This window comes from Kitasatospora sp. NPDC001660 (assembly GCF_053596725.1).
Genome location: NZ_JBSFGU010000011.1, coordinates 113211 through 169662, shown reverse-complemented (window position 1 = coordinate 169662; position 56452 = coordinate 113211). Strand labels below are relative to the sequence as shown.

The 56452-nt window shown below is 72.7% G+C and carries 51 protein-coding genes, 4 tRNA genes and 1 pseudogene (2 of these 56 only partly in view); 33 read left to right on the top strand and 23 right to left on the bottom strand.

The window, feature by feature from the left end; genetic code table 11:
- Nucleotides 1–556, top strand: the 3' end of a protein-coding gene (locus tag ACWCXH_RS15290; RefSeq protein WP_449801893.1) for an AAA domain-containing protein. 797 nt of this gene lie to the left of the window's left edge; only the last 556 of its 1353 coding nucleotides appear in the window; the start codon falls outside the window, past its left edge; the stop codon is at nt 554–556.
- Between the two features lie 6 nt (nt 557–562).
- Here the strand turns inward: ACWCXH_RS15290 and ACWCXH_RS15285 are convergent, their stop codons facing one another.
- Nucleotides 563–874, bottom strand: a complete 312-nt coding sequence (locus tag ACWCXH_RS15285; RefSeq protein WP_449801892.1) for a hypothetical protein — start codon at nt 872–874, stop codon at nt 563–565.
- Between the two features lie 288 nt (nt 875–1162).
- On the opposite strand from ACWCXH_RS15285, the gene ACWCXH_RS15280 reads away from it, so the two are divergent.
- The 3 genes from ACWCXH_RS15280 to ACWCXH_RS15270 all read left to right on the top strand — a co-directional run bounded on the left by ACWCXH_RS15280 (nt 1163) and on the right by ACWCXH_RS15270 (nt 2359).
- On the top strand, nt 1163–1519 hold the full coding sequence (locus ACWCXH_RS15280) for a hypothetical protein (RefSeq protein WP_449801891.1): 357 nt from the start codon (nt 1163–1165) through the stop codon (nt 1517–1519).
- Between the two features lie 143 nt (nt 1520–1662).
- Nucleotides 1663–2217 carry a bifunctional DNA primase/polymerase gene (locus tag ACWCXH_RS15275; protein WP_449801890.1) on the top strand — a complete coding sequence of 185 codons (555 nt, stop codon included), beginning with the start codon at nt 1663–1665 and terminating at the stop codon, nt 2215–2217.
- A gap of 68 nt (nt 2218–2285) precedes the next feature.
- Nucleotides 2286–2359: transfer RNA gene (locus ACWCXH_RS15270), tRNA-Lys, on the top strand.
- A 108-nt stretch (nt 2360–2467) separates the two neighbouring features.
- On the opposite strand, the gene pgi is transcribed toward ACWCXH_RS15270, so the two are convergent.
- Nucleotides 2468–4129: a glucose-6-phosphate isomerase gene (gene pgi, locus ACWCXH_RS15265; RefSeq protein ID WP_449801889.1), complete on the bottom strand. Its 1662-nt coding sequence runs from the start codon at nt 4127–4129 to the stop codon at nt 2468–2470.
- A 429-nt stretch (nt 4130–4558) separates the two neighbouring features.
- On the opposite strand from pgi, the gene ACWCXH_RS15260 reads away from it, so the two are divergent.
- The 4 genes from ACWCXH_RS15260 to ACWCXH_RS15245 all read left to right on the top strand — a co-directional run bounded on the left by ACWCXH_RS15260 (nt 4559) and on the right by ACWCXH_RS15245 (nt 7412).
- The gene (locus ACWCXH_RS15260; protein WP_449801888.1) at nt 4559–5467 is read left to right on the top strand and encodes an NADP-dependent oxidoreductase; all 909 of its coding nucleotides are present in this window, start codon (nt 4559–4561) and stop codon (nt 5465–5467) included.
- 75 nt (nt 5468–5542) lie between these two features.
- Nucleotides 5543–5616, top strand: a tRNA-Lys gene (locus ACWCXH_RS15255).
- A gap of 177 nt (nt 5617–5793) precedes the next feature.
- Nucleotides 5794–6816, top strand: a complete 1023-nt coding sequence (locus ACWCXH_RS15250) for a GlxA family transcriptional regulator (RefSeq protein ID WP_449801887.1) — start codon at nt 5794–5796, stop codon at nt 6814–6816.
- Nucleotides 6765–7412, top strand: coding sequence for a DJ-1/PfpI family protein (locus ACWCXH_RS15245; protein ID WP_449801886.1), 648 nt, complete (start codon nt 6765–6767; stop codon nt 7410–7412). Before ACWCXH_RS15250 ends, ACWCXH_RS15245 begins: the two co-directional genes overlap by 52 nt.
- On the opposite strand, the gene ACWCXH_RS15240 is transcribed toward ACWCXH_RS15245, so the two are convergent.
- Nucleotides 7409–7582, bottom strand: a complete 174-nt coding sequence (locus tag ACWCXH_RS15240; RefSeq protein WP_449801885.1) for a hypothetical protein — start codon at nt 7580–7582, stop codon at nt 7409–7411. The two genes, ACWCXH_RS15245 and ACWCXH_RS15240, sit on opposite strands and share 4 nt — an antisense overlap.
- A gap of 114 nt (nt 7583–7696) precedes the next feature.
- Here ACWCXH_RS15240 and ACWCXH_RS15235 point away from each other — a divergent pair, with 114 nt between their 5' ends.
- A complete protein-coding gene (locus tag ACWCXH_RS15235; protein WP_449801884.1) occupies nt 7697–10927 on the top strand; it encodes a S41 family peptidase in 3231 nt (1076 codons plus the stop codon).
- Between the two features lie 10 nt (nt 10928–10937).
- Here the strand turns inward: ACWCXH_RS15235 and ACWCXH_RS15230 are convergent, their stop codons facing one another.
- Nucleotides 10938–11156 (bottom strand): hypothetical protein, encoded by a 219-nt coding sequence (locus tag ACWCXH_RS15230; RefSeq protein ID WP_449801883.1) that lies wholly within the window; start codon nt 11154–11156, stop codon nt 10938–10940.
- A 166-nt stretch (nt 11157–11322) separates the two neighbouring features.
- On the opposite strand from ACWCXH_RS15230, the gene ACWCXH_RS15225 reads away from it, so the two are divergent.
- Nucleotides 11323–12111: a phosphoribosyl-dephospho-CoA transferase MdcG domain-containing protein gene (locus ACWCXH_RS15225; RefSeq protein WP_449801882.1), complete on the top strand. Its 789-nt coding sequence runs from the start codon at nt 11323–11325 to the stop codon at nt 12109–12111.
- Here the strand turns inward: ACWCXH_RS15225 and ACWCXH_RS15220 are convergent.
- The 3 genes from ACWCXH_RS15220 to snpA all read right to left on the bottom strand — a co-directional run bounded on the left by ACWCXH_RS15220 (nt 12101) and on the right by snpA (nt 13677).
- Nucleotides 12101–12253, bottom strand: a complete 153-nt coding sequence (locus ACWCXH_RS15220) for a hypothetical protein (RefSeq protein ID WP_449801927.1) — start codon at nt 12251–12253, stop codon at nt 12101–12103. The two genes, ACWCXH_RS15225 and ACWCXH_RS15220, sit on opposite strands and share 11 nt — an antisense overlap.
- A 2-nt stretch (nt 12254–12255) precedes the next feature.
- Complete coding sequence (locus tag ACWCXH_RS15215; protein WP_449801881.1) at nt 12256–12933, bottom strand: pentapeptide repeat-containing protein; 678 nt, start codon at nt 12931–12933, stop codon at nt 12256–12258.
- Between the two features lie 117 nt (nt 12934–13050).
- Nucleotides 13051–13677 (bottom strand): snapalysin, encoded by a 627-nt coding sequence (snpA, locus tag ACWCXH_RS15210; protein ID WP_449801880.1) that lies wholly within the window; start codon nt 13675–13677, stop codon nt 13051–13053.
- A 431-nt stretch (nt 13678–14108) separates the two neighbouring features.
- Here snpA and ACWCXH_RS15205 point away from each other — a divergent pair, with 431 nt between their 5' ends.
- The gene (locus ACWCXH_RS15205; protein ID WP_449801879.1) at nt 14109–15281 is read left to right on the top strand and encodes a LysR family transcriptional regulator; all 1173 of its coding nucleotides are present in this window, start codon (nt 14109–14111) and stop codon (nt 15279–15281) included.
- On the opposite strand, the pseudogene ACWCXH_RS15200 reads toward ACWCXH_RS15205, so the two are convergent.
- Both ACWCXH_RS15200 and ACWCXH_RS15195 read right to left on the bottom strand, forming a co-directional pair.
- Nucleotides 15197–15460: pseudogene (locus ACWCXH_RS15200) on the bottom strand (low temperature requirement protein A); the annotation flags it as partial. The gene ACWCXH_RS15205 and the pseudogene ACWCXH_RS15200 overlap by 85 nt on opposite strands.
- 380 nt (nt 15461–15840) lie before the next feature.
- Nucleotides 15841–17544: an ABC transporter family substrate-binding protein gene (locus ACWCXH_RS15195; protein ID WP_449801878.1), complete on the bottom strand. Its 1704-nt coding sequence runs from the start codon at nt 17542–17544 to the stop codon at nt 15841–15843.
- Nucleotides 17545–17878: 334 nt separating this feature from the next.
- Between ACWCXH_RS15195 and ACWCXH_RS15190 the strand changes: the two genes are divergently transcribed.
- From ACWCXH_RS15190 to ACWCXH_RS15160, 7 genes are all read left to right on the top strand, one after another.
- On the top strand, nt 17879–18859 hold the full coding sequence (locus ACWCXH_RS15190; protein ID WP_449801877.1) for an ABC transporter permease: 981 nt from the start codon (nt 17879–17881) through the stop codon (nt 18857–18859).
- A 15-nt stretch (nt 18860–18874) separates the two neighbouring features.
- Nucleotides 18875–19810, top strand: coding sequence for an ABC transporter permease (locus ACWCXH_RS15185; protein ID WP_449801876.1), 936 nt, complete (start codon nt 18875–18877; stop codon nt 19808–19810).
- Nucleotides 19807–21858: an ABC transporter ATP-binding protein gene (locus tag ACWCXH_RS15180; protein ID WP_449801875.1), complete on the top strand. Its 2052-nt coding sequence runs from the start codon at nt 19807–19809 to the stop codon at nt 21856–21858. Before ACWCXH_RS15185 ends, ACWCXH_RS15180 begins: the two co-directional genes overlap by 4 nt.
- A 65-nt stretch (nt 21859–21923) precedes the next feature.
- Nucleotides 21924–21997 (top strand) — tRNA-Lys (locus ACWCXH_RS15175).
- 254 nt (nt 21998–22251) lie between these two features.
- Nucleotides 22252–22325, top strand: a tRNA-Lys gene (locus tag ACWCXH_RS15170).
- 234 nt (nt 22326–22559) lie between these two features.
- The gene (locus ACWCXH_RS15165; protein ID WP_449801874.1) at nt 22560–24974 is read left to right on the top strand and encodes a transglycosylase domain-containing protein; all 2415 of its coding nucleotides are present in this window, start codon (nt 22560–22562) and stop codon (nt 24972–24974) included.
- A gap of 211 nt (nt 24975–25185) precedes the next feature.
- The gene (locus ACWCXH_RS15160; protein WP_449801873.1) at nt 25186–26259 is read left to right on the top strand and encodes an EamA family transporter; all 1074 of its coding nucleotides are present in this window, start codon (nt 25186–25188) and stop codon (nt 26257–26259) included.
- Here ACWCXH_RS15160 and lepB read toward each other — a convergent pair.
- On the bottom strand, nt 26222–26998 hold the full coding sequence (lepB, locus tag ACWCXH_RS15155; protein ID WP_449801872.1) for a signal peptidase I: 777 nt from the start codon (nt 26996–26998) through the stop codon (nt 26222–26224). The genes ACWCXH_RS15160 and lepB overlap by 38 nt on opposite strands.
- Before the next feature lie 122 nt (nt 26999–27120).
- Nucleotides 27121–27456, bottom strand: coding sequence for a chorismate mutase (locus tag ACWCXH_RS15150; protein WP_449801871.1), 336 nt, complete (start codon nt 27454–27456; stop codon nt 27121–27123).
- Nucleotides 27457–27711: 255 nt separating this feature from the next.
- On the opposite strand from ACWCXH_RS15150, the gene ACWCXH_RS15145 reads away from it, so the two are divergent.
- Both ACWCXH_RS15145 and ACWCXH_RS15140 read left to right on the top strand, forming a co-directional pair.
- Nucleotides 27712–28137: an OsmC family protein gene (locus ACWCXH_RS15145; protein WP_449801870.1), complete on the top strand. Its 426-nt coding sequence runs from the start codon at nt 27712–27714 to the stop codon at nt 28135–28137.
- A gap of 562 nt (nt 28138–28699) precedes the next feature.
- On the top strand, nt 28700–30556 hold the full coding sequence (locus ACWCXH_RS15140) for a putative bifunctional diguanylate cyclase/phosphodiesterase (protein ID WP_449801869.1): 1857 nt from the start codon (nt 28700–28702) through the stop codon (nt 30554–30556).
- 232 nt (nt 30557–30788) lie between these two features.
- On the opposite strand, the gene ACWCXH_RS15135 is transcribed toward ACWCXH_RS15140, so the two are convergent.
- Nucleotides 30789–31877, bottom strand: a complete 1089-nt coding sequence (locus ACWCXH_RS15135; RefSeq protein ID WP_449801868.1) for an LLM class flavin-dependent oxidoreductase — start codon at nt 31875–31877, stop codon at nt 30789–30791.
- 655 nt (nt 31878–32532) lie between these two features.
- Here ACWCXH_RS15135 and ACWCXH_RS15130 point away from each other — a divergent pair.
- From ACWCXH_RS15130 to ACWCXH_RS15115, 4 genes are all read left to right on the top strand, one after another.
- Nucleotides 32533–33120 (top strand): DedA family protein, encoded by a 588-nt coding sequence (locus ACWCXH_RS15130; protein ID WP_449801923.1) that lies wholly within the window; start codon nt 32533–32535, stop codon nt 33118–33120.
- A 258-nt stretch (nt 33121–33378) separates the two neighbouring features.
- The gene (locus tag ACWCXH_RS15125) at nt 33379–34659 is read left to right on the top strand and encodes a hypothetical protein (protein ID WP_449801867.1); all 1281 of its coding nucleotides are present in this window, start codon (nt 33379–33381) and stop codon (nt 34657–34659) included.
- A gap of 521 nt (nt 34660–35180) precedes the next feature.
- Nucleotides 35181–37262 carry a glycosyltransferase family 2 protein gene (locus ACWCXH_RS15120; RefSeq protein WP_449801866.1) on the top strand — a complete coding sequence of 694 codons (2082 nt, stop codon included), beginning with the start codon at nt 35181–35183 and terminating at the stop codon, nt 37260–37262.
- A 117-nt stretch (nt 37263–37379) separates the two neighbouring features.
- Nucleotides 37380–39239 (top strand): galactose oxidase-like domain-containing protein, encoded by a 1860-nt coding sequence (locus ACWCXH_RS15115; RefSeq protein ID WP_449801922.1) that lies wholly within the window; start codon nt 37380–37382, stop codon nt 39237–39239.
- A gap of 62 nt (nt 39240–39301) precedes the next feature.
- On the opposite strand, the gene ACWCXH_RS15110 is transcribed toward ACWCXH_RS15115, so the two are convergent.
- The 4 genes from ACWCXH_RS15110 to ACWCXH_RS15095 all read right to left on the bottom strand — a co-directional run bounded on the left by ACWCXH_RS15110 (nt 39302) and on the right by ACWCXH_RS15095 (nt 43441).
- A complete protein-coding gene (locus tag ACWCXH_RS15110; protein ID WP_449801865.1) occupies nt 39302–40207 on the bottom strand; it encodes a glycoside hydrolase family 6 protein in 906 nt (301 codons plus the stop codon).
- Between the two features lie 332 nt (nt 40208–40539).
- A complete protein-coding gene (locus ACWCXH_RS15105) occupies nt 40540–41268 on the bottom strand; it encodes a uracil-DNA glycosylase (protein WP_449801864.1) in 729 nt (242 codons plus the stop codon).
- A gap of 78 nt (nt 41269–41346) precedes the next feature.
- Nucleotides 41347–42564, bottom strand: a complete 1218-nt coding sequence (locus ACWCXH_RS15100; protein ID WP_449801863.1) for a low temperature requirement protein A — start codon at nt 42562–42564, stop codon at nt 41347–41349.
- Nucleotides 42565–42661: 97 nt separating this feature from the next.
- The gene (locus tag ACWCXH_RS15095) at nt 42662–43441 is read right to left on the bottom strand and encodes an HAD-IIA family hydrolase (RefSeq protein ID WP_218200445.1); all 780 of its coding nucleotides are present in this window, start codon (nt 43439–43441) and stop codon (nt 42662–42664) included.
- A 244-nt stretch (nt 43442–43685) separates the two neighbouring features.
- On the opposite strand from ACWCXH_RS15095, the gene ACWCXH_RS15090 reads away from it, so the two are divergent.
- Entirely contained in the window at nt 43686–44759 is a 1074-nt protein-coding gene (locus ACWCXH_RS15090) for a Gfo/Idh/MocA family oxidoreductase (protein ID WP_449801862.1), read from the top strand.
- Nucleotides 44760–44811: 52 nt separating this feature from the next.
- On the opposite strand, the gene ACWCXH_RS15085 is transcribed toward ACWCXH_RS15090, so the two are convergent.
- A complete protein-coding gene (locus ACWCXH_RS15085) occupies nt 44812–45234 on the bottom strand; it encodes a PIN domain-containing protein (RefSeq protein WP_449801861.1) in 423 nt (140 codons plus the stop codon).
- Nucleotides 45227–45511, bottom strand: a complete 285-nt coding sequence (locus ACWCXH_RS15080; RefSeq protein WP_449801860.1) for a type II toxin-antitoxin system Phd/YefM family antitoxin — start codon at nt 45509–45511, stop codon at nt 45227–45229. The genes ACWCXH_RS15085 and ACWCXH_RS15080 overlap by 8 nt, the downstream gene beginning before the upstream one ends.
- A 158-nt stretch (nt 45512–45669) precedes the next feature.
- Between ACWCXH_RS15080 and ACWCXH_RS15075 the strand changes: the two genes are divergently transcribed.
- The 4 genes from ACWCXH_RS15075 (at nt 45670) to ACWCXH_RS15060 (ending at nt 50135) form a co-directional block, all read left to right on the top strand.
- The gene (locus tag ACWCXH_RS15075; RefSeq protein WP_449801859.1) at nt 45670–45963 is read left to right on the top strand and encodes a DUF6412 domain-containing protein; all 294 of its coding nucleotides are present in this window, start codon (nt 45670–45672) and stop codon (nt 45961–45963) included.
- Between the two features lie 165 nt (nt 45964–46128).
- The gene (locus ACWCXH_RS15070) at nt 46129–46818 is read left to right on the top strand and encodes a YidC/Oxa1 family membrane protein insertase (protein ID WP_449801858.1); all 690 of its coding nucleotides are present in this window, start codon (nt 46129–46131) and stop codon (nt 46816–46818) included.
- Nucleotides 46819–47074: 256 nt separating this feature from the next.
- On the top strand, nt 47075–47842 hold the full coding sequence (locus ACWCXH_RS15065) for a CDP-alcohol phosphatidyltransferase family protein (protein WP_449801857.1): 768 nt from the start codon (nt 47075–47077) through the stop codon (nt 47840–47842).
- A gap of 523 nt (nt 47843–48365) precedes the next feature.
- Nucleotides 48366–50135, top strand: coding sequence for a hypothetical protein (locus ACWCXH_RS15060; RefSeq protein ID WP_449801856.1), 1770 nt, complete (start codon nt 48366–48368; stop codon nt 50133–50135).
- Nucleotides 50136–50191: 56 nt separating this feature from the next.
- On the opposite strand, the gene ACWCXH_RS15055 is transcribed toward ACWCXH_RS15060, so the two are convergent.
- Nucleotides 50192–50554, bottom strand: coding sequence for an ArsR/SmtB family transcription factor (locus ACWCXH_RS15055; protein ID WP_449801855.1), 363 nt, complete (start codon nt 50552–50554; stop codon nt 50192–50194).
- Nucleotides 50555–50693: 139 nt separating this feature from the next.
- On the opposite strand from ACWCXH_RS15055, the gene ACWCXH_RS15050 reads away from it, so the two are divergent.
- Together ACWCXH_RS15050 and ACWCXH_RS15045 are read left to right on the top strand one after the other, a co-directional pair.
- Nucleotides 50694–51680: a quinone oxidoreductase family protein gene (locus tag ACWCXH_RS15050; RefSeq protein ID WP_449801854.1), complete on the top strand. Its 987-nt coding sequence runs from the start codon at nt 50694–50696 to the stop codon at nt 51678–51680.
- Nucleotides 51681–52159: 479 nt separating this feature from the next.
- A complete protein-coding gene (locus tag ACWCXH_RS15045; RefSeq protein ID WP_449801853.1) occupies nt 52160–52453 on the top strand; it encodes a hypothetical protein in 294 nt (97 codons plus the stop codon).
- A gap of 120 nt (nt 52454–52573) precedes the next feature.
- Here the strand turns inward: ACWCXH_RS15045 and ACWCXH_RS15040 are convergent, their stop codons facing one another.
- On the bottom strand, nt 52574–52756 hold the full coding sequence (locus ACWCXH_RS15040; RefSeq protein WP_449801926.1) for an ATP-binding protein: 183 nt from the start codon (nt 52754–52756) through the stop codon (nt 52574–52576).
- Here ACWCXH_RS15040 and ACWCXH_RS15035 point away from each other — a divergent pair.
- The gene (locus tag ACWCXH_RS15035; protein WP_449801921.1) at nt 52710–53600 is read left to right on the top strand and encodes a helix-turn-helix domain-containing protein; all 891 of its coding nucleotides are present in this window, start codon (nt 52710–52712) and stop codon (nt 53598–53600) included. The two genes, ACWCXH_RS15040 and ACWCXH_RS15035, sit on opposite strands and share 47 nt — an antisense overlap.
- Before the next feature lie 218 nt (nt 53601–53818).
- The gene (locus tag ACWCXH_RS15030) at nt 53819–54187 is read left to right on the top strand and encodes a hypothetical protein (protein ID WP_449801852.1); all 369 of its coding nucleotides are present in this window, start codon (nt 53819–53821) and stop codon (nt 54185–54187) included.
- A 58-nt stretch (nt 54188–54245) separates the two neighbouring features.
- On the opposite strand, the gene ACWCXH_RS15025 is transcribed toward ACWCXH_RS15030, so the two are convergent.
- The 3 genes in view from ACWCXH_RS15025 to ACWCXH_RS15015 are tightly spaced (each overlapping or abutting the next) and all read right to left on the bottom strand, a layout consistent with a single transcriptional unit that may run on beyond the window.
- Nucleotides 54246–55010 carry an ABC transporter permease gene (locus ACWCXH_RS15025; protein ID WP_449801851.1) on the bottom strand — a complete coding sequence of 255 codons (765 nt, stop codon included), beginning with the start codon at nt 55008–55010 and terminating at the stop codon, nt 54246–54248.
- Complete coding sequence (locus ACWCXH_RS15020; protein ID WP_449801920.1) at nt 55007–55933, bottom strand: ATP-binding cassette domain-containing protein; 927 nt, start codon at nt 55931–55933, stop codon at nt 55007–55009. The genes ACWCXH_RS15025 and ACWCXH_RS15020 overlap by 4 nt, the downstream gene beginning before the upstream one ends.
- Nucleotides 55933–56452, bottom strand: the 3' portion of a protein-coding gene (locus ACWCXH_RS15015) for a DUF4097 family beta strand repeat-containing protein (RefSeq protein ID WP_449801850.1). Its footprint extends 317 nt past the window's final position; 520 of the gene's 837 nt are visible here — the last part of the coding sequence; the start codon falls outside the window, past its right edge; it ends in the stop codon at nt 55933–55935. The genes ACWCXH_RS15020 and ACWCXH_RS15015 overlap by 1 nt, the downstream gene beginning before the upstream one ends.

Below are 56452 nucleotides of genomic sequence, written 5' to 3'. Positions count from 1 at the left end.
GCACGGCTGGGCGCTGCTGGAGCTGCCCGCCCGGCACACCGTGCGGACCGACCCGCAGGCGGTGGCGGCCGTCGCGGCCACCGTCCGCCGGTTGCTGGAGCGCGGGCTGACCGCGCACTCCGAGCAGGGCAGGACCCCGCTGACCGCGGACCGGATCGCGGTCGGCACCGCCCACCGGGACCAGGCGGCGGCCGTCCGCGCGGCCCTGCTCAAGGCGGGCGTCCCGGTGGACGGGACGGCCAGCCCGGCGGTCACCGTGGACACCGCGAACCGGCTGCAGGGCCGCGAGTACGACGTCACCGTCGTCCTCCACCCGCTCTCCGGGCGGCCCGACGCCACCGCCTTCCACCTGGAGACCGGCCGGCTCTGCGTGCTCGCCTCCCGCCACCGGCACGCGTGCATCGTGGTGGCCCGGGCCGGGATCGCCGAGCTGCTGGACGAGCATCCGTCCACCGAACCGGTGCAGTTGGGCGTCTCGGCCAGGTTCCCGGACGGCTGGGAGGCGAACCACCAGGTGCTGCACCACCTGAGCGGCCACCGGGTCCGCCTCGGGTGAGGGCGGTCAGTCCTCGGTCTCGCAGAGCGCGTACGCGGTGACGACGCCGTGGTCGGCCCGGGCCGACCAGGTGCCCGGGTCGCCGGCTTTCGGCGCGTTGACCAGGACGGTGTCGCCGGGGCGGGCCGGAGCGAAGGTGTAGCCGCCGCCGGTCAGGTGGCTGTGGGCGGGGCAGGTCGCGGTCGACCAGCCGCCGGGCGTGCTCTTCGCGCCGGTGACCACGACGGTGGTCTCGGCGGCGAAGGCCGGGGAGGCTGGGGAGGCCGCGGTGAGGACGAGGGGCAGGACAAGGGCCGACAGGGCCTTCCGTGCACGCATGGGAATCTCCTTGGGCGGGTGTCGCTGGTCGGCTTGGGCGGGTGTCGCTGGTCGACGAACGGAATCACCCGGCACAACGGCCCGCACCCGGCCGCGGTACCGCCGCCCGGCCGGGACCACCCGAAGGAGTTCGGGGTGCGCCGGGGGCGCAGCCGGGGGAATAGCGCCCGCACGCGCACCGTTCCGTTACCGGCCGCCGCCGCGAGACAATGGACGGCGGCCACAACCGGGCGGCGCGGGCCGGAGCAGCCCTGCCCGCCCCCATCGAGACCCCGGAGGTGTCCGTCCATGCCCGACTCCCGTGCAGAGTCGTCCGAGCCCACCAGGCGTCTGCGTCCGGCGCAGCTGCTGTTCGAGCCGCAGGCGGCCGAGCCGGAGGCGGAACGCTTCTTCGACCTGGAGTCGATCGACGACGCGGCGGAGCTGCTGCGCCGCTCGACCGAGCTCGCCCTGGCGTTCCGCGCCGCCGCCGAACGGGCCACGGACTTCCAGGCGGTCGCCGCCGCCCAGCTGGCGGACCCGCGCCGCTTCGACGCGCTGTCGAAGGACGAGATCGCTGAGCGCGCGGACTGGACCCCCGACTACGCCGCCAAGATGATCGAGTACGGTCGCGGCCTGCTCCAGCCGCGCCGCCACGAGGACTGAGCCTCCCGGGCGTCCGGCAGAAGCCCCCGGAAACTCGCCTCTGGCATATGCGCGGGCGGAAGGGTACGCCGCTCCGCGCCGCCCTGTCCGGCGAACGGCCCTTTCCGCCCGGCCGGGCCCACGGACCGCGCACCCTGCTGTGCGTGGAGATCTGGACCTATCAGTCGGTGGAGTACGTCACAGTGGCCGGGGAGGCCTGGCTGGCCTCGGCCAGCGAGTACCCGCGCAGCATGCGCGCGCTATGGGAGTCCCGCCCGTGGGCGCCCTCGGTGCTGCCGTGCGGGCGGGCGTTCGACGTGATCAGCATGCCGTCCCTGTTCGGCCGCCGGGTGCTGGACGAACTGTGGGCCTCCGGGCCGGGCTGCGGACCGGTCGCGGCTTACCGGGGGCGGACCCTGCTGTTCGTCCAACCGGGCGCGGCGGCCCGGCTGCGCCGGCTGCTGGCCTGGGAGGAGTGGGCCCGGGACGTGCCACCGCTGCTCTGCCACGGAAAGGGGGACACGGTGACGGTGCCGCCGGTGCAGCGGATGGTGCACGGGCCGGACTCCCCCGGGCTGGGCGCAGGCCGGTGGATCGTCGCACCGGAGGACCGGGAGCCGTGGCTGCCGGGCGCCTCGGTGGTGCTGTGGGCGTGCGTCCGGGCCTCGCGCGAGCCGGTGGCGGCCGGCGCCGCCGGGATGGCGGTGACCGGGGGGTGAACAGTGCGCGACCGATATTCGATTTTGGCGCGGGCCGGGGCCACTGCTAGAGTTTTCTCTGTCAGCAGGCGCCGCTAGCTCAGTTGGTTAGAGCAGCTGACTCTTAATCAGCGGGTCCGGGGTTCGAGTCCCTGGCGGCGCACAGACAGCCGGAAGGCCCCTCGTGAAAACGAGGGGCCTTCCGGCGTTTTCCGTGGCAGGGACGCCCAGGGGGCCGCCCGCCCACGAGGGGCGGGCGGCCCCGAACGGCTCAGCGCCCGCGCAGCGCGCGGTAGCGGGCGACCAGCTCGGCGGTGGAGCTGTCCAGCTGCTCGGCGCCCTCACCGGAGAGCAGCACCGGTTCGATCCGCTTGGCGAGCACCTTGCCCAGCTCGACGCCCCACTGGTCGAAGGAGTCGATGTTCCAGATCGCGCCCTGGACGAACACCTTGTGCTCGTACAGCGCGACCAGCTGGCCGAGCACCGACGGGGTCAGCTCGCGGGCCAGGATGGTGGTGGTCGGGTGGTTGCCCTTGAAGGTCTTGTGCGGGACGAGCTCGGCCGGCACGCCCTCGGCCTCGACCTCCTCGGGGGTCTTGCCGAAGGCCAGCGCCTGGGTCTGGGCGAAGAAGTTGGCCAGCAGCAGGTCGTGCTGGGCGACCAGGCCGGGGAGCAGGTCGGCGACCGGCTTGGCGAAGCCGATGAAGTCGGCCGGGATCACCTTGGTGCCCTGGTGCAGCAGCTGGTAGTAGGCGTGCTGGCCGTTGGTGCCCGGGGTGCCCCAGACGACCGGGCCGGTCTGCCAGTTCACCGGGTTGCCCGCGCGGTCCACCGACTTGCCGTTGGACTCCATGTCCAGCTGCTGGAGGTAGGCGGTGAACTTGGACAGGTAGTGCGAGTAGGGCAGCACGGCGTGCGCCTGGGCGTCGAAGAACGCGCCGTACCAGACGCCGAGCAGGCCCAGCAGCAGCGGGACGTTCTGCTCCGGCGGTGCGGTGCGGAAGTGCTCGTCGACGAGGTGGAAGCCGTCCAGCATCTCGCGGAAGGCGTCCGGACCGATGGCGATCATCAGCGAGAGGCCGATCGCCGAGTCGTAGGAGTAGCGGCCGCCGACCCAGTCCCAGAACTCGAACATGTTGGCCGTGTCGATGCCGAAGTCCTGCACGCCCTGGGCGTTGGTGGACAGCGCGACGAAGTGCTTGGCCACCGCGTCGGTGCCGGCCTGCAGCTCGGTGAGCAGCCAGTTGCGGGCCGAGATCGCGTTGGTGATGGTCTCGATGGTGGTGAAGGTCTTCGAGGCGACGATGAACAGCGTCTCGGCGGCGTCCAGGTCGCGGACGGCCTCGTGCAGGTCGGCGCCGTCCACGTTGGAGACGAAGCGGACGTCGAGGTCGCGCTTGGCGAAGGAGCGGAGGACCTCGTAGGCCATGGCCGGGCCGAGGTCGGAGCCGCCGATGCCGATGTTGACGACGGTGCGGATCGGCTTGCCGGTGTGGCCCTTCCACTCGCCGCTGCGGACCCGGTCGGCGAAGGCGGCCATCTTGTCGAGGACGGCGTGCACGCCGGGCACGACGTTCTCGCCGTCGACCTGGACGACGGCGCCGCGCGGGGCCCGCAGCGCGGTGTGCAGGACGGCGCGGTGCTCGGTGTTGTTGATCTTCTCGCCGCGGAACATCGCGTCCCGCAGCTCGGCGACGCCGGTGGCCGCGGCGAGCTCGCGCAGCAGCTCCAGGGTCTCGTCGGTGACCAGGTGCTTGGCGTAGTCGACGTGCAGGTCGCCGACCTGGAGGGTGTGGCGGCGGCCGCGCTCCGGGTCGGCGGCGAACAGCTCGCGCAGGTGCGTGTCGCCGAACTCGGCGCGGTGCTTGCCGAGGGCGGCCCACTGCGGGGTGCGGTCGAGCGGGGTGCGGGCGTCGGCGCGGGTCTCCGACATCGGTGTTCCTCGATTCATCTGGGTGCAGATACCGGCAGGGCCAGGCGGTGAGGGTTCGCGAGGTCGTGCGGGTTCTGGTGGTGCGCCGACTCCGTTGACGGCCTGCCCGGGGCCAGCCTATGCAACGTCGGAGGGCCCGGCGCACATTCCGTCCGGACACGTCCGGAGCACGGCGGACTTCAGCGGCCGCAGCGAGGCGAACGGCGCGTCACTTCCGTTCCGAGCGCAGGTCCAGCCCGCACAGCACCTGGTCGACGGGCTCCGGGCGACGGACGGCTGAGCGCCGCTCAGGACGAATCCGACAATGCGCCCGTCCGGGAGGACGCGCCGGGAATCGGTTGACCTCAAGCGCAGTTGAAGTCCGATGATCGGAAAGAGCCACCGTCCGAACCATCGACGCGAGTCGGTCGACGAGAGTCAGGAGCCCCGATGAAGGCAGTCACCGTCCCCGAGCCCGGCGGCCCCGAGGCACTGCGGGTCACCGAGGTGGCCACCCCCACCGCGGGACCGGGCCAGGTCCGGGTCCGGGTGTACGCCGCCGGGGTGCAGCCGGTGGACCTCGCCATCCGCGAGGGCTTCCGGCCGCCGGGGGTCGTGGTCGAGGGCCCGCTGGTCCTCGGCAACGAGTTCGCCGGGGTGGTCGACCAGCTCGGGCCGGGCGGCTACGGCTGGGAGGTCGGCGACGAGGTGATCGGCTTCCGGGTGCTGAACGGCCAGGCCGACTTCGTCGTCGTGGACACCTCGCACCTGGTCGCCAAGCCGGCCGGGATGCCCTGGGAGCAGGCCGGCTCGCTCTCCGCCTCCGGTCAGACCGCGCACATGGCGCTCGAACTGCTCAAGGTCGGCCCGGGCGACACCGTGCTGGTGCACGGGGCCTCCGGCGGCGTCGGCACGGTGGCCGTACAGCTCGCCCGGGCCCTGGGCGCGACGGTGATCGCCACCGCGAGCGAGCGCAACCACGACTACCTGCGCGAGCTGGGCGCGATCCCGGTCGCGTACGGCGACGGGCTGGTCGAACGGGTCCGGGCGGTCGCACCGGACGGCGTGGACGCCGCGTTCGACGCCGCCGGGCGGGGCGCGCTGGAGGCCTCGGTCGAGCTGGTCGCCGACCGGGACCGGATCGGCACCGTCGTCGACTACGCGACCGCCGAGCGGCTCGGGCTGCGGCAGCTGCGCGCGGAGCGGACGGCGGCCCGGCTGGCCGAGCTGGTGGAGCTGTGGGAGGCGGGCGGACTGCGGCTGGAGGTCGCCGAGACCTTCCCGCTGGAGCGCGTCGCCGACGCCCACCGGATGGTCGCCACCGGGCACGTCCGGGGGAAGGTCGTCCTCACCGCGTGACGCCCGCGGGCGGGGGCGCCCCGGGCCGATTGTGTGTTTCGGCCGCTGACCAGGTAATGTTCTCCACGTCAGCAGGCGCCGCTAGCTCAGTTGGTTAGAGCAGCTGACTCTTAATCAGCGGGTCCGGGGTTCGAGTCCCTGGCGGCGCACAGACAGCCGGAAGGCCCTTCGCGAGAGCGAGGGGCCTTCCGGCGTTTCGGCGTACGTTTCGGCGCCGCTCCCGGCGTTCGTTCCGGCGCGTCCTGGGGTCCGGCTCCGGACCAGGTGGCAGGAAAGGTGGGAAACAGGTCATTGCTGCCATCACGGCCCGCTGACAGGCTGGTCGCATGAGAACGCGCAGCGTGGTCGTCGTCCTCTACGACGGCGTGCAGAGCCTGGACGTCACCGGGCCCCTGGAGGTGTTCGCGGGAGCGGGCGCCGCCGTCGGGCAGCCGGACGCGTACCGGGTCACGCTCGCCGCGGCGGGCGGCGGGCCGGTACGCAGCTCCAGCGGGCTGCGGCTGCTGCCGGACGAGGACCTGGCCGACGTCGGGCCCGTGCACACCCTGCTGGTTCCCGGCGGGGAGGGCACGGAAGCGCCGGACCCGGCCCTGGTGGCGCGGATCCGGGACATGGCCGGCCGGGCCGAGCGGGTGGTGTCGGTGTGCACCGGCGCCTTCCTGCTCGCCGAGGCCGGGCTGCTCGCCGGACGCCGCGCGACCACGCACTGGGCGTACTGCGGCTCCCTGGCCCGGCGGTTCCCCGACGTCGAGGTCGACCCCGACCCGATCCACGTCCGGGACGGGCACGTCGCCACCTCGGCCGGGGTCACGGCCGGCATCGACCTCGCGCTCGCCCTGGTCGAGGAGGACCTCGGGCGCGACGCCGCGCTGCTGATCGCCCGCCACCTCGTGGTGTTCCTGCGCCGGCCGGGCAACCAGGCCCAGTTCAGCACCCAGCTGGCCGCCCAGGTGGCCGCGCGCCACCCGCTGCGCGAGGTCCAGCGGTGGATCGCCGAGCACCCGGAGGAGGACCTCTCGGTCGAGGCGCTGGCCCGGCGCTCGGCGCTGTCGCCGCGGCACTTCGCCCGCGCCTTCACCGCCGAGGTCGGGATCACCCCGGGCCGGTACGTGGACGGCGTCCGGCTGGAGGCCGCCCGGCGCCGCCTGGAGGACACCGGGGGCGGGGTCGAGGAGATCGCCCGCGCCTGCGGCTACGGCACCCCGGAGGCGATGCGGCGCGCCTTCGTCCGGGCCCTGGCCACGCCACCCGCCGAATACCGACGCCGCTTCCACCCCAGTGCGACCGGAGGAAACCGATGCGCATCGCCGTCCTGCTGTACGACGACTTCACCGCCCTGGACGCCGTAGGCCCGTACGAGGTGCTGTCCCGCATACCCGGCGCCGAGGTGGTGTTCACCGCGGCCGGGCGGGGGCCGGTCCGCACCGACATGAGGAGCCTCGCGCTCACCGCCGACGCCGCCCTCGACGAGGTCGACGCCGCCGACGTGCTGCTCGTCCCCGGCGGGCCCGGGACGGCACCGGCGCTGGCGGACGAGGAACTCGTCGACTGGGTACGGCGGGTGGACGCGACCACCACGTGGACCACCTCGGTCTGCTCCGGCTCCCTGCTGCTCGGCGCCGCCGGACTGCTCAAGGGCCGCCGGGCCACCTCGCACTGGGTCTGCCTCGACGCGCTGGCCGGCTTCGGCGCCGAGCCGACCGGTGCCGAGCGGGTCGTCCTGGACGGCAAGTACGCCACCGCCGCCGGGGTCTCGGCCGGCATCGACCTGGCCCTGACGCTGACCGGGCGCCTCGCCGGGGACGCGACGGCGGAGGCGATCCAGCTGGTCATCGAGTACGACCCGCAGCCCCCCTACGCGGCGGGCTCCCTCGCGACCGCCCCGGCGGGCCTCGCGGACTCCCTGCGGAGCACCAACCTCCTGCTGCGGAACGACGCGCCCTAGCCTCGGCGGGCGGGGAAGCCGCGGGTACGGGCGGCGAGGACCAGGACGAGGGCGGGGAGCACCGGCGCGGGCATCGTCCACGGCAGTGCGCCGGTGCCGAGGCGGCCGAGCACGACGCCGCCGACCACCCCGCCGCCCGCCATCGCGGCGTTCCGCAGGGTGAGCAGCATCGCCTGCGCCGCGTCGGCCCGCTCCCCGCCCGCGTCGCCGACGGTGGAGTCATCGCCGCAGTCCTCCTGCCCGCCCCGGTTGCCGGACGTGACACCCCGTCGAAAGATGGAGGGGTGACCACGCCCGGCTACCTCCGCTACCCCCACCTGCACGGGGACCTGCTCGTCTTCACCGCGGAGGACGACGTCTGGATCGCCCGGCTGGCGGACGTCGGCACCACCGACCGGGCCTGGCGGGTCAGCTGCGACCGCACCCGGGTCAGCCACCCCCGCTTCTCCCCCGACGGCCGCACCCTCGCCTGGACCAGCTGGCTCAGCCTCACCCCCGAGGTGTGGACCGCCCCCGCCACGGGCGGCGAGGCGCAGCGGCTCAGCTACTGGGGCAGCCACGACACCCGGGTGCGCGGCTGGCTGCCGGACGGCGAGGTGCTGGCCGTCACCTCCTTCCACGAGCCCTTCGGCCACTACACCTGGGCCCACGCGCTGCCGCCGGACGGCTCCCCCGGCCGCCGGATGCCCTGGGGGCCGGTGGGCGACGCCCAGATGAGTCGCGACCGGACCGTCCTGCTCACCGGCGCCGCCCCGCACGAGCCCGCCGCGTGGAAGCGCTACCGCGGCGGGGCCACCGGCCGGCTCTGGGTGGACGGCGGGCAGATCCTCCCCGACCACCGCGGCCACCTCGCCTCACCCATGCCGGTCGGCGACCGGGTCGCCTTCCTCTCGGACCACGAGGGCATCGGCAACCTCTACTCCTGCCGTCCCGACGGCACCGACCTGCGCCGCCACACCGACCACGCCTCCTACTACGCCCGCGAGGCCACCACCGACGGCACCAGGATCGTCTACCAGCACGCGGGCGACCTCTGGCTGCTGGAGAGCCTGGACGCCCCCGCACCGCACCGGCTGCACGTCCCGCTCGGCGGCGCCCGGGCCGGGCGCCGCCCGTACCAGGTCGGCGCCGCGAACCAGGTCAAGGACCTGGCCTGCGACCACACCGGCCGGACCGGGGTGATCACCGTGCGCGGCAGCCAGTACTGGCTCACCCACAAGGACGGCCCGGCCCGCGCACTCGCCGACACCCCGGGGGTGCGCACCCGGCTGCCGGTCGTGCTCGGGCACACCGGCGAGGCCGCGTGGATCACCGACGCCGAGGGCGCGGACGCCGTCGAGGTGATGCCGCTGCCCGGGCACGACGGCTCCCTCGAGTTCACGAGCCGGGAACGGCACCGCCACCGGGTGCTCGCCGCCGGGCGGCTCGGCCGCGTCCTGGAGCTCACCGCCTCCCCCGACGGCAGCCGGCTGGCCGCCGCCACCTCGGACGGGCGGCTGCTGCTCGTCGCCACCGCCGACGGCGAGGTGCGCGAGGTCGCCACCTCCGGGTACGGGCCGGTCTCCAGCGCCCGGTTCTCCCCCGACTCGCACTGGATCGCCTGGTCCCAGCCGGCGGCCGGGCACTCGCTGCGCCGGATCCGGCTCACCCGCGCCGACGCACCCGCGCCGATCACCGATGTCACCGACGGCCGGTTCGAGGACGAGCAGCCGGTGTTCACCCGGGACGGCCGCTACCTGGCCTTCCTGTCCTGGCGCGGCTTCGACCCGGTCCACGACGTCCACACCGGCGACCTGTCGTTCCCGGTCGGCTGCCGCCCCTACCTCGTCCCGCTCACCGCCGACACCCCGTCCCCGTTCGCCGCGCCCGCCGAGGACGGCGGCCCGCGCGGGGACGGCGGCGGCGACGGCACCGTCCGGGTCGACCCGCAGGGCATCGGCGAGCGACTGCTGCAGTTCCCGGTGATCGCCTCCAAGTACTCGGCCGCCGACGCCGTCCGCGGCGGCCTCGTCTGGCTGCGCTGGCCGATCTCCGGCGCCCTCGGGCAGACCTTCGCCAGCCCGGAGGACACCTCGGGCCGCCCCTCGCTGGAGTACTTCGACCTCGCCCGGGGCACCCGCTCCACCCTGGTCGACAAGCTGGACGGCTACGCCGTCTCCGGCGACGGCAGCTCGATCGCGGTCTACTCGGCCGGCACCCTGCGGATCGTCCCGATCGGCGCCCCCTCCGCCGCCACCCTGGTGGACCTGCGCCGGATCAACCACACCGTGCACCCGGCCGCCGAGTGGCGCCAGGCCTACCACGAGGCCGCCCGGATCGTCCGGGACCAGTTCTGGGACGACCGGATGTCCGGCCTCGACTGGCCCGCCCTGGTCGCCCAGTACGAGCCGCTGCTCGACCGGATCGCCGGGCCGGACGACTTCGCCGACCTGCTGCGCGAGCTGCTCGGCGAACTCGGCACCTCGCACGCCTACGTCACGCCGTCCCGGCGCGGCGAGGGCCCCTCGCTCGCCCAGCAGCCGCTCGGCCTGCTCGGCGCCAACGCCCACCGCTCCCCCGACGGCCGCTGGCTGGTCGCCCGGGTGGTGCCCGGCGAGTCCTCCGACCCGCGCGCCCATGCCCCGCTCGCCGCCCAGGGCGTGCGGGACGGCGACGAACTGCTGGAGATCGGCGGGCGCCCGGTCGACCCGGTCCGGGGCCCGCTCCCACTGCTCGTCGGCACCGGCGGCAACACCGTCGAGATCAGCCTGCGCAGCGCCCCGGACGCCCCCGTACGACGCATCACCGTGACCCCGCTGACCGACGAACGGCCGCTGCGCTACCAGGACTGGGTGGCCAGACGCCGCGCCCTGGTACGGGAGTTCAGCGACGGGCGGTGCGGCTACCTGCACATCCCCGACCTCGGCGGCTCCGGCTGGGCGCAGTTCAACCGCGACCTGCGCCGCGAGCTCGACAAACCCGCGCTCGTCCTGGACGTCCGGGGCAACGCCGGGGGCAACGTCTCCGAACTCGTCCTGGAGAAGCTCACCCGGCACGTCCTCGCCTGGGACTTCACCCGCGACCGGCAGCCCGTCCGGTGGCCGCGCAACGCCCCGCGCGGCCCGGTGGTGGCGCTCGCCGACGAGGCCACCAGCTCGGACGGCGACGTGATCATCGCGGCGATCGAGCTGCTCGGCCTCGGGCCGGTGGTGGGCGCCCGCACGTGGGGCGGGGTGGTCGGGATGACCGGACGGCACACGCTCGGCGACGGCACCCAGATCTCGGTGCCGAAGAACGCGTCCTGGTTCACCGGCGGGCTCGGCTGGTCGGTGGAGAACCACGGCGTCGAGCCGGACGTGCACGCGCTGCGCGGCCCGCGGGACTGGGCGAGCGGGCGGCACCCGGAGCTGCGCACCGCCGTCCGGCTGGCGCTGGAACTGCTGGAGGACGTGCCCGCCGCCGCGCCCCCGCCGGCCGACACCCCCCGGCCGGACCTGCGGCGCCCGCCGCTGCCGCCGCGCGGCGGCAGCGGCTAGGGCCGGGAGGTCAGTCCCAGGGGTCGCCCTCGGCGGTCATGTTCTCGGCGGCCCGCCGGTCGGCCTCCTCCTGGGCGCGCTGCTCCCTCTCGCGCAGCTCGCGGGTCCGCTCGATGTCGTCGCTGTACGCGTCGGCGGCCTCGTCGTGGGCGAGCGCAGCACGTTCGCCGGCGTCCGACCCGGCGGCGGCCTCGTGCCCCCTGTGGAAGATCCTGTCCAAGATGCCCATGACTCCTCCTCGGGACGGGTACCGGGCTGCCCCCACTCTCACACCGCGGCCGGACGGGCGCACGTTGAGCCGTCGGTCTCCGGTGGACCGCATTGGGCCGTTGGTCCCGGGGGAACGCGTCCAACGGCCGTGGTGGCCCGCCCCGGGCCGGGCGGACGGTAGAGGTGTGAGGAACGCGATCGACGAACCGCATGGCGGACCGCGCCGCCTGGTCGGGCCGCTCGCCGCGCTGGACGGGCGGCTGCCCGGCCCGCACGACCTGCTGCTCATGCAGTGCCCCAGCTCGCTGCGCCCGCTCGGCGGCGGCGACCTCCCGAACTGGGCACGCGCGGTGCTCCGCGCGCACCCGTGGGTGACGGTCGCCCGGGCGCCCGCCGTGGTCGGCTCCCCGGTGGACACCCCGCACCCGGTGCGCTGCCCCCGGGACGTCACGGCGCCCGAGCACTGGATCCCGGTGTCGGTGCGCGGCCCGGACCGCGGGCAGCTGCTGCACGCGCTCGCGCCCTGGGCGGCGGTGGCCCGCACCTTCCGGCCCGAGCAACTCGCGGCGCGGCGGGCGCTGCTGGCGCCCGAACGGGTCGCCGGGATCCCGGCGCTCGCCCTGCTGCCGGAGGTCGGCGAGCTGGCGGCGGACCACCGGCTGACCTGGGGCCCGATCGGCGCCGTCGGCTACGAGCTGGGCTCCGGCGTGCCGGTGACCGGGCCGCTCAGCCCGCTGCGGCTGGTGCTGCGCGCCCCGCAGCCGGTCAGCCGGCGGGACGCGCTCCAGCTGCGGCGTTCGCTGAGCAAGCTGCGCGTCCCCGTGCAGGCCGAGCTGGAGACCCGGCACGGCGCGGTGCTGCTGGCCGAGTACGCGGCGGCACCGCTCACGCTCACCCTGCTGACACCGGACGGGCCCCGGGAGGTCCACGATCCGTGGTTCCCCCGGGGTCCCGGATGCGGGATCAGCCGCTGACGCTGGGCGCGCCGGTCTCCAGGTGGCCGGTGAACCGCTGCGACCAGCTGCCGTCGGCGTCCACCGTGACGGTGAAGTCGTACCAGCCCTCGCCCGGGGCGCCGGCCGGGGGGCCGGCGGCGGGACGTGGTCGAAGAAGCACGCTCAGCGGTCCTGCACGGTGATGCCCAACGCGTGGGCGAACTGCGGCGCCAGCTCCAGGAGCTGGTGCGAGCTGATGATCGCCCCGCGCAGCCCCAGGTGGCCGTCGGGAAGGCCGAGGCGGGCGGCGCCGCGCAGGTCCGTCCCGCTCAGCGTGGCCCCGCGCAGGCGGACCTCCTCCAGGGTCGAGCCCGGGAAGGACACCTGGGTGAGCTTCGCGTCGGCGAAGTCCACGTCGCGCAGCAGGCAGTCCTCGAAGACGACGTCCCGCAGGACGGCCGCCCGCAGGTTGACCGCCTCCAGCTTGCAGCCGCGGAACACCACCCGGCGGATGGCCGAGCCGTGCGCGGCGATGCCGGCCAGCACGCCGCCGACGAACGCGCTGTCCTGCCACTCGCCGTCGCTCAGGTCGCAGGCCACCCAGCGGCCGGACTGCGCCCACACGTCGGTGAAGCGGGCCTGGCGCAGCTTGACGCCGCTGAGCGCGACGCCCGTGAACGCGCACTCCAGGAACGTCGCCCCGGCGGCCGACTGGTCGGTGTACGCGCCACCGTCGAAGTGCACGGTGTCGTACCGCTCGTCGCTGCGCAGCGCCCCGGTGTGCGGGCGCAGCAGGTCTGCGAAGGGCAGATCGGAGAGCCGGTCGGGGACGTCGGGCACGTGGGGGGCGGTGTTCGGCACGGCGGTGGCACCTCGCGGTCGGGCGGACGGGTCTCGCGCGCATGCTCGCACGCGGCACCGACAGAACCGGGGAGGGCCCGGCCGCAGCCCACGGCGGCCGGGCCCGTCGGGGGCCGGTCAGCCGCGCGCCCAGAGGGAGTTGACCCGGCTGCGCTCGGCGCCGTTCGGGTACGGGTTGGTGCAGGACGGGCCAGGCCCGCCGCCGGACATCAGCTCGCTGCACGGGCCGGAGTAGTGGTCGGGCAGGCCGAGCACGTGCCCGGTCTCGTGGGCCGTCACCCGCAGCGAGTCGTACTGCCGGTTCTGCTGGTAGTCGAGGAAGACGTACCCGCTCCCGTGGCCGTCGGTGCTGGCGTACGAGCCGCGCGGGTCGTTGCCCTCGTAGTAGCGGAAGTCGGCGGCCGAGCCGGCGCGCAGCTGGACGTTGCGCACCGAGCCGTTCCAGATCTGCGCGGCGTTGGCTATCTGGGTGCGGAAGGACGGGGCGCGGCTGGCGTCGTAGGTGACGACGACGGTCGCGAGGGTCGGGTCGGCGGCCTGCTTGGCCTTGGCGGAGGCCATCACGGCCTGGAAGAACGCCTGGTTGTCGGCTGCTTCGGCGGCCGAACCCGCGTACGCCGAACCGGCGTTGGCCGAGGGCGCGTAGCCCTGGGCGGCGGGCGCGGCGACGGCCGTCCCGGGCAGGGCGGCGAGGCCGGCGGCGAGCGCCAGGCCGAGGGCTGCGGACAGCACGGATCGAGACATGTGGGGGCTCCGAATCCTGGGGTGCGGGGCCGGTGGGGGCCGGCCGTGGGGGGCACCTGGTGAACGGGTGGTGTCCACAGAGCTTCGGGCAGCACGGCAGCGGGGCGGATGATGTCAACCTGCGATAATGTCGTCCAATACCCCTGTATTTCTGGACTTTTGAATGGGCTTTGGCTGGACTTGGCGCACCGGCGCCCCTGGCATTCCGTTCCGCACCGGTCGGGCTCCTGGGGCCGGCGGCGACGGGCGGAAGGTGGGGGCACCCCCGGCTTGGGGCGGGGGTGGAATTCGCTGCCCCAGACTCCCCCCGCGCGCCGTCGTCGCGGATGATGTCAATCCGCGATAGCGCCGCCCAATATCGGCGGGTGTCTGCCGCGTTGATGTATGTCATGTCCTTGGCAAGACGGGTCGACGGCGTCTATGATCCGGACGTGGAGCTCGACGTGAGACACCTCCGGGTGCTGTGCGCGATCGCCGACACCGGCAGCCTCCGCAAGGCCGCGCTCCAGCTCGGCATGACCCAGCCCTCCCTCACCACCCAGCTCCACCGGATCGAACGGGCCATCGGCGGCACCCTGTTCACCCGCGAGCAGACCGGCAGCCGGCCCACCGCGCTCGGCCACTCCGTGCTGTCCCGGGCCCGGCCGGTGATCACCGAGATGGCGGCGCTGGTCGCCGCCGCACGCCAGGAGGCCCGGGAGTCGGCCGGTGCCGGGAACCGGCGGCGGCTGCGGATCGGCAGCGTCGGCAGCCGGGTCGTGGCGGCCTGGCTGCGCCGCGTCCACGAGCGGCTGCCGGACACCGACACCACCATCCACGTGGACATCTCCGCCGGCGCGCTGCTGCGGATGGTCGCCGCCGACCAGCTCGACGTCGCCTTCGTGTACGAGAGCGAGGGCTTCCCGCTGCGCGTGCCCCCGGACGCCGAGCACCGGGTGCTGATGGCCCGCGAGCCGCAGTTCGTCGCGCTCGCCGCCGGCCACCCGGCCGCCGCCCGCCCGGTCGTCGACCTCGCCGACCTCGCCGAGGACACCTGGATGGTGGACCCGGCCGCCGACCACGAGTACGCGGCGATGCGCCGGGTGTTCAGCGAGGCCGGCCTCAACCCCCGGGTGGTGCAGGTCCGGGACAACACCACCGCCGCCGAGCTGGTCGCCTCCGGCGAGGCCGTCCGCCCCTGCCAGCCGACGTCCGTGCCCGGCCCCGGCACGGTCGTGCGCCCGGTGCACGGCGACCCGCTCGCCGTCCGCCTGCTGCTCGCCTGGCGGCCGCGCGTGCTCGCCCCGCCCGCCCTGGAGGCGCTGTACGGCGAACTTCGGGCCGCCTACCTGGACCTGGCCAAGGTCAACCCGGTCTACCTGGCCTGGCTCGCCCGGCACGAGCCGGTCCTGCTCGGGCCGCGCCCGGACGGCGTTCACGCCTCCCGGGCGTGCATCGCGCCCCCGACGGCCACCGGCATCGCGTACACCAGGCCGGCGGCCAGGACCCCGGGGCCGCCGAGCGCCGTGCAGGCTGGTACCAGCGCCGCGCCGGCCGGCCCGAGCACCTGCGCGGCACCGGTCCTGGCGTGCCGGGAGTGCAGCAGCCACACGGTGAACAGGTAGACGGCGGCCGGCACGGCGACCGTCCCGGTGGCCGCCGTCGCGGAGATGTCCGCCCTGTGCGCGGCCGATTCCACCGCCACCTCCAGCCCGGTGCCGGTCGCCGCTGCCGAGGCGAACACGACGTAGTGGCCGTAACCCCACGCGAACGCCCGCCGGTTGGAGCGCAGGTGCTCGTGCACCGGCCGGGCCCGGCGCACGTACCGGCGCGGGCCCGCAGACGTCGGCCCGATCCCTCCCCCTTCGCTCCTTTCTCCTTGCCGTCAGCCGCAGTTGACGCTCCGGTGCGCGAACCGGGTGACAGCGCGGCGGGTTTCCGGGCGCGCCCGCGCCGTACCGCCCGGGCCGCCGGATCGCCCCGCTAGATTCGTCCCCGGTTGGATGCGAGCGCGGGCCCTGCGGGGCCCCATGACACGGGCGGCCTGCGGGCAACGCGGAAGGTCAAGGCCGGTGGTAGGACAGCGGGGCGGCGGAGCCGTCCCACCCGTGTCCGCACCACCCGCCTCGTGATCACCGCGCTGCTCGCCAGCGCCTGCCCCGCCGCCGTGTCCGCGGCGGGGCGCTACTTCGCCCAGCCGATCTTCGTGTAGTCGGTCGTGGCCAGGCCGAACGCGCCGTAGTTCGCCAGGCCCTTGCGCGCCGCCACCACCTCGGGCCGCTGGTACAGCTCGACGGTGTGGCCGAGCTCCCAGATCTTGGCGTCCGCCTGGTTGTAGTACTTCGCGGCCTCCACCGGGTCGATCGTCCCGGCCGCCTTCTTCAGCAACGCGTCGATCTCGGGCGTGCCGAGCTTCGAGTAGTTGCCGAAGACGTTGTCCCCCTCCGGCAGGCGGAAGTTGGTCAGGCTCTGGGAGAGCGGGAACGAGTCGGTGTTGCGCCAGCTGGCGATGTCGAACTTGCCCACGTCGATGTACTTGGTGAAGAAGTCGTTCTTCGCCACCTTGTCGATGTCGACCTTCACCCCGGCCGCCAGCCACATGGCCGCGGCCGCGGTGTACAGGTCGACCTGGGCCTGCGGACTGGCGTCGTTGAACACGAAGTGCAGTTCGAGCGACTGACCGTCCTTGGTGCGCGGCTGCCCGCTGCCCGCGTCCTTCCAGCCGGCGTCGTCCAGCAGCTTCTTCGCGGCGGGCAGGTCGAACTTCGCCCACTCGCCCGAGTTGTCCTGGTAGCCGGTCTGGTTGGGCATGAAGATGTGGTTGCCGAGCGGCTCGAACTTCACCGGAACGCCATTGTTGGCGATCTTGATCAGCGCGTCGCGGTCGAGCGCCTTGCCGAGCGCCTGACGCACCTTCTGGTCCGCCAGGGCACCGCCGCCGCCGAAGGAGATGTGCACCTCGTCCCACGGGCTGGCGGTGCGGATCACCGTGTCCTTGTTGTCCTTGAGCTGGCCGTACGCGGTCGCGGTGCCGGCCGTCGCGAAGTCGATCTCGTTGTTGAGGAACGCCTGGGTGGTGGCCGCCTGGTCCATCACCCGGAAGGTGACCTTGTCCAGCTTGGGCTTGGCACCCCACCAGGCGGGGTCGGGGACGAGCGTGAGCGTCTGGGCCGTCTTGTCCGCGACGCCCGGCTTCAGCGGGCCCCCGGTGATCGGGATCTTCTCGATCCAGCCCTTGTTGAAGTCGTCGGCGGTGGCGATCCCGGCGGCCGGGATCAGCGGCCGGAACAGGTTCTGCCAGTCCGCGTACGGCGCCGAGAAGGTGACCTTGACCTCGGTCGGGTCGGCGCCCTGCTCGACGGAGGAGATCAGCTCGTAGCCGGCCGAGTCGGCGATGTTGTAGCCGTCCTTCTTGCCGTTGCTGGCCTCCCAGTCGGCCTTGAAGTCCAGGTAGCCGAGCGGCTTCCCGTCCGACCACTTGGCCTTCGGGTTGAGCTTGTAGGTGATCACCTGCGGCGAGGTCGAGGTGACCCTGGCCTCCGCCAGGTAGTCCGGGTTCGCCCGGAAGGTGCCGGAGGCGTCGGTGGTGAAGAGGTCCGGCTCCACGGCGCGCATGATGTCCACCGCGTCGCCGTAGCGGCCGTCCACCTGGAACGGGTTCCACTGGGTGATCCACTGGTACAGCGGGAAGCGCACCTCCCCGCCGTCCTTCATCCCGTCCGGCGCCGTGGGGTTGATGTCGTTCGAGTCCTGTCTCGGCGGCTCGCTCTTGGCCACGTTGTCGGCCGAGCCCCCGCCGCCCGAGGTGCACGACGTCAGCGCCAGGGCGACGGCTGTCGCGAGGGCGGTGGCCCGGCCGAAGCGGCGGGCCGTGGTGGCAGCGTCCATTGAGGGGTCCCCCTGGTGAGGATCGTCGGGAAAGGGAACGCGAGTTGTGCCGCGCGAGGTGTGGCGGGGCTTGAGTATGGGCAGCCAATTCGGCACCGAGCCAGCAGAACGTAACAGTCGTTCAGTTCGACGACCAGAGGCAGGAATTGACGTCTGATCCGATCGTCACACGCCGCAACACTCGCGCAACACCGCGGCCGCACGCCGCTGGAACACTCTGACCTGCTGTTTCCCGACAGCCCGCGAACCGGCCCCACCCCGGGCCACCGACCGAAGGCCACCACCGGATGCCCACCAGACGCGTCGGCCCCGCCCCCACCCAGGGCGGCCGTTGATGCTCCGCTACCTGGCGAAGCGGCTGAGCTACTACGCCGTGCTGCTCGTCGCCGCCGTGTTCCTGGCGTACGCGATATCCGCGGCCGCCCTCCAGCCGCGCACGTACTTCGAGGCCAAGGTCCCGCGGCCGTCCGCCGAGTCGGTCGAGCACCAGCTCACCGCCCTCAACCTGAACGACCACACCCCGGTGGTCGTGCGCTTCGGCCACTGGGCCGGCGGCCTGGTCCACGGCGACCTCGGCCGGACCATCCACGACACCCCGGTGACGGACGACTTCGGCCGGCGGATCCGGGTCTCGCTGCGGCTGCTGCTGATCGGCAGCCTGCTCGGCATGCTGCTCGGCGTCGCGGTCGGCGCCTGGAGCGCCGTCCGGCAGTACCGAATATCCGACCGGCTGCTGACCCTGCTCTCCTTCGTCCTGCTCTCCACCCCGGTCTTCCTGGTCGCCCTGTTCCTCAAGAACGGCGCCATCGCCGCCAAGGACGCGGCCGGCCACGAGGTCGTCCCGTTCACCGGCTACGAGACCCCCGGACTCACCGGCGGCCTCGGCGCCCACCTCTCCGACTGGGCGCTCCACCTCCTGCTGCCGACCATGTCGCTCGCGCTGTACGGCCTCGCCACCTACAGCCGCTACCAGCGCGGCATCATGCTCGACGTGCTCGGCTCGGACTACCTGCGCACCGCCGAGGCCAAGGGCCTCACCCGCGGCCGGGCCCTGCTCAAGCACGGGCTGCGGACCGCCGTGATCCCGATGTCGACGATGTTCGCCTACAGCTTCCTCGGCATCTTCACCGGCGCGGTGTTCACCGAGACGATCTTCGGCTGGCACGGCATGGGCGAGTGGCTGATCCAGGCGATCAACGAACAGGACGTCAACTCGGTGGTGGCGGTCAACCTGTTCACCGCCGTCGTCGTCCTGGCCTCCGGCTTCCTCGCCGACACCCTGCACGCCGCCCTCGACCCGCGCGTGCGGTCCTGACCGGAGGTGACCCAGATGACCACCGTCGCCGCCGAACCGGCCGCCCCGACCCCCGCGCCCCGGGGCTCCGGCCGCGCCCGGCTCGTCCTCACCCGGCTGCTCGCCGCCCGCGGGGCACTCGTCGGGGCCGCCCTCGTCCTGCTGCTGTTCGTGCTCGCCTTCGGCGGGCCGTACCTGACGCGCTGGGACTACGCCGCCCCCGACTTCACCGCACTGCACCAACCGCCCTCCGCCCAGCACTGGTTCGGCACCAACGGGATCGGCCAGGACGTCTTCGCGCAAACCGTCCGCGGCCTGCAGAAGTCGCTGGTCATCGGCCTGCTGGTGGCGCTCTTCTCCACCGTGCTGGCCTCCCTGGTCGGCGCGTGCGCCGGCTACTTCGGCGGCTGGGCCGACCGGGCCCTGATGTTCGTCGTGGACCTGCTGCTGGTCTTCCCCAGCTTCCTGATCATCACGGTCGTCTCGCCCCGGCTGAAGAGCACCGGCTGGATCGCCTTCGTCCTGCTGCTCGCCCTGTTCAACTGGATGATCACCGCCCGGGTGGTCCGGTCGATGACGCTCTCCCTGCGCGAGCGTGAATTCGTCCGCGCCGCACGGTTCATGGGCGTCCGGCCGCTGCGGATCATCCTCCGGCACATCCTGCCGAACGTCGCCTCCTTCCTCATCATCGACGCCACCATCGCCGTCGGCGGCGCCGTGATGAGCGAGACCGCGCTCTCCTACTTCGGCTTCGGCGTCAAGCCGCCGGACGTCTCGCTCGGCACCCTGCTCGCGGCCGGCACCAGCGAGGCGCCGGTGTTCCCCTGGCTCTTCTACTTCCCCGCCGCGCTGCTGGTGCTGTTCGTCCTCGCCGTCAACCTCATCGGCGACGGGCTGCGCGACGCCCTCGACCCCACCGCCGGGGGCGCGCCCCGCCGCCGTGTTCGCAGCGTTCGGAGAAAGCAGCCGTGACCACCACCGTCGAAACCCCCCTGCTCGCCGTCCGCGACCTGCGGGTCGACTTCGCCGGGCCGCAGGGCCCGGTCCCGGCCGTGCGCGGGGTGGACCTCACCCTGCGGCGCGGCGAAACCCTCGGCATCGTCGGCGAGTCCGGCTCCGGCAAGTCCGTCACCGCGCTGTCCGTCCTCGGGCTGCTGCCCGGCACGGCCCGGGTGCAGGGGTCGGTGAAGCTGGACGGGCGGGAGCTGGTCGGACTGCCGGGCCGGGAGCTCGCCGCGATCCGCGGCCGCCGGGTCGCGATGGTCTTCCAGGACCCGCTCTCCGCCTTCACCCCCGTCTACCGGATCGGCGACCAGATCGCCGAGGCGATCCGCATCCACCAGAAGACCGACAAGGCCACCGCCCGTCGGCGCGCCGCCGAACTCCTCGACCTCGTCGGCATCCCGGCCCCCGACCGGGCCCTCGACAGCTTCCCGCACGAGTTCTCCGGCGGCATGCGCCAGCGCGCGATGATCGCCATGGCCGTCGCCAACGACCCCGACATCCTGCTCGCCGACGAACCCACCACCGCCCTGGACGTCACCATCCAGGCCCAGGTGCTCGACGTGCTGCGCACCGCCCAGCGGGAGACCGGCGCCGCGCTGGTGCTGGTCAGCCACGACCTCGGGGTGATCGCCGGGACGGCCGACCGGGTCGCGGTGATGTACGCGGGCCGGGTGGTCGAAACGGCCGACGTGGACGAGCTGTTCGCGGCCCCGCGCCACCCGTACACGCTCGGCCTGATCGGCGCGGTGCCCCGGCTGGACGGCCGCGGCGGGCCGCTCGTCCCGATCCCCGGCAGCCCGGCGCCGCTGGCCGACCTGCCGCCCGGCTGCCCGTTCGCCGCGCGCTGCCCGCTCGCCGAGCCGCGCTGCTCGTCGGCGGAGCCAGAACTGCTGGGGGACGACCGTCACGTGGCGGCCTGCGTACGATCCGCCGAACTGGCCGAACGGCGGCCCGCGCCGGCCGACGTCTACCCGGTGCCGGAGGTGCCGGCCCCCGCCGTGAGCGGAGAGCGCGACGCTCGGGCCAAGGTGCTGGCGGTCAGTGGGCTCGGCAAGACGTTTCCGCTCCTCAAGGGCACGGTGTTCAAGCGCCGCGTCGGCGAGGTCTACGCCGTGGACGGCGTAGACCTGGACCTCCGCGAGGGCGAAACCCTCGGCCTGGTCGGCGAATCCGGCTCCGGCAAGTCCACGACGCTCTTCGAGCTGCTCGACCTCGCCGCCCCCGAGACCGGCCGGATCGAACTCCTCGGGCACGACACCGCCACCCTCGCCCGCGCCGACGCCCACCGCCTCCGCGCCCGGCTGCAGATCGTCTTCCAGGACCCGATGGCCAGCCTCGACCCGCGGATGCCGGTCGGCGACATCGTCGCCGAACCCCTGCGCGCCCAGCGCGCCGCCCGCGACGAGATCGCCCGCCGGGTGCCCGAACTGCTGCGCCAGGTCGGCCTCGACCCGGACCACGCCACCCGCTACCCGCACCAGTTCTCCGGCGGGCAGCGCCAGCGGATCTCCATCGCGCGCGCCCTGGCCGTCCGGCCCAAGCTGCTCGTCCTGGACGAACCGGTCTCCGCGCTCGACGTCTCCATCCAGGCCGGGATCCTCAACCTGCTGCAGTCGCTCAAGGCGGAGCTGGGCCTGTCCTACCTGTTCGTCTCGCACGACCTCTCGGTCATCCGGCACCTCGCCGACCGGGTCAGCGTCATGTACCTCGGGCGGACGGTCGAGCAGGGCGACGTCGCCGCGGTCTTCGACCACCCCCGCCACCCGTACACCCGCGCGCTGCTCTCGGCCGTCCCGCTGCCCGACCCGGCCGCCGAGCGCACCCGGGACCGGATCCTCCTCGCCGGCGACCCGCCCTCCCCCACCCGGCGGCACACCGGGTGCCCCTTCCGCACCCGCTGCCCGGTCCACGCCCGTCTCACGGAGCCGGGAGCGCGGGCGCGCTGCGAGGAGGAGCGGCCTGCGCTCGCCGGGGACGGGCACCAGGCGGCCTGCCACTTCCCGGACGTCGCGTAGCGTGATCGGCTGAATACGATTCGGCGGATCGCCCCGGTCCCGTGTAATGTTCTCCAGGTCAGCAGGCGCCGCTAGCTCAGTTGGTTAGAGCAGCTGACTCTTAATCAGCGGGTCCGGGGTTCGAGTCCCTGGCGGCGCACAGACAGCCGGAAGGCCCTTCGCGAGAGCGAGGGGCCTTCCGGCGTTTCGGCATCTCGGCGTTTCGGCGCTCCGCCGTCGGCGGCGAGCACGGCGACCGGCAGCCCCTCGGGCACGACCCGGACGCGCCCGGCCTCGCCCGCTTCCACCCCAGCCGCACCCCGAATCAACCCAAGCCGGGAGAAAGCGGCCACCCCGGGTCCGACGTGGTTCGAGGCACCCCTCGGGACCGTGTATTGTTTTCCAGGTCAGCAGGCGCCGCTAGCTCAGTTGGTTAGAGCAGCTGACTCTTAATCAGCGGGTCCGGGGTTCGAGTCCCTGGCGGCGCACAGACAGTGGGGAGCCTCTCGCAACAGCGAGGGGCTCCCCAACTTTTTTGCCCAACGACGTCCGTTTTGCGTGCGTTTTGGATGTGATGTCGGTCTCGATTGCCGCTCCGGAGGAGCCGATCGGCCCATCCCGTTCGTCCTGGGCGGTAAACCGGAATCGGAACAAGGGTCCCCAATCACCGTCGTCCCCGTCTGTGCAGGCTGGCCCGGTCCGCCCGCAGGAAAGGCCGCGCTTTGTCCATAGATGCCCAGGGCGGCCGCCGCACGCCGTCGATCCGGCCGGTCAAGCGGCTGAAGCGCACCGATCGCGCCCCCGGCGGGCCGGCGACCGGAGGCGGGAAGCGCCGCCCCCGGCGCACCGGCTGGCGCCGCCTGATCCCGACCTGGCGCATGACGCTGCTCGGCCTGGCGACCTCGATCCTGCTCGGCGTCGGCCTGTTCGCGCTCGGGATCACGCTCGTGAAGGTCCCGGACGCGCACGCCGCGGCCACCGCGCAGAGCAACACCTGGCTGTACGCGGACGGCTCGGTGATCACCCGCACCGGCCAGACCAACCGGCAGAACGTCGGCCTGGACAAGGTCTCCCCCGCCGCCCAGCACGCGGCGCTCGCCGCCGAGGACCGCAACTTCTACCACGAGGGCGCGGTCAACCTGCAGGGCATGGCCCGGGCCGCGATCAACACCGCCAAGGGCGAGGGCACCCAGGGTGGCTCCACGATCACCCAGCAGTACGTGAAGAACACGTACCTGGACCAGAAGCAGTCCATCACCCGCAAGGTGAAGGAGCTCTTCATAGCCATCAAGGTGGACGCCACCGAGAGCAAGGACGACATCCTCTCCGGCTACCTGAACACCTCCTACTACGGACGCGGCGCCTACGGCATCCAGGCCGCCGCCCAGGCGTACTTCGGCGTCGACGCCTCCGCGCTCAACCCCGCCCAGGGCGCCTACCTGGCCACCCTGCTCAACGCGCCGAGCGCGTACGACGTGGCCACCACGACCCCGGCGGGCAAGCAGAACGCCATCAACCGCTGGAACTACGTCATGGACGGCATGGTCAAGGAGGGCTGGCTGTCCGCCGACGAGCGCGCGAAGACCTCCTTCCCCGACGTCCGCGACCCGCAGCCCAACCCCGGCCTGTCCGGTCAGTCCGGCTACCTGGTCGACGCGGCCACCCAGTACCTCACGTCCAGCGGGATCATCAGCGACAACGAGCTGGCCAAGGGCGGCTACACGATCAAGCTGAGCATCGACCCGAACCGCCAGCAGGCCCTGCAGGACGCCGTCCAGGCGCAGCTGCACGACACCCTGAACCCGGACAAGCGCAAGAAGGACGCGGCGGCCCAGGCCGGCGCCGCCTCGGTGGACCCGAAGACCGGCGCGGTCGTCGCCCTGTACGGCGGCGTCGACTACGTCAAGCACTACGTCGACAACGCGACCCGGCGGGACTACCAGGCCGGCTCGACCTTCAAGGCGATCGCGCTCGCGGCCGCGTTCGAGAACAACGCCAAGACCCAGGACGGCCGGACCGTCACCCCGCGCACGATCTACGACGGCACCAGCGGTCGCAAGGTCCGCGGCGGCAAGGGCACCCCGTACGCGCCGCCGAACGAGGGCGACAGGAGCTACGGACAGATCTCCCTCCAGCAGGCCACCGACTGGTCGGTGAACTCGGCGTTCGCCCAGCTCGCCCAGGACACCGGGCTGCAGAAGGTCAGGGACACCGCGGTCGCGCTGGGCCTGCCCGGAAACACCCCGGGGCTCGACCCGGTGCCGTCCATCCCGCTGGGCGCGGCCACCCCGAGCGTGCTCGACATGGCCGGCGTGTACACCACGCTGGACAACGGCGGCAAGCAGATCACCCCGTGGCTGGTGCAGTCGGTGGACCGCGGGGGCGAGGCCGTCCAGCTGCCCGCGCACAAGACCACCCAGGCGATCAGCGCGGACACCGCGAACCAGGTCACCTCGATGCTCCAGGGCGTGGTGAGCGACCCGGGCGGCACCGGCTTTCGGGCGAAGGCGCTGGGCCGCCCGGTGGCCGGCAAGACCGGTACCACGGACGACCAGAAGTCGGTGTGGTTCGTCGGCTACACCCCCGAACTGGTCACCTCGGTGGCGTTGTTCGGCCAGGACCCGGGCACCGGGGCGCAGGTCAGCCTGAGCGGCGTCGGCGGCATCGACGGCGCGGCGGGCGGCCAGTACCCGACGCAGATCTGGACCAGCTACATGAAGGCGGCGCTCAAGGGCCAGCCGGTGAGCGACTTCCCGGAGCCGTCGGACGGGGGTGACTCCGGCGCGGCCGACGTGCCGACCGCCCCGTCCACGCCGTCCGCCACCCCGTCGGCGGGCCCCGCGACCGGCAGCCCGAACGCCGGCGCGACCACCCCGCCGAGCGACGGCGCGGGCTCCGGCTCATCGAGCGGTGGCAGCACCTCGGACGGCTCGGGCTCCGGCGGTCCGACCACCGTGCCCACCGCGCCGCCCACGACGCAGCCGACCCCCCAGCCCACGTCGACGCCGACCGGCCGGCCCACCACCCGGCCCACGCCGACCACGCAGCCGACGACCGGCCCGACGCCGCAGCCCACCACCCAGCCCACGGGCGGGGCGGGCAACCTCGGCGGCGCGGGGGCCGGATCGGGGAACTGATCCCGGGCCCCGGGGTCGGGCGCCGGCCCGGCCCCGGGCGGGTGGCTCTCCCTGTCCGCGCCCTGCTCCCTGCTCCCTGCTCCCTGCGGCGTCCGTGCCCTACTCCCTGCGGCCGGACGGTGTGAATACTCCGCTGCGTACAGTTGCGCGCAGGACCAAATGTCGAAATGGCGCCTTACAGAACCGGCGGTATGACTGTCACAATGCGTCGGTGCACCAATCAACGGCCTCGCCCGCCCGCCCCTCGGGACGAACCCTCGGCCTCAGCCTCGCGCTGGTCTCCGCGTTCGCCTTCGGCGGCTCCGGCACAGCCGCCAAGCCGCTGATCGAGGCCGGCCTCTCCCCGCTCCACGTGGTCTGGCTGCGGGTCACCGGCGCCGCCGTGGCCCTCCTGCCGATCGCCTACCGCCACCGCGACGCCGTGCTCCGGCGCCCCGGCCTGCTGATCGGCTTCGGTCTGCTCGCCGTGGCCGGTGTCCAGGCCTGTTACTTCGCGGCGATCTCCCGCATCCCGGTCGGGGTCGCCCTGCTCATCGAGTACCTCGGCCCACCGCTGCTCATCGGCTACGTCAAGTTCGTCCAGCGCAAGCCGATCAGCCGGGGCTCGGCGATCGGCGCCGCGGTCGCCGTGACCGGCCTCGCCTGCGTGGTGGAGGTCTGGAACGGCCTGAGCTTCGACGCGCTCGGCGTCCTGTTCGCGCTCGGCGCCGCCTGCTGCCAGGTCGGCTACTTCGTGCTGGCCGACGCCGGCCGCCGGGGCGAGCGGCCCGTCGACCCGATGGCCGTCAGCGCGTACGGCCTGCTGATCGGCGCGGTCGTGCTCACCACGCTGACCCGGCCCTGGGAGGCCGACTGGAGCCCGCTGGGCGGGAACGTCGTGATGAACGGGCACTCGCTGCCCGCGTTCCTCCCGGCCGCCTGGATGGTGCTGGTGGCGACCGTCCTCGCCTACCTGACCGGCGTGGTCGCCGTCGGGCACCTCTCGCCGCCGGTCGCCGGGGTGGTGGCCAACCTGGAGGCCGTCGTCGCGACCGTGCTGGCCTGGATCCTGCTCGGCGAGCACCTGGGCCCGCCGCAGCTCACGGGCGGTCTGCTGGTGCTCGCGGGGGCTTTCGCGGCCCAGGCGAGCAAGCCGGCGGACGCTCCGGACGCCGCGGTGCCCGCGAATGGCACGGATGGCACGGATGTCGCGGTGCCCGTCGCGGTGGCGGCCGAGGCCTGGGAGCCGGTCGCCGCCGAGCGCGTGGTCAGCGGCCGACCCAGCCGAACCAGTCGAAGTGGTTGAGCGGCCACACGACGGCCGACACCGGCCCGACCACGTCGTCCACCGGCACCGCACCGCCGCCGGGGCCGCTGCGGTGGAAGCGGGAGTCGGCCGAGTCGCTGCGGTGGTCGCCCTCGACCCAGATGTGGCCGACGGGCACCGTCACCGGCCCGAAGTCCAGGCCCGCACACGAGTCGTCCCCCCGGTGGAGGTACGGCTCGTCGACCTTCTTCCCGTCCACGGTCAGCGTGGAACCGGTGCACTGCACGGTCTGACCGCCGGTCGCGATCACGCGCTTGACCAGGTAGTTGTCGTCCTTCGGCGGCACCAGCCCGACGAAGCTCAGCGCCGAGGTCAGCGCGTTGGTGACCGGGTTGCCGTCGACCGGCTGCGGTGGCAGCCAGTGGCCCGGGTCCTTGAACACGACCGGCTGCCCCGGCTCCGGCTTCCAGCCGGTCAGCGGCGCCAGCTTGTTCACCGCGACCCGGTCGCCGATCCGCAGCGTGTTCTCCATCGAGCCGGACGGGATGGTGAACACCTGGAGCAGGCAGATCTTGATCAGCAGCGCGAGCGTCAGGCCGACCGCCACCATCGCCGGGATCTCGATCCACCACGGCCGCGGCCTGCGCCCCGGCCGCCGGGCCTTGCGGACGCGCCCGCCACGGGCCCGGCGGCGGGCCTCGACGCGACCGCCGGGGGCGGCGGAACTCTCGGCACGACCATCGGCCTCGCTGGCCGTCTCGGGCAGGTTCACCGCCATCGTCGCTGCTCCACCTCTCCGGCTGGGGAAATCTGCACGCTACGCCAACCGTGGAGCCTCACGAAATCCGGGTTTTAGCCGCCCCCGACATCCCCGGGGCACGGCCCCGGAGTCGCCGCCCCTCAAGCGCGGGCGATCGCCTCGTGGTGGCGGATCACCTCGGCGATGATGAAGTTCAGGAACTTCTCGGCGAAGACCGGGTCGAGCTTGGCGCCGGCGGCCAGTTCGCGCAGTCGCCTGATCTGGTCCCGCTCCCGCGCCGGATCGGCCGGCGGCAGCTTGTGCTCGGCCTTGAGCCGACCGACCCGCTGGGTCGCCTTGAACCGCTCGGCCAGCATGTGGACCACCGCGGCGTCGATGTTGTCGATGCTCTCGCGCAGGCTGGTCAGCTCGGCCCGTACGGTGTCGTCCACCCCCTCGGGCAGACCGACGTCGGGGGTCGTGGGGTGGTCCGTCATCGCGGCGGCTCCCGGAAGGCTGGTGGTGGAAACCCGGCCGTACGGCGGCCGAGCTCGGGCCCGGGCCAATCTAACAGGGCCCCCGGGAACGGTCCCCACCGTCGCGCCCGACCGTCCACGATCCGGACAGCGCACGCACCGCCGCACCGCCGGGCGCCCGAAGTGCGCCGGAACGAGCCCGGGCTGCCCGTAGGCTGGTGCGTGCATGACCGGAAGTGACGCATCAGCAGTTCCTCAGTAATGGAGGTACCGATCGTGGCTACGACCCGCACCGCCCGCACCGCCTGGGAAGGCAACCTGCTCGAGGGCAAGGGACGGGTGACCTTCGCCTCGTCCGGCATCGGCGAGTACCCCGTCTCCTGGCCGGCCCGCGCCGAGGAGCCCAACGGCAAGACCAGCCCGGAGGAGCTGATCGCCGCCGCTCACTCCGCGTGCTTCTCGATGGCCCTCTCGCACGGCCTGACCGGTGCCGGCACCCCGCCCACCAAGCTGGACACCCAGGCCGACGTCACCTTCCAGCCCGGCACCGGCATCACCGGCATCCACCTGACCGTGACCGGCGACGTCCCGGGCCTGGACGAGGCCGGCTTCGTGAAGGCCGCCGAGGACGCCAAGGCGAACTGCCCGGTCAGCCAGGCCCTCACCGGCACGACCATCACCCTGACGGCCAAGCTGGCCTGACGCTCCGCCGGAGTCCCCCACCCGACCCCGTTTCCGCTCCCGGCGCGCAACCGGCGCTCGGGGGCGCGGGTTCGGCGTACACGCCCCTGGCACACATCATGTGATGTGTACCGGGGGCGTCTGCATGTACCGCCACGCTTGATCCCAAAGCGGGCGAATCACCCTGGCGGCGGTCACCGCGCGTTGCCGCCGCGTCCTATGATCGGCCGCAGCGCCCTGTTCTTCACGCGGGTGTCCACGCGGTCTCCCCCACGCGGCAGTTCCCCGCCGGGCGCCCCGCGCCGGACCGACCCCGAGGACCGCGACAGAGTGCGGAGCCGGCTGCCGCAGTCCCGGGTGACCGGCCGGACCAGCATCAGGCGTCAGCAGCGGACGGGAGCATGCCGTGCCGGGCCAGAACGAGGGGGCCGACGCACACCACCCAGGGGTGGTCCTGGACGAGCCGCGCGATCCCGGCCCCGTCCCGGGGCCCGGGGCGAGGCCGGAAGCGGGACCGGAGGAGGGGCCAGGGACTGGTCCCGGGGCGGGATCAACGCCGGCGGTCCGGGACGGGGCCCGGGACGTGATCCACGAAGCGGTCCCCGAGGTGCTCCTCTGCCCCACGTGCTCGGCGCCGCTGACCAACCGCGCCCACCCGGCGGACGACGGGACCGACCGGATGCTGGCCGCACTCCGGGCCAGCGAGTCCCGCTTCCGGGCCGCCTTCTGCGACGCCGTCATCGGGATGGCCCTGATCGACCCCGAGGACCGGATCATCGAGGTCAACCCGGCGTTCGCGGCCCTGATCGGACGCGGCGTCGGCGAGCTGGTCCGAACCCACCTGCACGAGATCATCGATCCGGAGGGCATGCCGCACCGGCTCTTCCCCGCACTCGTCCACGGCGGACGCGAACGGTTCCGGGTGGAGAAGCAGCTCAAGCACCGCGAGGGCCGCACGGTCTGGAGCAAGGTGACCGCCTCCCTCATCCGGGACGGCGCCGGACACCCCCTCTACACCCTCGCCCTGGTCGAGGACATCACCGAGCAGCGCCGGCTCGGCGACCGCCTCGAGTACCAGGCCCTCCACGACCCGCTGACCCGGCTGCCCAACCGGACCTACTTCTTCGAACGGCTCGACGCCGCCTGCCTCACCGGCGACCCCCGCCCCGTGGACGGGCGCCGCGTGGGCGTCTGCTACCTCGACCTCGACGGCTTCGCCGCGATCAACGAGACCCTCGGCCACCACATCGGCGACCAGCTGCTCATCGCCGTCGCCACCCGGCTGCGCCACGGCTTCTCCGGGCACGACGCCCACCTGGTGGCCCGGATGGGCGGCGACGAGTTCGCCGTCCTGGTCACCGACAGCGCGGGCAGCGACCAGCTCACCGACCTGGCCGCCCGCATCCTCGAAGCGCTGGAGCGCCCCTTCGACGTCGCCGGGCACCGCCTGGCGATCACCGCCAGCGTCGGAGTCGTCGAGCGGTCCGTGCACGAGACCACCCCGACCGACCTGGTCAAGGACGCCGACGCCACCCTCTACTGGTCCAAGGCGGACGGCCGCGCCCGCTGGACCCTCTACGACCCCGACCGCGGCGCCCACCAGCTGACCCGCCAGCTCCTCGCCACCGCGCTGCGCCCGGCCCTGGAGCGCGGCGAGTTCACCATCGAGTACCAGCCGCTGGTCGGCCTCGCGGACGGCGCGGTGCACGGCGCCGAGGCCCTGGTCCGCTGGCGCCACCCCCGCTACGGGACGCTCTCGCCGGACCGCTTCATCCCGCTCGCCGAGGAGTCCGGCGCGATCGTGCCGCTGGGCAAGTGGGTGCTGGAGGAGTCCTGCCGTCAGGCCCGGCAGTGGCTCACCGAGTTCCCCGACACCGAGACCTTCGTCAGCGTCAACCTGGCCGCCCGGCAGATCTGGGACTCCGACATCGTCGCCGACGTGGCCCGGGCCCTCGACCGCACCGGCCTGCCGGCCCGGCTGCTCCAGCTGGAGATCACCGAGAGCGCACTGCTCGGCCCCGGCGGCCGCCCGCTGCAGGCCCTGCAGGCGCTCGCCGACATGGGTGTGCGGATCGCCATCGACGACTTCGGCACCGGCTACTCGAACCTGGCCTACCTCTCCCGGCTGCCGGTGCACGTGCTCAAGCTCGACGGCACCTTCATCGAGGGCTTCCGCGACCCGGCCCCGGCCGACCGCCCCGGCCACCCGGCCCCCGGCACCCGTCGCAGCGACGCCAACGAGCAGATCGTCGGCGCGATGGTCCAGCTGGCCCACACCCTGGGCCTGACCGTCACCGCCGAGGGCATCGAGAACGCCGCCCAGGCCGAACGCCTGCGCCTCACCGGCTGCGACACCGCCCAAGGCTGGTACTTCGCCCGCCCCGGCGAAGCCGAACGCGTGGCCGCCATACTCCGCCAGTCCCGCCCCGACACCCGGTAGTCGGCAGGACCCCGAGCACCGTCCAGCCCGGACGCCCCGGCCCCCCGACGGCCACCACGCGGCAGGACCCACCCCGTACCCGGCAGGTGTCCCGTGCCGAGCGGCCCGGGGCGATTCCGCCACCAGCCGCCGCGGCCACGTACCCGGGAACCGTCCAGGGCTCGGGGCCCCGAGGCGGTCCCCGGCCACGGCGGCAGCCGAACCGGGTGGCGCCGCCGTACCGGTCGGGGCGTTATGCGGTGGCCGTCAGGCCGTAGGCCTCGGCGATCAGACCGTAGGAGCGGAGGCGGGCGTCGTGGCCGTGGATGTGGGAGGTGATCATCAGCTCGTCCACGCCGGTCCGCTTGCGCAGGGCCTCCAGGCCGTCGGCGACCTCGCCCGGGGCGCCCAGGACCACGTTGGCCAGCCAGTTGTCGATGAAGTCCGCTTCGACCGGGCTGTACGGGTAGGACTCGGCCTCCTCCGGCGTGGGGATCGGGCCGGGGGTGCCGCGGCGCAGCCGGAGCATGCCGAGGGCCGCGGAGCGGGCCAGGCGGCGGGCGGAGTCCGCGTCTTCGGCGGCGACCGCGCTCACGCCGATCAGGGCGTAGGGCTCGCTGAGGACGGTGGAGGGGCGGAAGGAGTCCCGGTAGAGGTCGAGTGCCGGGAGGGTGCCGGCGCTGCTGAAGTGGTGCGCGAAGGCGAAGGGGAGGCCGAGACGGCCGGCCAGCCGGGCGCTGAATCCCGAGGAGCCGAGCAGCCAGATCGGCGGGCGCGCGTCGCCGTTGGGGACGGCGGTCAGCCGGGCGTACGGGTGGCCGGCCGGGAAGTCGCCGTCGAGGAAGTGGGTCAGCTCGGCGAGCTGCTGCGGGAAGTCGTCGGCGCCCTCGGCGAGGCCGCGGCGCAGCGCCCGGGCGGTGGCCGGGTCGGTGCCCGGGGCGCGGCCGAGGCCGAGGTCGATCCGGCCGGGGTGCAGGGCCTCCAGCAGGCCGAACTGCTCGGCGATGGCCAGCGGGGCGTGGTTGGGGAGCATGACCCCGCCGGAGCCGAGCCGCAGCGTGGTGGTGTGGGCGCCCAGGTGGGCGAGCAGGACGGCCGGGGTGGAGCTGGCGACGCCGGGCATGCCGTGGTGTTCGGCGACCCAGAAGCGGTGGTAGCCCCACCGCTCGGCGTTCCGGGCGAGTGCGGTGGTCGCGGCCAGCGCCTCGGCGGGGGTGTGGCCGGCGCCGACGGTGGCGAGGTCGAGGATCGAGAGCGGGGCGGGTGCGGTGCCGCGGGCGGTGCCCCGGATCGCGGGGGCGGGCGGTTCGGTGCCGTGTGCCTGCTGGTCCTCGGTGGTCATGCCGCTCGCCTTTCCGTTCCTGCCGGTTGCTGCTTGCCGACCTGGGTCAACCACCCTCCCGCGCCCGCTGTTCCCCGCCCTCGGGGTGTCCCGTGGCACACCGCCCGATCTGCCATCGATCTCCCGTCGGCCTGTCACCGACCGGCCGTTCGGCTGACGCAGAGCCAGCGGCCGGACACGGGTGGCGACTTCACGCCAGAGCGGGAAGTCGCCAGCCGCAGGTGTCGCGATCGACCACCGGAGTCCGGCAGGCTGGTGATCAGGAGCGGGGCATCGATGGGAAACCCCCGCTCCGTCGACAAGGTCGCCGGGCTGGACCAGTTCCGGACGATCCATGCGAGCCCTCGGAGTGGCAACCCCGCTCCGAGGGCTCGTTCCATGTGCGGCCCGTACGCCCTGGCGGCGGCGCGGCTCCGGTGCGGCCGCGGCCCAGGTCCGGCGTCGGCTCCACGCTCAACGAGAAGTGCAGCCCCGTGGAATGTGGTGCGAATCACTCCGCTCGCGACCGCCGTCGACCACTCCGACTTCGCTCCCTGACTGTGATCCCGCGCGCACCCGGGGTGCTTCATGGCATGAAAAGTCGAGGCGCTAGCGTGGACCCCTGCAGCCACCTGCTCCCCCGGGCGGCGTGGAGGGAGTACGGGCCTTGAACTTCGTGGCGGCGATCGGATCCTCATGGATCTGCGCCCTGGCGCTCTGCGCCGTACTCGGCGACGCCCTCCTCCCGTTCCTCCCGAGTGGCACGCTGGTGATCCTGGCCGTGCTCAAGACGGCGCAGATCAACGGCGCCCCGGTGCTGCTCGGCTTGGGCGTGGCGGTGTCGTCGTTCCTCGGCGATCTCCTGCTGCTGCACCTCGCCCGGCGCGGCGCCCCGCTGCTCCAGCGGCGGCTGGCGCGACGCCCCAAGCTCGCGGCGAGCGTGTCCAGAGTGCAGCAGGCCCTGGCCGAACGCCCGCGCGGGGCCGCCGCCGCGATGGTGGTGGTCGCCCGGTTCGTGCCGGCGGGGCGGACCGTCCTCGATCTGGCCATCGGGCACTCCCCCGCCCATCCGCACCGGTTCCTGCACTGGTCGGCACTGGCGGCGCTGGTGTGGGCCGCCTACATCGTGACGCTGGGCTGGCTGAACAGCCACTGGTTCGACACCGCCTGGCTCAGCCTGGCCGTCTCCTGCACGGCCGCGACCGTGGTGAGCACCGCGATAGCACGAATAGTGCGCCGCAATCGGCGACTCGTTGCACTCTGACGGACCCCGGCCCGGCAGCGGTACGGTACTGCCCGACCGAGCAGTTGGCCGCGAAGCGTCACAGGACCGCAACAGAACCCGGATTCCCGCAGCCCGGCAGGGTGCCGCCGACGTGTTGACCCTCGTCGGGTCCGGGCGACCTTTGATCGTCATCCGGTCCACATGACATGCTAACGGCGGAATACTCATCAATTGCCCGATTTGATCGGTAAAGCCCGGCGTCGCCCGCACCACCGGCCGTCGGCACCAGGGGAGACCATGACCAGCATCTCGCGCAGGACCGTGCTCAGTGCCACCGCAGCGACCGCGGCCCTCGGAGCGGTCGCGGCCTGCTCCAGCGGCGGGTCCGGCTCGGGACCGGCCTCCTCCTCGACCGCCACCGGCGGCAACCCCGCCCCCGTCCCGACCGGCACCACCGATCCGACCCAGGCCGTGGTGCCCAAGGGCACTCCGATCGGTGACGGCTCCAACGCGGACACCGGGCCGCAGCCGAACCAGCCCAAGCCCGAGAAGCTCAACCCCGGCGAGCGTCCGCCGCAGTTCGTGGTCTTCTCCTGGGACGGCGCGGGCGGCACCGACGACGGCCAGTTCCCCCGCTTCCTCAAGCTGGCCGAGCAGTACAAGGCCACGATGACCTTCTTCCTCTCCGGCATCTACGCCCTGCCGAAGAGCAAGTCCGACCTGTACCACCCGCCGAAGCACTCGGTCGGCGCCTCCGACATCCCGTACCTGTCGGACGGCGCGGTCAAGAGCACGCTCAAGCTCGTCAGCCAGGCCTGGCTGGCCGGGCACGAGATAGGCACCCACTTCAACGGGCACTTCTGCTCCAGCCGTCCGGACAAGAACGGGGTCAACATGTGGACCCCGGACGACTGGCAGAGCGAGATCGACCAAGCGATCGCGTTCGTCACGCAGTGGCGGACCAACACCGGCTTCACCGACGTCGACCCGCTGCCCTTCGACTACAAGAAGGAGCTCATCGGCGGCCGGACCCCGTGTCTGGAGGGGCAGAAGGCGCTGCTTCCGACGGCGGCGAAGATGGGCTGGAAGTACGACGCCAGTTCCTCGGGCGGTCTGCAGATATGGCCGCAGAAGGTGCAGGACGGCAAGGTCTGGGACTTCCCGCTGCAGTCCATCCCCTTCCCGGGGCACGCCTTCCAGGTCCTGTCGATGGACTACAACATCCTGGCCAACCAGTCCAACGGCAGCACCAAGGGCGATCCGTCCAAGTACAACGACTGGCGCAACCAGGCCCGGGACGCCTACCTGGCCGGCTTCGACCGTGCCTACAACAGCAACCGGGCGCCGTTCTTCATCGGCAACCACTTCGAGCAGTGGAACGGCGGCATCTACATGGACGCCGTGGAGGAGGCGCTCAAGACCATCGCCGGCAAGCCCGAGGTGCGGCTGGTCTCCTTCAAGCAGCTCGTCGAGTGGCTGGAGGTCCAGGACCAGTCCACCCTGCGCAAGCTGCGCACGCTCAACGTCGGTCAGGCGCCCGCCGGCGGGTGGGAGACGTTCCTGGGCGCGGCCGGCTGACGGCCGCACCCGGCGGACGCTACGCGTGCGCGGCGGACAGGCGGTTCGCGATGGCCGGTCACCTACGGGCAGCCGGAGTCGGCGGAGGCCGGACCTCGACCCGAGGTCCGGCCTCCGCCCGTCCATTCGAGGTGCGGGGCCGGCGATGTGCCGGGCGCGTTAAATCCGCGTCACTATCACTTCGGGGTACCGATTTGGCTTGGAACCGTAGGATCTTCACGCTTGCGCACTGATCATTTCTCGGATCGGTTGCAATCACCGTGACCCTCCGGGAGAGTTGAGCACGCCAAGGATCCCGCGCACCCGGAGGGGAAGCTGGGAAGTGCTTCGGGATCCCGCGTTCGAAGCCGGTCACGCAGTGACGCAGATGTAGTCACACAATAAAATTGATTGCTCACGTTTTATGTGACGAACGGCCCGAAAACTGCCCGAACCACCGCAGTTCACCGGGCAGTGTTCTGCCCCGGGCGGCTCCGAAGCGGCGGCGCAGCCAGTCGACGCACGACTCCGGGGGAGCAACCATGACCATGCCGTTCTCACGACGGAACGACGCCGGGACGGCCCACGGCCGCGGCAGCAGCACACGGATCGACGGCGCCCTGGCCGACGTGCCGATCCCCGAAGCCCCTTACGACTACGCCCACTTCAGCCGACTCGCCGGGCCGGCCCACGATCCCGGCGACGGGGTCTACCGGACCGACGCCTGGACCGACACCCGAATACACCCCGGTGCCGACGCCGAGCCCCGGAGCGGCACCGGCACCGGCACCGAGCCGTACCGCGTCCAGTACCGCAGCCTGCTGCGCCGCGAACCGCACCGGATCCGCGCCGCCTTGCTGCTGATGGCCGCCCCGCTGGTCGAAGCAGTGCTGCTGGTCTGGCTGTTGCTGCCCCAGCACTGGCCCGAGCGCCCTGGCGAGACGGACGCATGGCTGCTGACCGCCGACAAGGTGATGATCGCAATCATCGCCGTCGTCGAGGTGTTCCGGCTGGTCAACGTCGTCTCCAACACCCACGCCACCCTCGCCGCCCGCGACCCGGTCCCCGTCACGCCCGAACGCGGCACCCGGGTCGCCTTCCTCACCGCCTGCGTGCCGGGCAAGGAACCCCCGGAGATGGTCCGGGCCACACTCACCGCCGCACGTGCCGTACGACACGAAGGTCCGTACGACGTCTGGCTGTTGGACGAGGGAAACGATCCTGCAATGCGGGCGCTCTGCGCCGAGCTGGACGTCCGCCACTTCAGCCGCTTCGGCCGGCCGCACTGGAACCGGCCCAAGGGCCGGTTTCGCGCCAAGACCAAGCACGGCAACTACAACGCCTGGCTCCAGGCGCACGGCGACGACTACGACTTCTGGGTCTCGGTCGACACCGACCACGTCCCGCTGCCGGACTTCTGCGAGCGCATGCTCGGTTACTTCCGGGACCCCGACGTGGCATTCGTCGTCGGCCCCCAGGTGTACGGGAACTACCGCAGCTCGGGCTCGGCGGTCACCAAATTCTCCGAGAGCCAGCAGTACCTCTTCCACGCGCTGATCCAGCGCGCCGGAAACCGCTACGGCGCACCGATGTTCGTCGGCACGAACAACGCCGTACGAATCAGCGCGCTCCAGTCGATCGGCGGGTTGTACGACTCCATCACGGAGGATATGGCGACCGGTCTGGAGTTCCACCGCAGCCGGAACCCCGAGACCGGTGCGCGCTGGAAGTCCGTCTACACCCCGGACGTCCTGGCGGTCGGCGAAGGACCGTCCTCCTGGACGGACTTCTTCTCCCAGCAACTCCGCTGGAGCCGCGGGACGTACGAGACCCTGCTCACGCAGTACTGGCGGGTGCTCTGGAAGCTCTCCCCCGGACGGCTGCTCAACTACTCGCTGATGGTGTGCTTCTACCCGATGGCGGCGCTGACCTGGCTGCTCGGGGCGGTCTCCAGCGTGCTCTACCTGGTCTTCGGGGCGTCCGGCGTCCACGTCTCCTCGGAGATCTGGATGATGCTCTACAGCGACGCCGCCGCGCTCCAACTCCTGCTCTACACCTGGAACCGCAAGCACAACGTGAGCCCGCACGAGCCGGCCGGCTCCTCCGGAGTCGCGGGCATGGTGATGTCGGCGCTCTGCGGGCCGGTCTACGCGGCCTCGCTGGTGCAGGCGGCGCTGCGCCGGCGCAGCCGCTTCGTCGTCACGCCGAAGGGCGGCTCGGCCAGCCCGGACCGGTTCTCCACCTTCCGGCTGCACCTGTTCTGGACAGTGGTGTTCGGGGCCGCGATCACCGCGTCCTTCTTCACCGGCCACGACCACGTGGCCATGCGCACCTGGGCGGTCATCGCCCTCTTCCTGACGCTGCTCCCCCTGCTGGTGACCGTCTCCGATGCCGTCCGCCGCCGGTGGGCCAGGCCCACGGCCACCCTCACCGTGACCGGGGGCCACCCCTCGGCCACCGCCGTCCGGCTCGACCAGCCCACCGTCCAGCTGCGCAGGCCGGTCCTGCTCGACCCGGCCGCACGCGACCGGGCCGCGCAAGACCAGTCGGGACTCGACCAGCCCACGCTCGAACTCAGGAGGCCGCCACAGCCCCGGCAGGCCGAGCCCTCCACCACCCGCTGAGCCCACCGCTCCGTGCCGAGCCAGCCCACGAGGGGACCAAGCACCGTGAAGATCCACAACACCGGCCGGACCAGGCGCTTCGCCCTCGGCAGCACGGTCGCCCTGACCGTGGCCGGGATGAACGCGCCGGCCGTCCTCGGCTTCGCCTCCGACCAGTACCACCAGTACGCGATCAACCGCCCCGAGTACAAAGCGGAGTACGGCCACTGGCAGACCCTCACCCTGCCCGCCGGGTTCAGGGTCAACGCCGTCCACGCCACGCTCCTGCGCACCGGCAAGGTCCTCGTCGTGGCCGGCTCCGGCAACGACGAGAAGGCCTTCGACGCGGGCACCTTCAAGAGCCTCCTCTGGGACCCGGCGAAGAACACGTACAAGCTCGTCCCGACCCCGGACGACATGTTCTGCGGCGGCCACACCTCGCTGCCCGACGGCCGGCTGCTCGTCGCCGGCGGCACCCAGCGCTACGAGAAGCTGGACGGCGCCGTGAAGAAGGCCGCCGGCACGATGCGCGTGCGCAACGAGAGCCCCGACCGCGCCCGGACGTTCCCCAGGGGCACCGTCTTCGTCGCCCCGAACGGCCGCGAGTACGCCTCCACCGCCGACGTGACCGTCCCGGCCGCGGTGAAGTCCGGCTCGGGCACCCGGACCGTCGTGACGGCCAGCGAGCAGCACGTGTTCGTCGAGGCCGTCGGGGAGGGCAAGGACTACGTCACCGATGCCCGGGCGCAGTACCGGATCAAGGGCCTGACCGGCGTGGACGCCCACAACCTGTACGGCATGAACGACAAGATGACTTTGGAGAAGCAGGAATACCAGGGCATCCGCGCGGCGTACGAGTTCAACCCGGACACCGAACTGTACGAGCAGGTCACCGACATGGCCCACGCCCGCTGGTACCCGACCCTCACCGGGCTCGGCGACGGCCGGGTGGTCACCGTGTCCGGCCTCGACGACACCGGCCAGATCCTCAACGGCAACGACAACGAGATCTACGACCCCAAGTCCAGGACCTGGGCCAAGGCCCCCGACCGCTACTTCCCCACCTACCCGTCGCTCTTCCTGACGACCTCCGGCAAGCTCTTCTACTCCGGTTCCAACGCCGGCTACGGCCCCGCCGACAAGGGCCGCGAGCCGGGCCTGTGGGACCTGACGGACAACGGCTTCCAGCCCGTGCCGGGCCTGCGCGACCCCGGCCTCACCGAGACCTCGTCCTCGGTGCTGCTGCCGCCAGCGCAGGCGCAGAAGGTCATGGTGCTCGGCGGCGGGGGCGTCGGCGAGTCACCGCTGTCCACCGCCCGCACGGACATCGCCGACCTCTCCGCCCCGAGGCCCGCCTTCACCCCGGGCCCGGACCTGCCCGCCGGCGGCACCCGGTACCTCAACAGCGTGATCCTGCCGGACGACACCGTGTTCACCACCGGCGGTTCCAGCGGCTACCGCGGCAAGAGCGGCAGCGACCTGCTCAAGGCGCAGGTCTACCACCCCGGCACCAACACCTTCACCAAGGCCGCCGAGCCGACCGTCGGCCGCGACTACCACTCCGAGGCACTGCTGCTCCCCGACGGCCGGGTCGCCGTGCTCGGCTCCAACCCGCTCTTCGCCGACGACGCCAACACCACGCCCGGCGGCTTCGAGCAGCGGATCGAGATCTACACCCCGGCGTACCTGTACCACGGCGACCGCCCGCAGGTCACCGCCGCACCGGAGGGCGCCAGGCTCGGCAGCACCGTCACCGTCGGTGCCGCACGGCCGGACGCCGTCACCACGGCCAAGCTGATCCGGCCCAGTTCGGTCACGCACGTGACGGACGTGGAGCAGCGGTCGGTGGCCCTGGACATCACGGGACGCACGGCGGACGGCGTGTCGCTCACGTTGCCGGGCAACGCCAACCTGCTGCCGCCCGGCTGGTACATGCTGTTCCTGACGGACGCCGCCGGCACCCCGTCGGTGGCGCGCTGGATCCAGGTGACGGGGTAGTGCACTCGGGGTAGCGCACGCGAAACGGTGTGCCCGGGGGAGGCGGCCCGCCCGCGGAACGGTCAGCGGGCCGCCTTCGCCAGCCCCAGTGCGTACGGCAGCCAGAACTCGCCTGCCCGGGGCTCGCCGCGGCCGCACTCGCCGTCGGACTCCCCCGGGTTCTTGATCCACAGGTAGGCGTCCACCCCGGGTCGGCCGGTCTCGGTGGTCGGTGGCTCGCCGAGCGCACGGCCGGGCGGGTTGCACCAGGAGTCACTGCCCAGCGGGCCGTTGCCGTTGCGGCTGGTGTCGATGACGAAGTGCTTCCCGCCCAGCGCGGCGGACAGCTGCCCGCCGTACGCCGCGTCGCGGTCGGTGCCGTAGAAGTTGGAGACGTTCACCGCGAAGCCGTCCGCGACGGCGATCCCGGACTTGCGCAGCGCGTCCGCCAGCGCCGAAGGATCCTGCGACCAGCCGGGGTTGCCCGCGTCCAGGTAGACCCGCACCTGAGGACGCTTCTTCAACTCCTGGACGGCGAAGGCGAGCAGGCCGTACCGCTCGGCGGCGAGGTCGCCCTTGACGCCGCACGTGTCCAGGGTGTGGGCGACGGCGTCCGGCTCCACGATCACCCACGCCCTGCGGTCGCCCAGCGCCTCCACGATGCCGCTGATCCAGGCCCGGTAGGACGCGGCGTCGGCGGCGCCGCCGGCCGAGTACTGGCCGCAGTCGCGGTGCGGGATGTTGTAGGCGACGAAGACCGGCGTCCGGTCGGCCTCGGCGGCGCGGCGGCTCACCTGCTCCACGATGCTCTGTGCGTTCTGCTCACCGAGCCACTGCGAGGACGGCTGGGCGGCGATCCGCAGCAGGTCGGCCGCCTCCGCCGTCCGGCCCTGTCCGCGCAGGACGGCCAACTGGCGGGCGGCGGAGGTCTGGTCGGAGACGTAGAAGGCCTGGTTCGGGAGTTGGGCGAGACCGCCGTCCGCCTGCACGGACGGCGGCGCGGACGCTGGCGCAGACGTCGGCCCGGCGGAGTCCGGCGGCGCCGCCGAGGGTGTCGGACCGCCCCCCGATCCCGACCCGCCACAGCCCGCCGCACCCGCCAACAGCCCCGTCAGGGCCGCCCCCACGGCCCACCGGACACCCGATATCCGCCCAACCCGGCGCACGTGCCGCCCCTCCCCGGACCGGGTCCGGCGACCCGGTGGGGCACCAGCTAAGCACACCGACCGCAGCCCGGTGGCCACACGCGGTGAACGGGCGGATGGCCGCGAACGGACGGGGCGTCAGGCCCGCCCGTCCGGCCGACCGGTGTGCTGCGGCGTCAGTCCTTCTTGAGGTTCGGGATCCGCCAGTCGATGGCGTCGGCGCCGAACTCGTCCAGCGCAGCGTTGATCTGCGAGAACGGGCGGCTGCCGAAGAACAGCTTGGCGGACAGCGGGGACGGGTGCGCGCCCTGCACCACCACGTGCTTGGTGGTGTCGATCAGCGGCAGCTTCTTCTTCGCGTAGTTGCCCCACAGCACGAAGACCACCGGCTCGTCGCGCTCGCTCACCGCCTTGATCACGGCGTCGGTGAACTTCTCCCAGCCCTTCGCCTTGTGCGAGTTGGCCTCGTGCGCGCGGACGGTGAGCACCGCGTTGAGCAGCAGCACGCCCTGCTCGGCCCAGTGCATCAGGTAGCCGTTGTCCGGGGCGGGGATGCCGAGGTCGGCGTCCAGCTCCTTGAAGATGTTCCGCAGCGACGGCGGCGTCCTGGTGCCCGGCAGCACCGAGAAGCTCATGCCGTGGGCCTGGCCGTCGTCGTGGTACGGGTCCTGACCGAGCACGAGCACCCGGACCTTCTCGTACGGAGTGGCCTCCAGCGCGGCGAACTCCTGGCCGCTCGGCGGGAACACCTGGTGCTCCGCCCGCTGGGCCGCCACGAAGGCCGCCAGCTCGGCGAAGTACGGCTTCTCCGTCTCGGCGCCCAGCACCGCGCGCCAGGACTCGGGCAGCTCCAGCCCACCGCCCGCGCCGGCCTCGACCGCGCTCGCCTCGACCGTGTCCGTCACGACATCTACCTCCCACACCGCGGCCGTTCGGCCGCACGCCCTTTTGCACCCCGAACGCTACACAGGCCCACCGACAGATCACTCCGCAGGAGCGGGGGTGGAGTGTGGGTGTGGTAGGGGTGGGGATGGGGGTGCAGAGGGCACCTCGGGCTCCGTCGCGGCCTTTGCCGGCTCCTCCGGTCCCCCGGTGGAGGTCCGTTCCACCATGAGGTGTTCCACCACGTTGAGCGCCACCAGCAGCACGGCCAGCGTCACCAGTACCGCCAGCGCGGGCAGGCTGACCATCGCGGGCAGCAGGGCCAGCGCCAGCAGCGCCGCGATGAGGCGCGTGGTCGCCACCTTGCGGAACATCATCCACCGGGTGTAGCCGAAGGTCAGCAGGTACAGCCCGCAGCCGCCGTACAGCAACGCCACCGCGCCGGGGCCGAGCGCGCGCCACGGGTCCGCGACCGTCTCCCCGAAGCCGACCGCGACGCCGATCACGCCGGCGACCAGTGTCAGGTGCCCGTACTGGAAGATCCGCCGGACGACGTCCCGGCGCGAGTCGGCGACCTCGACGGCGTGCCGCATGGCGTCCGCCGCGTAGACGAAGTACTGCCACCACAGGCCCACCGAGATGGTGAACGCGGCGGCGACGGCGGTGAGTTCGGCCGCGTCCAGCCGGGCCCGGGCGGCCGTCGCGCCGATCCCGACGATCGACTCGCCGAGTGCGACCAGCAGGAAGGTCGCGAACCGCTCCGGCATGTGCGACGGGTGGTACGCCACGGCCGCGAGCCGCCGCCGGAACAGCACCGGTGCGGCGAGGTCGCACGCCGCCGCCACGGCCCACAGCGCGAGCCGCGGCCCGTCCGGCAGCAGTCCGCCGACCACCAGCAGCGGCCCGCTGACCAGCACCCCGACCCCGTACGGGCCCCGCCAGACGCCCGGCACGCGGGCCAGCAGGACCACCAGCACCACCCGCGCGAGCCAGTACCCGGCGCCGAGCAGCACGCCCCGCCCGCCCCACGCGCCCGGCACGGCGAGCGCCATGAACAGCCCCGCGAGGCCGACGAGCAGGATGCCGATGCGGTCCCGCAGGTTGTCCACGTCCCGGATGTTGGCCTGCACCGTGGTGCCGACCCAGCACCAGTACACCGGCACGAACACGACGAGCGCCTCGGCGACGCCCCTCCCGTCGTGGTGGTGGTGCAGCAGCCCGGAGACCTGCGTGATCGCGAAGACGAAGACCAGGTCGAAGTAGAGCTCGGCCCAGGTGACCCGCTTCTCCTCGACCGCCGGCTCCCCCGTGGTGACCATCCGTCCGTTCCTCCCCACACGTACGAGTTCCGCGCACGAAAAGGGCTCCGCCTCCGGCCGTCGGCCGGAGGCGGAGCCCGATTCGGCACCGCGAACGCTAGACCAGCTCGACCAGGTCCGCGATCGACTTGACCACGCGGGTCGGCCGGTACGGGAAGCGCTCCACGTCGGCCGCGGCGGTCAGGCCGGTGAGCACCAGGATGGTCTCCATGCCGGCCTCCATGCCCGCGACGATGTCGGTGTCCATCCGGTCGCCGATCATCACGGCGGTCTCGGAGTGGGCGCCGGCGGTGTTCAGCGCCTCGCGCATCATCAGCGGGTTGGGCTTGCCGACGAAGTACGGCTCGACGCCGGTGGCCTTGGTGATCAGCGCGGCGACCGAGCCGGTGGCCGGGAGCACGCCCTCGGGGGATGGGCCGGTCTCGTCCGGGTTGGTGCAGATGAACCGGGCGCCCTGGTTGATCAGGCGGATCGCCTTGGTCAGCGCCTCGAAGCTGTAGGTGCGGGTCTCGCCGAGGACGACGTAGTCCGGATTGTTGTCGGTCAGCACGTACCCGGCCTGGTACAGCGCGGTGGTGAGACCCGCCTCGCCTATCACGTACGCGGTGCCGCCCGGGCGCTGGCCCTTCAGGAACTTGGCGGTGGCCAGGGCCGACGTCCAGATGCACTCCTCCGGGACCTCCAGGCCCATGCCAGCCAGGCGGGCGCTGAGGTCGCGCGGGGTGTAGATGGAGTTGTTGGTGAGGACCAGGAACGGCTTGCCGGACTCCCGCAGCCGGCGCAGGAACTCCTCCGCGCCGGGGATCGGCGTGCCCTCGTGGATGAGGACACCGTCCATGTCGGTCAGCCAGGACTCGATGGGCTTGCGGTCTGCCACGTGCGTGTCTCCCGAAGTGTTGCAACGTCTTGCGATGGCCCTGACGCGGCACAGCCTAATCGGCACATCCGAACGACGGCGGCACTGTCCGTTCACCGGAACGGGACCGGTGCGCAGGTGAACGCGGTTCGGTGCGCAGCCCGAGCGCGGGCCGGTGCACAGCCGAGCGCGGGCCGGTGCGCAGCCGAGCGCGGCCGAACGCGGCTGCCGGTCTCCCCCGGAGCGGTCGTGATTGAGTGGGCGCATGAGCTCCGAGACCCCCCGCCCGTTCCGCGTCGGCCTGATCGGCTACGGCCTGGCCGGTTCCGCCTTCCACGCCCCGCTCATCGCCACCACCCCCGGGCTCCGGCTGGACGCCGTGGTCACCGCCAACCCGGAGCGTCGCGCGCAGCTGCACCGCGAGCACCCCGACGCCCGCGCGGTCGACACGCCCGAGCAGCTGCTGGCCGACCCGGACGCGCTCGACCTGGTCGTCATCGCCACGCCCAACCGCACCCACGCCCCGCTCGCCCGCGCCGCCCTGCGCGCCGGGCTGGCCACCGTCGTCGACAAGCCGCTGGCCGGCACCGCCGCCGAGGCGCTGGAGCTGTGCCGGCTGGCGCAGTCGCAGAACGTCCTGCTCTCGGTCTTCCAGAACCGGCGCTGGGACGGCGACTTCCTGACCGCCGCCCGCCTCGTCCGGGGCGGCGCGCTGGGGCGGGTGCACCGGTTCGAGTCCCGGTTCGAGCGGTTCCGCCCCAAGCCGAAGCCCGGCTGGCGCGAGCTCGCCGACCCGGCCGAGGCCGGCGGCACCCTGTACGACCTGGGCAGTCACCTGGTCGACCAGGCGCTCACGCTGTTCGGGCCGGTCGAGACGGTGTACGCGGAGATCGACGTCCGCCGGGACGGCGCGGTCGTGGACGACGACGCGTTCCTCGCCCTCACCCACGCCTCCGGCACCCGCTCCCACCTGTGGACCAGCGCCCTCACCCCGCTGCTCGGGCCCCGGCTGCGAGTGCTCGGCGACACCGCCGGGTACGTCAAGTCCCGCATGGACCCGCAGGAGGCCGACCTCCGCTCCGGCCTCCGCCCCGACGGCACCCGCCCGTGGGGCGCCGACCAGCCCGCGTACTACGGCACCCTGGGCACCGACGAGTCCGCGATCTCCCTCCCCACCGACCCGGGCGACTACCCCGCCTACTACGCCGGCATCGCCGCCGCCCTGGCCGACCCCGGCACCCCGGCCCCGGTCGACCCGCACGACGCGGTCGCCACGCTCACCGTCCTCGAAGCGGCCCGCACCTCGGCCGCCACGGGCACGACGGTCCGCCTGGGCTGACGGGCGGCGCCGTACGAGGCCGGGCTCGACGACGCGACGGGGACAGCGGCCGTCACACGCCGATGATCTCCACGGCCGAGCCCAGGCCCCGGAAGTCGGCCACGTTGCGGGTGTAGAGCGGCAGGCCGTGGGCGGAGGCGACGGCGGCGATCATCAGGTCGATCCGGCGCGGGCGGGGCTGGCGGCCTGCCGCGATGGTGAGGGTGACGAGGGTGCCGTAGCGGGCGGCGGCGGCCGCGTCGAACGGCAGCGGGTCGAAGTCGGCCATCGCGGCGCCGAGCACCTCCAGGCGGGCCGCCCGGCTGACCGGGTCACGGGCCATCGACACGCCCTGCTGGAGTTCGGCGAAGGTGATCGCGGTCAGCTCCGGCACGGTCGGCAGGTCGGCCGGGTTGAGCAGCGCGAGGTCGATGTAGACGCACGTGTCCAGGACCCCGGCGGGACGGCGCCGGGAGGCCCGTCGCCGCTCAGCCACGCCGGCGCTCGAACGGGTCGTCGCCCTCGTCCCCCACCAGCTCGTCGGGGCCGAAGTCCTCCTCGGCCTCCTTGCGCATCTGCTGGTAGTCCACGCGCGGCAGCTTCACGTGCCGTGCGACCAGCTCCTCCGCCGTGAGCCGCCGCCGGCTCGACACCGGCCGCAACTCGGCGACCTCGACCCCGTTCCTGGTGATGTGGAAGGTCTCGCCCGCCTCGACGGCGTCCATCACCGCGGCGGAGTTGTTCCGGAACTCCCGCTGGGTAATCGTCTTCACCCTTCCAAAGTAGCCCCGCGTAGCACGCCTGGCTACACCTCGGCCGCGCCTCTGCGCGCATCCGCCCGGGTATCTCGTGTACGCCGGAACCCGGGACGTCGTACGATCGTCGTCACTGTCCTGCGAGTCCGTCAGGCACCGAGCGAAGGGAGCGCACCGTGACCGTGATCGCGATGCTGCTCGGCCTGCTCCGGGTGCTGACCGGCGAGGTGCTGACCGAGGGCGGATCGCTCGCCTCGGTGGCGACCGTCGCCGCCGTGGTGCTGCTGGCCGGTGCCGTCGCCGGCACGCTGGCCGGGGCGCGGCTGCTGGGGGCGCGAGCTCCCGCCGCCGTCCGCAACGGGGTGCTGCGACGCCACGCGTTCCGCACGGCCTTCCTGTCCCGGCGCGATCCGGACGCCCGGGGCCGGCGACGCCCCAGGGCACCCGGCGCGGCCCCGGCGGCCGCGTAGCACCCGGGTACGTCCGGCTCGGTTCTCCAGGTCGGTCTTCCGGCTGGGTTCCCGGCTCGGTCTTCCGGCCGGGCCTTCCAGCCCGGTTCCCGTGTTTCCGCCGTTCTTCGCGGCCGCCCTCCGCCGATCACCCATGCCATGAGACCCCGGAGGGCTCGCTCCACCATGTCCGTTCTCGCCGTTCTCGACCCGGCCGTCGCCGTCGCCCACACCGTCGTCGCCGGGCTCGCCCACGTCGTCCCGACCGCGCTCGCGATCATCCTGTTCACCGCCGCCGTCCGCCTCGCCCTGCACCCGCTGGCGCGGGCCGCGGCGCGCGGGGAGAAGGCCCGCGCCCGGCTCGCGCCGAAGATCGCCGAGCTGAACCGCAAGCACAAGAACCGCCCGGAGAAGCTCCGCGAGGCGATGGCGGACCTGCACCAGAAGGAGCAGGTGTCGCCGGTGGCGGGCTGTCTGCCGGCGCTCGTGCAGATCCCGTTCTTCTCGGTGATGTACCGCCTGTTCACGACCTCCGACGACCTGCAGAGCCACACCCTGTTCGGCACCCCGCTCGGCCTGCACGTCGCGAACGCCCACGGCGCCGGGCAGCTGGCGGTGTTCGGCGTGCTGTACGCCGGGCTGGCGGCCGTCGCGTACGTGAACTTCCGCCGGGCCCGGCGCGCGGCGGCGGCGCAGCCGACCGCCCAGCCGGGGGCGGCGTTCCTGCCGTACCTCTCGTTCGGGACGGTCCTGTTCGCGGCACTGGTGCCGCTGGCGGCGGCGCTGTACCTGGTGACGTCGGGGGTGTGGACGACGGCCGAGCGGGCCCTGCTGCACCGGGGCGGCGCACCGGTGCCGGCCGTCGCGGTGGCGTGAGGCGCTGGTCCGTTCCCCGCGTGCCCAGTCGCCCGGGCGCGTGAAGTCCCACGCGTACACCACCTGCCGCGTCTCCGGGTCGCCGCCGGCGGCTCCCACCGGTTTCCCACCGGATCTCCATGATCCCGACGCCCGGGGTCCAACCGTCCGTGCGCGGGCCGGGTCCCGGCAGGTTCTACCCTGTGGTGGATCGTTCGATGATCGTTTCGGTACGGACGTCCGGCGGGTCCCCGCCGGACCGGTGGAGGGATTCGTCATGGTGGCTGCTCCGGCGCTTTCGGAGCTGCGCGAGGTGTGCCAGCCGCAGGCCAAGCTGCAGAGTCGCAACGGTGAGCACTGGGCGGGCCGGCTGTACATGCGCCGCCTCTCGTTGCGCACGACCCGGCAGCTGGTGCGGACCTCGGTGTCGCCGAACACCCTCACCTGGGTCATGGTGGTCTGCGGCGTCGGCGGCGGGGCGGCCCTGCTGATCCCCGGTGTGACGGGGGCCGTGCTGGCGGTGGTGCTGTTCCAGCTGTTCCTGCTGTTCGACTGCGTGGACGGCGAAGTGGCGCGCTGGAAGCGCCAGTTCAGCATGGCCGGGGTCTACGTCGACCGCCTCGGCGCCTACCTGGCGGATGCCGCGCTGATGATCGGCGCGGGCGCGCGGGCTGCCCGGGGCGGGTCGGAGCTGTGGGTGTCGGTCGGGCTGGCGGCGGCACTCGGCGTGGTGCTGCTGAAGGCCTCGACGGACCTGGTGGACGTCGCCCGCGCCCGCAGCGGCATGCCCCCGGCCGACGAGGAGTCGACCCAGCCGCGCTCCCAGGGCATCGCGACGGCCCGTCGGCTCGCGTCGGTGCTGAAGATCCACCGCGTGACGAACGGCATCGAGGCCTCGCTGGTCCTGCTCGCGGCGGCCGTCGCGGACACGGCGGCGGGCGGCCTCACGCCGACCCGGGCCGCGCTCGCGGGGATCGCGGTGATCACTTGGGGCATGGTGGTGGCGCACCTGGCGTCCATCCTGTCGTCGTCGCGCCTGCGCTGACGCCGCGCGGAACGGCTGGAGCCCGTCACCCGGGAGGGTGGCGGGCTCCTTCTCGTGCGGCACCTGCGATCAGGCCCGGCGCGGCACGCGGCGCAGCCAGAGGGCGCCGGCCCCGAGGGCCGTGAGGGCGAGGCCGCCGCTGGCAGTGTGGTCGGCGCCGGTGGAGGCGAGCTGGACGGACGTGGGCGCGGCGGGCTGCGCGGCATCGGCCGCGGGGGCCTGCGGGGCGGGGGCCTGCGGGGCGGGAGCGGTGGACGGGGCCGCCGCCGGGGCACGGCTCCTTATGCCTCACTGAGGAGGACGCGCTTCCCGGCGATCGGTTCGCAGGCGCTTCTGAAGAAATTTTCTCCGATCCCGGGGCCTCACCGGCTCCTCGATCGCCTCCGAGCGCCCGAACCGCCACCCGCACCCCTCCGGAACCGCCTCGACTACATATGACGCTAGACGGCATATATAGTCAGGCGACATCGGGGGCGGCCCCGCCCCACGCACACGGCCGCACCATCAGGGGAGGGGTTGGCACATGCAACTGACGTCCGCACCGGCCACCGAGGAAGGCCGGATCGTCGAGCGCGATCCGCACCGCACGGAGCATCGGGCAGGCCCGAGGCGCCGGCTCTGGATCTGGGCACTGCTCGCCGGGTACCTCGGCGAAGTCCTGTTCCGGCTCTACCTCGTGCGGGACTTCAGCTACCCGTCCGTCCACCCCGACGAGGAGTCGTACCTCGTCCTTGCCCGGGTCCTGGCCGGACACCCCACGACCGAGTTGCCCGTCGGCGTCGTCATCCCGGGCGGCTACCCGCTGCTCATCTCCCCCGCCCTGCGGATCGCCCACGACCCGTCCACCGCGTACCACCTCGTGATGGGCATCAACGCCCTGCTCAACGCGCTCGTCTTCCCGCTGGCCTGGGTCGGCCTGCGCCGCCTCGGCCTCGGCCGGCCGCAGGCGTACGCGTTCGCCGCAGCGACCGCGCTGCTGCCGCCGCTGGTCTTCTACTCGGAGTTCGCGCTGACGGACACCGTCATGCCGGTGCTCGTCCTGGCCTGGCTGCTCTGCCTGCACGGCTGGCTCGCGGACGGTCCGTCCCGCCGCCGCGCCCGGCACGCCGTCGGCGCGGGGCTGGCCGCCGCCTACGCGATGGCCACGCACGACCGCGGGGGCGTCGTCGTCGCCCTCACCGGCGTGGTGTTCGTCGCGGTCCTGCTGCTGCGCTGGGCGCCGTGGCGCTCGACGGTGGCGGGCCTCGGCGCGCTGGGGGCGGGCGTCCTGGGCGCCAAGCTGCTGAGCGCCTGGCTGCGCGCGCAGTTCACCGTGCCGGCCAGCGACGTCGGCGGCTTCCTGTGGAAGGGCCTGACCGACCCGCAGGCAGCCGGAAGGACTCTGGCCCGGACGGCCGGTCAGATCTGGTACGTCATCATCTCCACCTGGGGCGTCGCCGGACTGGCCATCGTGGTCTGCCTGTTCGCCGTCTTCGACAAGCGCGTCGCCCGGCCGTACCGGATCGCGGGCGGGGTGATGGTCGCCTTGCTGGTCGGCATCGCACTGGCGGCGGCGGCCGCGTTGCCGGACGACAAGCGGATCGACGACTGGGTGTACGCCCGCTACGCGGCGTGCCTCGTCCCGGCGACCTTCATGGTCGGCAGCGCCGCGCTGGCCCGGCTGCGGGGCCGCGCCCTGGGCCGGACGCTGGCCGGGGCGGTCGGGCTCACGGTGGCACTCGGCGGCGCGGTGGTCCTGTCGGCCGGCTCGCTGCTCAGGACGCAGGCCTTCATCGCCTGGGGCATGCCGGACGCCCTGTTCCTCGGCGCCGACTGGGGCGCGCTGCGCATCATGCGGACGACCGCCGTCGCGTTCGCCGTGCTCGGCCTCGTGGTGCTGCTGCGGGCGATCACCTCGCGCCGGACGGTCTGGCTCGGCGTCGCGCTGGCGCTGGTCGCCGGGTTCGCCACCGTCACCATCACCGATCAGATCAGCTACCCGCACTCGAACTGGCGCCGGAGCCTCGCCACTGGCTTCACCGAGCGGGCCGGACTCCACCCGGGCGACAGCGTCGTGTTCAGCTGGGACGGTGACTGGGGGATCCGCAGCACGCAGGCCTTCGAGGTCTACCAGGGCCGCGTCTGGTACCTGGACCCGCGCAACAGGCCGATCCCCGCGGCGGCGACAGCGGTCGTCACGCCTCCGGCCACCGAGGGTGCGGAGCCGGAGGCGGCGTGGCCGGGGCACCCTGCCGAGTGGTTCGTCGAGCGGGTCGACCGGCAGCAGGGGTGGATGGTCTGGCGCCGGCACTGAGCGCAGCGCCGTTCGCCTCCGGGGTCACGCACCTCCGGGGTCACGCACCTCCGGGGTCACGCGCCGCCGGGCTCTTCCAGGGGCTCGGCGGCGCTCTCGTACGCGGCGAGGACGGTGCCCAGCAAGCCCGGGAAGCGCCCCTCCAGGTCGACCGAACGCAGGGCGGTGAGGCGGCGGTTGGCCTCCTCGCGCTGGCGGATGAGGCCGGACTCGCGCAGCACCTTGAAGTGGTGGCTGAGTGTGGACGGCGCGACGTCCACCGGGAAGGTGCCGCAGGCGCGTTCCGGCTCGGCGGCGAGGGTGCGCACGATCGTCATCCGGGTGGGGTCGGAGAGCGCGTGCAGCACGTCGAGCAGGTCGATCTCCTCGACCGCCGGGTGCGCGAGCGCCGACCGGCGGCGGCTGGTGCTGCGGGGCACGGGCGGACCTCCAGGTTCGGTGTTCTTCCACGTCGACGTTCCATGTTCCACGCTCCATGTTCCATGTTCGACAAACATCGAAGAAGAGTGGTACTAATTTCGTCGTTCGTAGAACATCGTAGCTCCAGGGGGGCCCGACATGCGCGCACTGGTGATGACCGCACCCGGCGGGGCGGAGAACTCGCAGGTCAAGGACGTCGAGACGGCGAAGCCCGGCCCCGGACAGGTGGCCGTCGACGTCGCCTACGCCGGGCTCAACTTCGTCGACGTCATGGTGCGCCGCGGTGACGGCGGATACACCTCCGAGTGGCCCTACCTGCCGGGCAAGGAGGTGGCCGGGACGGTCCGGGCGCTCGGCGAAGGCGTCACCGGGCTCGCGGTCGGCGACCGGGTCGTGGCCGCACCGGCAGGCGGCGGGCTGGCGGAGGTCGCCGTCGCCGAGGCCGTGCTCACCGTGCCCGTACCGGACGGGGTCGCGCTGCGCGAGGCCGCGGCCGTGCCGCTGGGACTGGCCACGTCCGTACTGCTGCTCACCGACGCGGGGCGTCTCGCGGCCGGGGACACCGTGCTCGTGCACTCGGCGGGCGGCGGGATCGGCAGCGCCATCGCCCAGTTGGTGCCACTGCTGGGCGGGGGCAGGCTGCTCGGCACGGTGGGCCGGCCCGAGAAGGCCGCGGCGGCCGTCGCGGCCGGGTACGACGCGGCGTTCGCGCGCGACGAGGACCTGGTCGAGGCCGTCCGGGAGGCCACGGACGGGCAGGGCGTCGACCTGATCCTCGACCCGCTCGGCACCTCGGCCCTGCCGACCGACCTCGACCTCGCCGCCCCCGGCGGCCGGATCGTCCTCTTCGGCAACGCGGGCGGCGGCGCCGTCGACGCCCTGCCGCCACTCGGACGCCTCATGGCCGGCAACCTCACCATCACCGGCTTCAGCCACCGCGGCCTGGCCGCCACCGCCCCCGCGAAGCTGGCACGCGCGATCCGTCGCGCGGTGGACTTCCTGGCCGGAGGCCACCTCACCCTCCCCGTCAACGAACTGGCCGACCTCGCCGATGTCCCCGCCGCCCACGACGCCATGGAGGCGGGGCGGGCTCTGGGCAAGTACGTGGTGCGGGTGGCCGGCTGAGCAAGAAGTCGGCGGGGTCGACTTCCCACGCCCGGCCACCCGGCGGGACCACCGAGCGGGGCCACCGAGCGGGCCTGCGGATGAATGCCGCACGAGAAGTCGGAGCTGTCGACTTCCTGCACCGCCGCGCCGAACCCCCCGCGGCAGCCACCACGCAGCGACGCCGCGCAGGAAGTCAACCGCGTCGACTTCCTGCGCCCGGCCCTCCTCCCGCAAGCCCGCAGAAGCGTTTGTAGGTCTGCCCGTTGTGGCCGGCCTCGGCGGTGAGGGCGGCCACAGCCACCTCGGCGATGTCCTCGGCGTCGATGAACGGCGTCCGGCCGTCGCCGGCGGGGAGAACGAGGTTTCCGGCCTCGATGCCCGGCAGACATCGAAGAAGCCCCCTGCGAGGAACACGGATCGCACAGGAAGTCGGGGCGGCCGACTTTCTGTGTGGGTGAGGACTATCTTGGGCGCTTCGAGAGAGGGGGTGGGGTGGCGTGTTGCTCGAGTTCGTTCGGCGGGTGGATGGCCTTACTTATCGGTTCCTCCGTGATGGTGTCTTCCATGGCAGGCCCTCGTTCAAGCGGGTCGATCTGGATCTCTGGTGCCGCTGGTTCCCCGAGCGGGGATGGTGCACCGTCGACGCACACGGAACTGCCAACTCCTGGCCCCTGCTGGGGCGTACGGGCGGCGACGAGTCGTTCCCGCCCCTTGGCCCCTGGCGCAGTTGGAAGGCCTGCAAGTCCTACCTCTACGACCTCCGCCACGCCGACGACCGCGGCATCCGGTGATCGGAAACGGGAGGCCGAATTCGCGACTCTCGGAGCGCAGTTCGACGATCAGTTCGGTGATCTGGCGGGCGGCGAGGTGGCGGATCGCCGGGTCGGACGGGTGGATGGGGTGGAGGGCGTTCACGCGGCACCGTCCAGCTCGAACCAGACGGCCTTGCCGAGCTTCTGGGGGTCGACGCCCCAGCGGCGGGTGAGGCCGTCGACGAGTTGGAGGCCGCGGCCGGTCTCGGAGAGGAGAGAGGGGTCGATAGGTGGATTGCTGGACCCTTCCGGGGATCGCGATGGATGCTTGGGGCATGCCACCACGAACTACCCCATCGGCACGGCAGGAACGGTAGGTACCGAGCTGCGGAAGATGCGCGACTGCGCCGGCCGCACAACCGCCCAAGCTGCCGCGCTGTTCGGGTTCGCCAGGACGAAAATCACGCAGGTCGAGAAGGGGAACTACCCGATCAGCGCCGAGCGCGTACGCATGCTCGCCTCCGAGTACGAGGAGAGCGACGGGGCGTACGTGGAGGCACTTGCGGCCATGGCCGAGGAACGCCACCGAGGTTGGTGGGAGGAGTACCGGGGCTCTGTGCCGACTGGATTCCTCGACATCGCGGAGATGGAGTACTTCGCCGGAGGAATGCGCACGTACCAGGTGTCGCATGTGGCCGGAGCCATGCAGACGGAGGAGTACGGGAGAGCAATCTTCAAGGATCTCTACCCGCCACTCTCGCCGCGTCTGCTGGAGGCCCGTGTCGAGCACCGAATCCAGCGATCGACGTTGCTGATGAGCGAAGGAGCTCAGCCGTACTCGGCTCTGGTCCACGAGGCCGCACTGCGCATGCTGTTCGGCGGCCGAGACGCAGCCAAGCGCCAGCTGGACAGGATGCTTGAGTACTCGGAGCTTCCACACGTGACGCTGAGAGTAGTGAGCTTCAGCTCCAACGGATTCATGGGTGCCGGGCAAGGCATCATCTACGCGAAAGGGCTGGTGCCCCGGCTCGACACCGTCCAGCTCGACGCGGTTGGCGGCCCAGCCTTCCTGCATGAGCAGAAGCAGCTGGAGAATTACCGCCACATCATCGACACGATGACGGAGCGGTCCCTGACGGAGACACAGTCTCGCGATGTGATCAGGCTGATCAAGAAAGTGATCTGATGAAAGCACTTCACTGGAAGCGGCCAGAAGCATGCCCCGATGGAGCGAGCTGCCCCGAGATAGCCGTCTCTGAAGACACCGTCTATGTACGCAGCAGCCTCAAGCCCTCCGCCATCGCCCAACTCACCTCCTCCGAATGGCGGGATCTCGTCGCTGCGATCCGATCTGGGGAGTTCGACCTCTAACAACGGGGTAGCGAGCCCACCATGAACACGACCATGCGAAACGTGCTTGTGACCATCGCTACCGTCGCGGCCCTCGGGGCCGTCGCCGCCCCGGCGGCCTCCGCCGCTCCCGCCATCCACGCCCAGACCCGCAACCCCTCCACCGTCAAGGCCGCCGCCTACAACCAGGCCCGCAGCATCCTCGCCCAGGCCGGCAGCCAGACCGCCGCCAAGTCCCACCCCATCCACGGCAAGAACGACGTGCCCGTCTCCTACGGCACCTCTCTCCTCGCCTCCGCGCGGGACGAGTTCCGTGCGGCCGACAAGCACCTCCCCGCCAACCAGAAGAAGTCCGACATGTCGATCCCCCACTACAACGCCATCCACAGCGCCGCCAACACCATGGGCATCGACCGCTGGTAGCAACGCCGAAGGCCCGGGCGACCTTTTCGTCGCCCGGGCCCCACCGGCGGTACCCCTGTCACCGCCGGTGGAACACCTTCTTCGACCACACGAACCCCACCACCGTGAGCCCCGTGCACCACGCCAGCGCGCTCCACCCGCTGTTGCCGATCTCCGTCCCCATCAGCAGCCCCCGCAGGGTCTCGATGATCGGCGTGAACGGCTGGTACTCCGCGAACCACCTCAACGCCGTCGGCATCGAGTCCGGCGGGACGATCGCGCTGCCGATGAACGGCAGGAACGTCAGCGGCAGCGGCGTGTTGCTCGCGCTCTCCGGTGTCTTCGACACCAGTCCGATCCCCGCCGATATCCACGTCAGCGCCAGCGTGACGAACCCCAGCAGCCCCGCCGCCGCCAGCCACTCCGCCGGCCCCGCGTGCGGCCGGAACCCCATTGCGAGGGCCGTGCCGATCACCAGCACCAGCGCGACCATCGTCTGTACGACGCTCCCGACCACGTGCCCCGCGAGGAACGCCGACCGCGATATCGCCATCGTCCGGAAACGGTTGACGATCCCCTCGGTCATGTCGACGCAGACGCCCACCGCCGTGGCCACCGACCCCCCCGTCGCCGTCATCAGCACGATCCCCGGCGCCACGTAGTCGATGTAGCTCCCGCCCCCGATCCCCGCACCCAACGCCCCGCCGAACCCGTAGTTGAACAGCGCCAGGATCATCACCGGCATCAGCACGACCGAGAACGTCATCGCCGGGTACCGCAGCGCGTGCTTCAGGTTCCGCCGCAGCATCGTGAGCGAGTCGCTCACCACGTACGTCGCGCTCATCGCGCACCCTCCCCCGTCAGCGTCAGGAACACGTCGTCCAGGTCCGCCGTCTCCACGACCAGCGACTCCGCCCGCACGCTCGCGTTGTCGAGCGCGTCCAGCACGGCCTTCACCGTGAGCACCGAGTTGTCGCCCGGAATGTCGAGCCGCAACGCCTCGGCGTCCACCGTCGCGTACTCGAACAGCTCCGCCGCCGCTCCGAGTTGGCCGACGTCCGCGAACTGCACCCGGATCCGCCCGCCGGGCACGATCCGCTTGAGTTCCTCGGCCGTGCCCTCCGCGACGATCCGCCCGCCGTCCAACACCGCTATTCGGTCAGCGAGTTGATCCGCCTCCTCCAGGTACTGCGTGGTGAGGAAGATCGTCACCCCGTGGTCCACGACCAGCCCCCGGATGATCTCCCACATCGTCCGCCGGCTCCGCGGGTCAAGCCCCGTGGTCGGCTCGTCCAGGAAGATCACCCGTGGATCCCCGACCAGCGTCATCGCCAGATCCAGCTTCCGCCGCATCCCGCCCGAGAAGGTGGACACCGGCTTCCGCGCCGCCTCCGCGAGGTCGAACCGCCGCAGCAGCTCCTCCGCTCGCCTCCGCCCCTCCCGACGGCGGAGGTGATTGAGGTCGGCCATCAGCATCAGGTTCTCTTCGGCCGTCAGCAGGTTGTCCACCGCGGAGAACTGCCCGGTGACCCCGATCGCCGCCCGGACCCCGTCCGCCTCCCGGACCACGTCGTGCCCGGCCACCTGGGCCATCCCACCGTCCGCCGGGATCAGCGTCGACAGGATCTCCACCGTCGTCGTCTTCCCGGCCCCGTTCGGCCCCAGCAGGGCGAACACGCTTCCCGCCGCGATTTCCAGGTCGATGCCGTTCAGCACGACCTTCTCGCCGTACGCCTTGGTCAGCCCGACCGCCGAGATCGCCGCCATCACGACCGCCGGATGGTGATGTCGCCCATGTCGGTCTGGCCGTGGACCTCGACCGTCTCCCGGGCCTCGCCCGGGCCCTCCGTCGCGCCGAGCTCGTTGCGCAGCCGGCCGTACTTGCTGTGCACGTCGAGCCAGGCCGCCGTGCCCTCCGCGATGCCGACCTCCAGCTCCCCGAGGGCCGTCTGCAGCGATACCCGGCCGCGCTCCACCCGGCCGATCCGGATCGGGCCGTTCGCCGTCTTGGCGTCCACCCCGGCGTGCGCGGTGCCGATCTCGATCCGGCCGAAGGAGGCGTTGGCCTTGATCTCCCCGTGGACCTCGCGAACCTCCGTGTCACCGGTGCTGTTCTTGACCGTCAGCACGCCCGTGACCGTGCCGATCTCGATCCGGCCGAGCCCGGAGACCTCCGCGTCGCCGTCGGCCGACTCCAGCCGGACGTCCCCGTTGTCGGTCTTGAGGAACGCGTTCGCCGCGCTCTCCACCTGGATCCGGCCGAGCGAGGTCTTCAGCCGGCAGTCT

Coding starts and splice junctions, on each gene's coding strand:
- ACWCXH_RS15100 (WP_449801863.1), bottom strand. CDS start 42,564: ATGGTCACCACGGGGGAGCCGGCGGTCGAGGAGAAGCGGGTCACCTGG.
- ACWCXH_RS15065 (WP_449801857.1), top strand. CDS start 47,075: ATGGTGGCTGCTCCGGCGCTTTCGGAGCTGCGCGAGGTGTGCCAGCCG.
- pgi (WP_449801889.1), bottom strand. CDS start 4,129: ATGTCGGAGACCCGCGCCGACGCCCGCACCCCGCTCGACCGCACCCCG.
- ACWCXH_RS15120 (WP_449801866.1), top strand. CDS start 35,181: ATGACCATGCCGTTCTCACGACGGAACGACGCCGGGACGGCCCACGGC.
- ACWCXH_RS15250 (WP_449801887.1), top strand. CDS start 5,794: ATGAGAACGCGCAGCGTGGTCGTCGTCCTCTACGACGGCGTGCAGAGC.
- snpA (WP_449801880.1), bottom strand. CDS start 13,677: ATGTCTCGATCCGTGCTGTCCGCAGCCCTCGGCCTGGCGCTCGCCGCC.
- ACWCXH_RS15240 (WP_449801885.1), bottom strand. CDS start 7,582: ATGCTGCTCACCCTGCGGAACGCCGCGATGGCGGGCGGCGGGGTGGTC.
- ACWCXH_RS15195 (WP_449801878.1), bottom strand. CDS start 17,544: ATGGACGCTGCCACCACGGCCCGCCGCTTCGGCCGGGCCACCGCCCTC.
- ACWCXH_RS15050 (WP_449801854.1), top strand. CDS start 50,694: ATGCGCGCACTGGTGATGACCGCACCCGGCGGGGCGGAGAACTCGCAG.
- ACWCXH_RS15190 (WP_449801877.1), top strand. CDS start 17,879: ATGCTCCGCTACCTGGCGAAGCGGCTGAGCTACTACGCCGTGCTGCTC.
- ACWCXH_RS15285 (WP_449801892.1), bottom strand. CDS start 874: ATGCGTGCACGGAAGGCCCTGTCGGCCCTTGTCCTGCCCCTCGTCCTC.
- ACWCXH_RS15025 (WP_449801851.1), bottom strand. CDS start 55,010: ATGAGCGCGACGTACGTGGTGAGCGACTCGCTCACGATGCTGCGGCGG.
- ACWCXH_RS15115 (WP_449801922.1), top strand. CDS start 37,380: ATGAACGCGCCGGCCGTCCTCGGCTTCGCCTCCGACCAGTACCACCAG.
- ACWCXH_RS15185 (WP_449801876.1), top strand. CDS start 18,875: ATGACCACCGTCGCCGCCGAACCGGCCGCCCCGACCCCCGCGCCCCGG.
- ACWCXH_RS15245 (WP_449801886.1), top strand. CDS start 6,765: ATGCGCATCGCCGTCCTGCTGTACGACGACTTCACCGCCCTGGACGCC.
- ACWCXH_RS15070 (WP_449801858.1), top strand. CDS start 46,129: ATGTCCGTTCTCGCCGTTCTCGACCCGGCCGTCGCCGTCGCCCACACC.
- ACWCXH_RS15060 (WP_449801856.1), top strand. CDS start 48,366: ATGCAACTGACGTCCGCACCGGCCACCGAGGAAGGCCGGATCGTCGAG.
- ACWCXH_RS15230 (WP_449801883.1), bottom strand. CDS start 11,156: ATGGGCATCTTGGACAGGATCTTCCACAGGGGGCACGAGGCCGCCGCC.
- ACWCXH_RS15125 (WP_449801867.1), top strand. CDS start 33,379: ATGACCAGCATCTCGCGCAGGACCGTGCTCAGTGCCACCGCAGCGACC.
- ACWCXH_RS15020 (WP_449801920.1), bottom strand. CDS start 55,933: ATGGCGGCGATCTCGGCGGTCGGGCTGACCAAGGCGTACGGCGAGAAG.
- ACWCXH_RS15280 (WP_449801891.1), top strand. CDS start 1,163: ATGCCCGACTCCCGTGCAGAGTCGTCCGAGCCCACCAGGCGTCTGCGT.
- ACWCXH_RS15090 (WP_449801862.1), top strand. CDS start 43,686: ATGAGCTCCGAGACCCCCCGCCCGTTCCGCGTCGGCCTGATCGGCTAC.
- ACWCXH_RS15030 (WP_449801852.1), top strand. CDS start 53,819: ATGCGAAACGTGCTTGTGACCATCGCTACCGTCGCGGCCCTCGGGGCC.
- lepB (WP_449801872.1), bottom strand. CDS start 26,998: ATGGCGGTGAACCTGCCCGAGACGGCCAGCGAGGCCGATGGTCGTGCC.
- ACWCXH_RS15260 (WP_449801888.1), top strand. CDS start 4,559: ATGAAGGCAGTCACCGTCCCCGAGCCCGGCGGCCCCGAGGCACTGCGG.
- ACWCXH_RS15135 (WP_449801868.1), bottom strand. CDS start 31,877: ATGACCACCGAGGACCAGCAGGCACACGGCACCGAACCGCCCGCCCCC.
- ACWCXH_RS15150 (WP_449801871.1), bottom strand. CDS start 27,456: ATGACGGACCACCCCACGACCCCCGACGTCGGTCTGCCCGAGGGGGTG.